We start from the raw sequence: 57,671 nt of genomic DNA on the forward strand, positions 1-57,671 counted from the left end.
CGAGCGCTGTGGTCATCTTGTTGATCTCTCTCGGCCTGACGCTGTTCTATATTCGCTATCAAAAGGCTCGGTAGTCATCATGAGGAAAAGGCATACGCCGAAAGACAGGCTGATCACCGTCGCGCTCCATGTAGCGCTTGCAGCGGGGCTCTTTTTCGCGGCATTTCCGATCTACTGGATGCTGAGCAGCTCGTTCAAATCGAATACCGAAATCTTTGCCCTGCCACCAACCATCCTGCCAAAGGCGTTTACGCTGGAAGCGTATGCAGCCATCCTTGGCGACCCGGTGAAGCTGCGCTTCTTCTTCAACAGCTATTTCGTGGCGGGAGCGGTGACTGTGCTGACGGTGCTGATCGCCCTGCTGGCGGCCTACGGGTTCAGCCGCTTCAACTTCCGCGGCAAGGGCATCCTGAACACAATCATCATCAGTACGCAGACGATTCCGCCGATCACACTTTTGATCCCCTTCTTCGGGCTCGTCGTCTCATACGGCATCTTCGACACCTATGTCGCACTGATCCTGACTTATCTGGTTTTTACGCTGCCCTACGCGATCCTGCTGATGACGGGATATCTGAACACCTTGCCCCGCGATCTCGATGAAGCCGTGGCCGTCGATGGCGGCACCAGTTGGACAGCGCTTTGGCGGGTGATCGTCCCGATTTCACTGCCTGGCATCGTGGCGACGTCAGTCTACACCTTCCTGTTGTGCTGGAACGAATTTCTCTTTGCGCTGACACTGACGAAGTCAACGTCCATGCGCACCGTCCCGATCGGCATCCAGCTGTTGATGGGGCAGCACGCCTTCGAATGGAACCAGATGATGGCGATGAGTGTGCTCGGCTCGCTACCGCTCTTGCTCATCTACCTCGTTGCCCAGAGGTACTTCCTCGCCGGCATGACCGCAGGCTCGGTCAAGTAGGATGTCCATCCCATGGCGACGCAGGGTGGCATCAAGCAATAGGCGATACCAAGGAATGAAAGGATGAACGTGAAAGAGCTCAAAGTCGGCTGCCAGACCTTCACCTGGGAAATGCTGGGAGACCGGTTCACCGGCGGCCCCGACGATCTGCTGAAGGCGATCTCTGACGGTGGCTATGCCGGCATCGAGATCACCGACACCATGATCGGACATTATGGCGACAAGCCGGAGGAGTTCGCCGCCGCGCTGAAGGCGTCGGGGCTGACGCTGGTTTCCTTCGCCTTTGGCTCGAACAGTGGTTTTACGCTGAAGGAGGAGATCGGCGCCGATCTCGAGACCGCCAAACGCTGGATCGACTTCGCCGCCGCCTTCCCTGGCGCGCTCGTGTCGATGGGCTCTGCGACGGTGGTCTCCGACGGTCCGCGCGACGACAAATTCGCCATCGCCGCAGAGGTCTACAACGAGGCTGGCGAGCTTGGCCGCAAGACCGGCGTCCAGGTCGCGGTGCATCCAAGCTCGCACCACAACACGCTGCTGTTCGACCGGGCCGACTACGACACGATCTTTGCCTTGCTCGATCCCGATCTGGTCGGTTGGGTGCCGGATACCGGCCATATCCTGCGCGGCCACAAGGACATGGCCGACACGCTGCGCACCCACCGCGACCGCATCCGCTACATCCACCTCAAGGACGTCGATGCCAACGGTACCTGGGCCATGCTTGGCAAGGGCGTCTGCGACACGCCTGCGGTCATCGAGATCGCCGGCACCGCACCGCGCTTCAATGGCTGGCTGGTGCTGGAGGAAGAATCCGAAACGGCCGCCGCCGATCCCGCCGGCGCGGTCAAGACCAACCGCCAGACGATGCGCTCCTACGGCGCCTGAAGAACGAGACGATGATCAAGAAACAGGACAGACGCCTCAGGGTCGGCGTGCTCGGCTGCGGCCCCATCGCGCAGTTCGCGCATCTGGAATCCTGCGCCAAGGCCGGCAATGCCGACCTCTACGCCATCTGCGACGCGGCACCCGATCTGCTTGCGCGCATGGGCGCGACCTACGAGCCGCAGAAGATGTATTCCGACTATGAGGCAATGCTCGCCGATCCTGAGCTGGAAGCGGTGATCGTCGCCACATCGGACGCCTATCACGTGCCGATGTCGATCAGGGCGCTCAACGCCGGCAAGCATGTTCTCTGTGAAAAGCCGATCGGCACCTCGGTTGAGGAAGGCGAGGCGCTGGCCGAAGCGGTCAGGCGCTCGGGCAAGATCCTGCAGGTCGGGCACATGAAGCGCTTCGATCCGGCACTGGAGGCGGCGCGCGACTTCGTTCGAGACGAGATCGGCGAAGTGCTGGCGCTGAAGGCCTGGTACTGCGATTCCACCCATCGCTACACCAACACCGATGCCGTGCAGCCGCTGCCCGTCACCAGCAGGCTAGCCAGGAAGCCAGCGGGAAATCCCAAGGCTGATCTCAGGCAATATTTCATGCTGGCGCATGGCTCGCATCTCGTCGACACGGCGCGTTTCCTGTGTGGCGAAATCCTTGCGGTCCGCGCGCGCCTCAACGAGCGTTTCGGCGCCTATTGCTGGTTCGTCGAGACCGAGTTCGCCAGCGGCGCGCTCGGCCATCTCGACCTGACGGTTGCCGTGCGCATGGACTGGCACGAAGGTTTTCAGCTCTATGGCGAGAACGGCTCCGTTATCGCCAGGACATTCAACCCTTGGTATTTCCGCGCCAGCGAGGTCGACATTTTTCATGAGAAGGACGCGACATCGCGCCGGCCGCTCGGCGCCGATGGCCATTTCTTCCGCCGCCAGCTGGAAGGTCTTGCCGACACGGTGCTGAACGGCGCGCCGATGCGCGGCGCCAATGTCGAGGACGGCATCGGCTCGATCCGCGCCATGGTCGCCATCGCGCGTTCGGTGGTATCAGGCGAGCGAGTCGAACTCGCCTCGGTTTCGGGGGCGGTGTGATGCGTCTCGGCATTTTCGCCAAGACCTTTGCCGGCACCGACCCGGCCGCCGTGCTGGCTGCGGTGAAGCAGTCGGGATACGAGACGACGCAGCTCAATCTGGCCTGTGCCGGCCTGCCGTCGATGCCGGATGCTGTGCCGGCGGACGCCATCGCCTCCATCCGCACCGCAGCGCAATCGAGCGGTGTCTCACTTGCAGCACTTTCGGGCACCTACAACATGGCGCATCCCGACAAAGCCGTGCGCGACGATGGCCTTCGGCGTCTCGCCGTCGTCATCGAGGCTGCTGCTGCCCTCGACATCCCGCTGCTCACGCTCTGCACCGGCTCGCGCAACGCCGCCGATCAGTGGGCCTATCATCCCGACAATGCCGATCCGGCCGCCTGGTCCGACATGGCCGCCGAGATGGCGAAGGCGCTGGCGTTGGCCGAAGGTGCCAATGTCGATCTCGGCATCGAGCCTGAGCAGGCCAACATCGTCACCTCGGCCAGGGATGCGACCCGGCTGATCGCCGAGATGGGATCGAAGCATCTGAAGATCGTGCTCGATCCGGCAAACCTGTTCGAACACGCCACGCCCGGCGAGGCGCGCGCCATCGTTGCCGCCGCGATCGACGAGGCCGCCGGCCACATCGCCATGGCGCACGCCAAGGACCGCTATAGTGACGGCCGCTTTGCCCCATCAGGGCAAGGCATCGTCGATTTCCCGGATTTCGGCGCGCGGCTGAAGGCAGTCGGCTTCGAGGGATCGCTCGTCACCCACGGGCTGTCCGCCGACGAAGCCCCCGATGTCGCCGCCTTTCTACGAAGGCTCCTCTGATGGGCGCCGCCCCGACGATCCTGCTCCGCGACGATGCAGCGCTTCGTGTCTTCGACACGGGGCAGGGCAGACTTCCCGTCGTCTTCCAGCATGGCCTCGGCGGTGACGCAGCGCAGGTCGCGCAGAACTATCCCGACAGCCCGTCATACCGCCGGCTGACCGTCGAATGCCGCGCGCAGGGCGGTTCCGGCGCCGGTAGCAAGCGCCCGTTTTCGATCGCGATGTTCGCCGATGATGTGCTGGCCGCCGCAGATGCGGCCGGCCTCGACCGTTTCGTCGCCGGCGGCATTTCGATGGGTGCGGCCATTGCCTTGCAGCTTGCCGCCCGCCACCCGGACCGCGTCCTGGGTTTGGTGCTTGTTCGCCCTGCCTGGGCTTTCGACGCGGCACCGCAAAACATGCGCCCTTACGTGGAAGTGGCGGAGCTCATCCTCAGCCGTCCTTTATCGGAGGCGCGAGATATCTTCGCGGCGTCCGCGACGGCCGCCCGCTTTCGCACCGAAGCGCCGGACAATCTTGCTTCCCTGCTCGGCTTCTTCGCGCGCGAAAACGCACCCGTCTTCGCCGAGGTGATGCAGCCGATCGCAGAGGATGGACCTGGCGTGACGCGGGCAGCGGCCGCTAGCCTTGCGTTCCCTACGCTCGTCATCGGCAGCGGCATCGATCTCGTCCATCCGCTGGCCGCCGCCCGCAGCCTCGCCGACGCCATCCCCAATGCGACCTTTGCCGAGGTGACGCCGAAGGCCACCGACAAGGAGCGCCATTTCGCCGAGATCCGCGCCGCCATCGGCAGCTTCCTCAAAGATCGTTTCAACAACCAGGACCAGTCATGATCTCGAAACCTCTCTCAGGCCCGGCCGCCATCGCCGCATTGCCGCGCGACCGGATGATCGCCGAATTCTCGCTGTGGTCGGCCAACCTCGCCAATTTCGAAAACGACTTGAAGCGCATCGAGCCCTATGTCGATCTTCATCATATCGATGTGGCGGACGGCCACTTCGCCCCGTCCTTCCTGTTCTTTCCCGATCTTGTCGCCCGCATCGCCGGGCTGACGGCGAAACCCATCCACGTCCATCTGATGGTCGATGAAGCAATCGTCGAGGCGCAGACGCGCCAGTTCATCGAGGCCGGCGCCGACATGATCAGCGTCCATGCCGAGAATGGCGAGGCCGGATTGCGCGCCGTGCGGCTGGCGCGGGAGCTCGGCGCCGAGGCCGGCGTCGTACTCAGGCTGGAGACGCCTGTGGAAGCGGTGACGGCCTTTGCCCCGGAAGTCGCCTTCGTGACGCTTCTTGGAACCGCAATCGGCGTCAAGGGACAGAGCCTGTCGGACAAGGCCTGCGACAGGCTGGGCGCTGCCCGCGCCATCCTGAGAAAGGCCGGCCGTGAGGCACAGGTGGTTCTGGCGGCCGATGGCGGCATCCGCCACGAGACCGTGCCGTCGCTGCGTGCCGCCGGGGCTGAAACCGTGGTTCTCGGTTCGCTCGCCTTCGGTGACAAGGACCTCGCCGGCCGCATCGGCTGGCTGCACGGCTTGAAGGTCGCGGCATGACATCAGAAGCCGCCCTTGCGATCGATCTTGGCGGGACGGAGCTTCGTGTCGCCCTGGTCGACCGCGACGGCAAGATCCTGGCATTCGCGGCGGTGCCGACGCAGGCGCAGGCCGGTCCCGATGTGGTGATCGGCCAGATCGAGGCGTTGGCGGCGACAGTCCACGCCGAGGCGCCGGCACTCTCGATCGTCGGCGTCGGCGTCGGTGCGCCGGGACCGCTCGATCCGCTGGCCGGCATCGCCGTCGGCCCGCCGACACTCGCCGGCTGGCTGGACGTGCCGCTTGCCGACATCCTCGAGCGGCGGCTCGGCCTGCCGGTGCGGCTGGAGAACGACGCCAATGCCGCGGCGCTCGGCGAATGGCGTTTCGGTGCCGGCCATGGTGCGGGCTCGCTGGTCTTCGTCACGGTTTCCACCGGCATTGGCGGTGGTGTCGTCGTCGACGGCCGCATCCTGCATGGCCGCCGTGGCCTTGCCGCCGAGATCGGTCACATGACCATCACCAATGAAGGCGAGCGCTGCGTATGCGGTGTCGTTGGCTGCTTCGAGGCCATCGCCTCGGGAACGGCACTTGGCCGCCGCGCCAGCGCCGCCACGGCAGCCGGAGACGGCTCTACCTTGCGACGCTTGTCAGCGGACGCGGAGGTAACCGGCCGCCATGTCGTCGAGGCGGCACGGCTGCAGGACGCTCTTGCCTCGGCCTTGCTGGAGGAGGAAGCGCGCTGGCTGGGTGTTGGCTTCACCAATCTCCTGCATCTCTATTCGCCCGATGTGCTGGTCGTTGGCGGCGGCATCGCCAATGGGCTCGACCTGATGCTGCCGACCATCGAGGCGACCATCAGGCAACGGGCCATGCGCGCCTATCGCGACGTGCCGGTCGTTCAGGCCCAGCTCGGCCGCCATGCCGGGCTCGTCGGCGCCGCCAGCCTTGTGCTGTTCGACGACGGCGGCACTTTGGCAGCCCGCATGCCTGTTGGCCCAAGCACGTTTCCGGACACCGCTGAGCAAGACCGGCACGGTCTGACGTTGCGACCTGCATGACAAAGGCCAGAGGCAGCACGCCTCCGGCCTTTTACGCATTGACCGCGCGTCATTACTCGGCGGGAACAACGTCCGCCGGCAGGCTATCGTCGGCCGTGCCCGCCAGCGCCCTCGCCAGCTTGGCCTCGTCGAGTTCGCCTTCCCAGCGCGCCACCACCAGCGTGGCGACAGCATTGCCGACGAAGTTGGTCAACGCCCGGCATTCAGACATGAAGCGGTCGACGCCGAGGATCAGCGCCATGCCAGCGACCGGCACCGCCGGAACCACCGAAAGCGTCGCCGCAAGGGTGATGAAGCCGGCCCCGGTGATGCCGGCGGCACCCTTGGAGGAAAGCATGGCCACCAGCAGCAGCAGGATCTGGTCACCCATCGACAGGTGGATGTTGGTCGCCTGTGCGATGAACAGCGCCGCCAAGGTCATGTAGATGTTGGTGCCATCAAGGTTGAAGGAATAGCCGGTTGGGATGACCAGGCCGACGACCGAGCGCTTGGCGCCGGCCTTCTCCATCTTTTCCATCAGCGAGGGCAGGGCGGCCTCCGACGAGGAGGTGCCCAGCACCAAAAGCAGCTCTTCCTTGATGTAGCGGATCAGCGACAGGATGGAGAACCCGTTGTAGCGGCAGACCGCGCCAAGCACGACGAACACGAACAGGAACGACGTCACGTAGAAGGTGCCGACCAGCATGGCGAGGTTGATGACCGCGCCGATGCCGTATTTGCCGATGGTGAAGGCCATGGCGCCGAAGGCACCGATGGGGGCGGCCTTCATCAGCACGCTGACCAGCTTGAAGATCGGTGTCGTCAGCGCCTGCAGGAAATTGAGCACGGGCGTGCCCTTGTCGCCGACCAACGCCAGCGCGATGCCGAACAGCACCGAGAAGAACAGCACCTGCAGGATGTCGCCATCGGCGAAGGCGCCGACGATGGTCGACGGGATGATGTTCATCAGGAAGCCGGTGACCGACTGGTCGTGCGCCTTGGCGGCGTAAGTGCTGATGGTCGAGGCGTCGAGCGTCGCCGGGTCGATGTTGAAGCCGGCGCCCGGCTGCACGACATTGGCGACGACAAGGCCGATGATCAGAGCCAGCGTCGAAAAGGTGAGAAAATAGAGCATCGCCTTGCCGGCGACACGTCCGACCTTCTGCAGGTCGCTCATGCCGGCAATGCCCGTCGTCACGGTCAGGAAAATGACCGGGGCGATGATCATCTTGACCAGCTTGATGAAGGCGTCGCCGAGCGGCTTCATGCTCTCGCCGACCGACGGATAGAAATGGCCGAGCAGGATGCCGACGGTGATCGCGACGAGCACTTGCACGTAGAGTTGGGCATAGAAAGGCTTGCGCTGCGCGGCAAGCGCGCCTGATTGGTCTGCGATGTGCATCGAACTCTCCCTGGCCGGATGGGGCGGAGCGCCCTGCGTGACTTCTCCCATCGCGGCGCTCCGGTCGCACGCCGCTGCCAGGGAGTTTTGCAAGCGTTGTGCCAGTTCGCGGAAAGGCCGGAACCACGGGATTTCCGCCTTTGTCTGACGTCATGCGGGCAAAGCCTGTGCGGATTTCCGCACAGGCAGTGTTTGCCTGGGCGGGTTTTCGCATTACACTGGCCGAAAGCCGCGAGCAAAGGGGAGAGGGCAGACGCCGCAAGCAGGCACCGATAGCGGATTCCCTGGATTTGCCGGCCGTGAATTGCTGCGCGAGGCGGTGGCGCGGCTGCGCGATGGCCGCTGGGTTGCCGTGGTCGTCGCTCTTGCCTTTCTGGCCGGCGCGATCGCCATTGCCGGGCGCATCGCCTCCGGCCAGGCGGCCGATAATCTGCGCGAGACGGCACTCGCCGCACTGCCGCTGGCGGCGGGAACCCTGACCGGCGAAATCGAAAAGCAGCGCCTGGTTCCACTGGTGTTGGCCAGAGACGATGCGGTGCGCGGCGCTCTGCGCCGGGCCGGAAAAATGAAAGAAAAGGCCCTCAACGACAAGCTCAAGTCGATTGCCGGCGATGCCTCGGCATCCGCCATCTACATCATCGATACGGCAGGCATCGCCATATCAGCCAGCAATGCCGACGAACCGGCGAGCTTTGTCGGCATCGATTACAATTTTCGGCACTATTTCCAGGAAGCGATGAGCAAGGGTGCTGCCAGCCAATATGGCCTCGGCACAATCAGCGGCAGACCGGGGCTGTACCTTGCCAGCCGCGTCGACGATGGCGGCAAGCCGCTTGGCGTTGCGGTGCTGAAGGTCGAACTCGACGGCGTCGAAGCCAATTGGCGTTCCAGCGGTTTCCTTGTGTTCATCACTGATGAACGCGGCGTGGTGCTGGCTACCAGCCAGCCCGACTGGCGGTTCCGTGCGCTGGCACCACTGTCGGCCGAGGACACCGCCGCAGCCCACGAGCAGCTCCAGTTGGCCGATGCAGGCTTCGAGCCGCTGCCGATCCGGCGCGGCGCGGGTGACGGCCTGGCGACGATCGACAACGCGGGAAAACCGCGCCAGTTCGTCGAGGTGGTGCAGGATTTGCCTGGTGCTGTTCCTGGCTGGCGTCTCTGGCTGCTCACTCCCGCCGACGCTGCTCTTTCATCGGCCGCCAACACGGCGCGCCTGACCACGCTGCTTGGGCTTCTGCTGATGGGCTTGCTTGCCTACGTGCTGACCCGGCGCCGGCGAACGCGCAGGCTGAGGCAGGAGGCGCTGGCGCGTATGAATGCCGAGCTGGAGAGCCGAGTCAGCACGCGAACGGCCGAGCTGACCCGCTCCAACACCGCACTTGCCGGTGAAATCGCCGAGCGCGAGAATGCCGAAGCCAAGGTGCGCCGGCTGCGCGACGACCTCGCCCAGGCCAACCGGCTTTCCATCCTCGGCCAAATCGCCGCCGGCGTGGCGCACGAGATCAACCAGCCGGTCGCCGCTATCCGCACCTATGCCGAGAATGCGGGCCGCTTTCTCGAAACCGGCAAAACCGAACCGGCCAGCGGCAATCTGACGTCGATCGTCTCGATGACCGAGCGCATCGGCGCGATCACCGGCACCTTGCGCACTTTCGCCCGTCGACCCGGGGTTGCCGCTTCGCCGCTGCCGGTGCGCGAGGCAATTGATGGCGCGCTGTCGCTGCTGTCGGGCCGCATCCGTGATTCCGGCGTGACCATCGTCAAGCCGCGCGGCAATGCCTCGCCGGTGGTCCTGGCCAGCCGCATCCGGCTGGAGCAGATACTCGTCAACCTTTTGCAGAATGCGCTCGACGCGATGAAGGACCAGTCTGATCCCCGCATCGAGATCCAACTCGCCGAGCACGACGACAGGGTGCTGATTTCGGTGCGCGACAATGGCCCAGGTCTCGGCCCGGAAGCAGCCGGCAATCTGTTTATGCCGTTCCAGACCACCAAGGAGAAGGGGCTTGGTCTCGGGCTGGTGATCTCGCAGGAGATTGCCCAGGAATTGGGCGGCACGCTGCGGCTCGATCCCAGCAATGGCACCGGCGCATCTTTTACCGTCGACTTGAGGCGAATTGAATGATTGAGGGATCAGGGTTGGTGGCGCTCGTCGACGACGATGCGGACCTCCTTCACGCCACAACGCAATTGCTCGAGCTTGCCGGCTTCACTGTGGTCGCGCGCGACGCCGCCGAGGCAGCGCTTGCCGTTGTCGACAGGACCTTTGAAGGCGTGGTGGTCAGCGACATCCGCATGCCGGGCATGAACGGGCTGCAGCTGTTCGATCGCATCAAGGCGATCGACCCGGACATACCCGTGATCCTGGTCACCGGCCATGGCGACGTCGATCTCGCAGTGGCCGCGCTCAAGGATGGTGTCTACGATTTCATCCCGAAACCCTTTGCCGGCGACCGCCTTGTCGAGGCGCTGAAACGGGCATCGGAGAAGCGACGACTGGTGATGGAGAACCGGCGGCTGCGCGAAGCCGCGGCGCTCGCCACTGACGGCCTGCCGCTGATCGGCGAGGCTCCTGCCATCAAGCGGCTGCGCGAGACCTTGCGCCAGATCGCCGACATGGATGTCGACGTGCTGGTCGAGGGAGAAACGGGAACCGGCAAGGAAGTGGTGGCTGACCTGCTGCACAGGTGGGGGCGGCGGCGCTCAAAACCCTTCGTGGCACTGAACTGCGGCGCCCTACCGGAGACGGTCATCGAGAGCGAGTTGTTTGGCCATGAGGCGGGCGCGTTCACCGGCGCGCAGCGGCGGCGGATCGGCAGCATCGAGCATTCCAGCGGCGGTACGCTGTTTCTCGACGAGATCGAATCCATGCCCCCGGCGCTCCAGGTCAAGCTGCTGCGGGTGCTCGAAACGCGCAGCCTCACCCCGCTTGGCTCGAACGATATCAGGCGCATCGATCTGAGGGTCGTTGCGGCGACCAAGGTCGATCTCGGCCGGCCGGACCAGCGCGGCGATTTTCGCGAGGATCTGTATTTTCGCCTCAACGTGGTGACGCTGCGCATCCCGCCGCTGCGCGAACGGCGCGGCGACGTCCCGATGCTGTTCGGGCATTTTCTCGGCAAGGCGGCGGAACGGTTCGGCCGGCCGGTCGCCAAGATGAATGCAGCCGTCAGCGATCATCTCCAGTCGCATGACTGGCCGGGCAATGTCCGCGAGCTCGCCCATTTCGCCGATCGCGTCGCGCTCGGTCTCGGTCCGGACGATGAGGTGAGGACGGTCTCCGCGCACGCGCCGGAGCCTGCGGCAGCATTGCCCGAACGGGTCGGCCAATACGAAGCGCAGCTCATCCGTGACGCGCTGCGCGACCATGGCGGCGACGTGCGCGGCGCCATCGACGCCCTCGGCGTGCCGCGCAAGACCTTTTACGACAAGCTCAAGCGCCACGGCATTGCCGCATCCGAATTTCGCAATGGCGGCGATACCGATACGCAACCCATCTCGGAAAAGCGATGAATACGACCATTGAAACGACGGCAAATCCCTCGCCGGAAGAACTCGCCTTTCTCGGCGAAAGGTTGACGGCGTTCAACGACGGCGATGTCGGCGCATCCGAAAGGAAGGCGCTTGTGGTGTTTGTGCGCGACGAGGATGGCGCGGTCGTCGCCGGCATTTCCGGTTACACGGCCTGGGGCTGGCTCTATGTGCAATGGCTCTGGGTCGATGAGCGGCTGCGCGGCCAGCACATGGCCGGCACAATGCTGGACGCGGCCGAACAGGAAGCGGTGGCGCGCGGCTGCAACAATGCCTGGATCGATACCTTCAATCCGAACGCCGCCAAGGTCTATCAGCGCCAGGGCTATCGGCCCTTCGGCTCGCTGGCCGATTTCCCTGTCGGCCGCAGCCGCATCTTCCTGCAGAAGGAACTGGTTGGCGGTTGAGCAATTCCAGGAAAAGTGTGAAGCGGTTTTGCGTCCGGAATTGCGTCAAAGCAAGAGTCTAGCCGGCGAGTTTTCCGCCACGCATCGGCTGCGGCGCGCCGGTGGTGCTCGGGAAACTGATCGGCAAGCCGCGCAACACGCGAACCGCGAGGAAGGCAAAACACTCCGCCTCGACCGCATCGCCGCTCCAACCGAGGCTTTCCGCCAGCACCACCTCGACGCCGGCGCGGCTGGCCAGCATTGCCATCATGGTCGGGTTATGGCGACCACCGCCGCTGACCACCAGCTTTTTAGGCCGGCTTGGTAAGAGGTCGAGTGCCTTGCCGACGGCGCCGGCGGTGAAGGCGGTGAGCAAGGCGGCACCATCCTCGGCATCCAGGCCGTCCGCCATCGCGGCACCGAAGTCGAAACGGTCCAGCGATTTCGGGTAGGCTTTACTCAGATAAGGGTGCTGCAACAGCTTGGCCAGCCGGGCCTCGTCCACCTTACCTGCACGGCCAAGCGCGCCGTCGCGGTCCATCTCGCCGAGCCCCTTCGACTTGATGAAATCGTTCAGCGGCGCGTTGGCGGGTCCGGTGTCGAAGGCGACGACATTGTCGGCGCCATCCCACCAGGTGATGTTGGCGACGCCGCCGAGATTGAGTACGGCGACCTCGCCATTGGCGCCGGCGCTGCGCATCAGCGCGGTGTGATAGACCGCGGCCAGCGGCGCGCCTTGCCCGCCGGCGCGTATGTCGGCCGAGCGGAAATCGTATGCGACCTTGGTGCCCAAGATGGCATGCATCAGCTCGCCATCGCCGAGCTGCCTTGTCTGGCCCAGCCGTCCAACCTGCGGCGCGCGATGCAGAACGGTCTGGCCGTGAAAACCGACGACGCCGATATCGGCCATCGTCATGCCATAGCCTTCGACCAATTCCTTGACGGCTGCCGACTGGGCACGCGTCAGGGCTTCCTCCGCGGTGCGGAAGATCGCCGGCTCCGGCCCGACAAAGTTCCACGCCCGCGCCTCCGTCAGCGTCTCTTCCAGCAGGGAGCGGATAGATGGGGGATAGGGCATCAGCCGATAGGTGCCGAAATCCTCGATCTGCTCGCCATCGGTCTTGATCAGCGCGACGTCGATGTTGCCGTCCAGCACCGTGCCGGTCATCAGGCCGACGGCCCAGATTGGTTCCATAATCGTTTCCTTATCGAACATGATCTTTTCCGAAAACGGTTTCCCACTTTTCGGGGCCATGCTCCAGTCCCCATTAATGAGGCCGCCGACCGCTTGACGAAGCAAAACGATTCCACTGTCGAAATGACGTGTCGGATGGATCCGGTTGGTGAGCAAGGTCCAAGCCTTGCCCCTGTCGAGGCGGGGGTCGCGGTGCCGAGGCGGACCTATCCTCGTAGCGCCACGGGCGACACTGGACTGCGCAACGCCGGTTCTGCGGTCGTTTGGGCTCAACACAGCGGCAATGCCACCTCTTGCCTATCATGCGCGAAGGCGCGACCTTGCTCGATCTGGCAAACGCTTCCGCCGAAATCCGCAAGGGAGAGAAAATCATGACATCATCCGATGTGGCCGTCATTGCAGGCGCGGGCGCTGGTGTGAGCGCCTCGCTTGCGCGCCTTCTCACCCGGGAAGGCTTTCGCGTGGTTCTGGCCGCCCGCAACGTCGAGAAGCTGGGCGCTCTGGTCGATGAGACCGGTGCGCTGGCCGTTGAGACGGATGTCGCCGACGCTGCGTCCGTCGCCAGGCTGTTCGACACCGCCGACAAGGCCGGCCCGCTGGCGCTCGTGGTGTTCAACGCCAGCGCACGCACACGCGGCCCGATCGCCGAGCTCGATGCGGAAGCGGTCAAACAGGCATTGCTGGTCGGCGCCTATGGCGGCTTCCTGGTCGGCCAGCAGGCGGCGCGCCGGCTGCTTGTCCGGGGATCCGGTTCGATCCTGTTCACCGGCGCCACCGCCAGTGTGAAGGGCTTTCCCGGCTCGGGCGGCTTTGCCATGCCGAAATTCGGCCTGCGCGGCCTGGCGCAGTCCATGGCCCGCGAACTCGCCCCGAAGAACATCCATGTCGCCCACTTCATCATCGACGGCCAGATCGAGCCGCCCGGACAGGCAGCCGATCCCGACCGGCCGGACCGCCGCCTGTCGCCGGATGCCATCGCCGAGGCCTATCTCACAACCCATCGCCAGCATCGCAGCGCCTGGAGCTCGGAGCTTGAGTTGCGGCCCTGGGTCGAGACGTTTTGACAATCCAGCTGACCGGCGGGCGGGAAGTAATGCGATCCTTCCGCCGTTCCTTGCATATTAGGCAATGCTGATATTTTGTGGCGCTAAGCTGCTTATCCAATACATAAAAAGACATAGGGTAATATATACGTTTGTTTAACGCCGGTTGTGCATGTTGCAGCTTTCCCGGGTTAATTGAGAACGCGCATGTCGGTTACACGTCGTACACTGCTTGCGGCCGGGAGCGGCGGGTTGCTGATTTCACAAGCCCGGGCAGCCAGCACTCTGGGACAGCAGGCGGAGAGCGCCCCTCAACCTATCGCGAGCGGCGATGCATTGCGCATCGCAATGCCGGCCTTCGCTTCCAATCCGTTCTTCCCGGCCGACGGATCGGGGGACGATGGTATAGACATGGAACTGGCCCACGGCATCGCCGCGGCGCTTGGCGTCGAGCCGGTGTTCGACCGATCCGCCGCAACGTTCGACGATATTGTGAAACAGGTCAGTTCCGGACAGGCCGACCTGGCGATTGGCAAGCTCAGCCGGACGCTTCAGCGCGGCCGGTCGATCATCTATTCGCGCCCCTACGCCATGCTGCGGCAAGGGCTGATCGCCAACCGCCTCAACCTGGCGCGTATCGCGCAAGGCAAGCCGCCCGAAGGGATCGTCCGTGATTTCTCAGGCGATCTTGGCGTGATCGAGGGCTCTTCATTCGCCACTTATGCGGCCACGACTTTCCCGCATGCGCAAATCCACCGCTTGGCAAGCTGGGATCTGATCATCGATGCGATCCGAAACGGGACGATCGACATGGCCTATCGCGATGATTTCGAGATCAAGAAGCTGATGGTCGACGATCCGTCGATGACGGTCGTAGCGCGCTCCATCACGCTGACCGACAAGGTCGATACGATCGCAGTCGGCGTGCGGCCGGACAATCCGCATCTCGCAGCCTTTGTCGATCTGTATCTCGATCTCGCGCGGGGTCAGCAGGTTCTCAGCACGGACGAGATCATCGCCCGCTATCGCCAGGGGAGCAAAGCCTGACATGGCAATCTCCGAGTTAGCCGGACCCCTGCCTTTCGATTGGCGCCTGATGGCCAGGCGCATACTGCGATCACCCGTGACGACGATCGCGATGATTGCTGCAGGGATCCTGTGCGGCCTCTACTATCCAGATTTTGCCCATGCGATCAGCCCTGTCGCACAGCTCTACCTGAATTTCCTCAAGATGGTCGTCCTGCCCTATTTGGTCTCGTCGGTCATCTTCTCCATCACGGCGATGGTCCAGGACCCGAAATCGGTCCGCTACCTCGGCAAGGTGGGTATGGCCGTGCTGGTCGTGTCGTTCCTGAGCGTGCTGGTGAGTGGCACCTTGTCGCTGATCCTGCAGCCGGGCCAGATCGAGAATCCCCAGTCGCGCATCGAGCTTGGCGAGTTCATCAATTCGCAAGGCAGCGTATCCACCGATCTCGCCTTCCCGTTCCAGCCGCCAGCCTCCAATGGGGATCCCAATGGCGGGCACTCGATCCTGCTCGACCTGGTGCCGAACAACGTCTTCAATGCCCTGGCCTCGGGCCAGACCATTCAGGTCCTGCTGTTCTGCCTGCTTTTCGGGCTCGCGATGGGGAAGATTCCCCAGCCCTCGTCCATGAGCCTGACCCAGGCGCTCAACGCGGTCTACCGGGCCTGCACGGTGCTCACCAACTGGTTCATCTGGGGGTTGCCCTTTGCAACCTTCATCCTGATCGCGGACCAGACAGCGTCGACCGGAACCAAGCCGCTCATGCTGATGGGCGGTTACCTGCTGGTGATGGGTCTTTCCTGCCTTACATTCGTTGCCGGGGCATTTGCCATTATCGCGATCCGGTCGCGACGCAGCTACTGGACGACGATCAAGACCTGCCAGCCGCTTCTCATGGTGGCCATCACCACACGCTCCTCGGTCGCCTCGCTCCCATGGGTCATCAACCTGTTGGGCGAGCGCCTGCGGTTCAGCCTGGTGGTCGTCGAACTGCTCGTGCCGTTACAGGCGGCACTGCTGCGGACAGGCCCGGCACTGCTCTATACCTCGGGTGCGCTGTTCATCGCTCAGCTCTACGGCCACCAGCTTGCAGTCCCGGACCTCGTGCTCGTCGGTATCATCTCAGCGCTTCTCGCGCTCACCACCGGCGGCATGGGCAGCCTGCTCATCCTGTCGCAGATGTCCATCGTCTGCGGCTACCTGAAGCTTCCCTTCGAGGCGGCGTTCGTCCTGTTCGTCGCGGTGGATGCAGCCGTCGACACGTTCATGACGCTGGCCAGCGTCTGCACCGTCGCGGCGAGCACGGCAATGATCGCTCCCAGCCACAGGGAGGCGGCACAGCCTGAAACCGTCTCGGAACAGCTCGAAGCCGAGCCTGCCAGATGATCGACGACAGCATCCGTCCCCAGCTCGGCATTATCGGCGGTCTTGGGCCGCTTGCTTCGGCTGATTTCTACTTCAAGCTGACCCGGATGACCCAGGCGCTCAGAGACAACGAACATGTGCCTGCCGTGATCCTCAGTGTCCCGCAGCTGCCCGACAGGACCGAAGCGATCCTTGCCGGCCATGACGGGCCGCTGGCGCCTTTGAAAGCCGCGGTCGCGACGCTCAATGCGCTCGGCGTCGCCCGCATCGCGATGCCGTGCAACACCGCCCACCATTGGTACGGCCAACTGGCGGCGAATTCGCGCGCGGAAATCATCCATATCGGAGATGCTGTGGTGACGGAGACGCGTCGCAGCCTGGATCAGGGCCGGGTTGCTGTTCTCGCCACCCAAGGCACGCTGGTCTCCGGCTTCTACCAGGACAGGATGTCGGCAGCGGGATTTGAGCTCTGCCTTCCCGCGAACACCGAGTTTCAGGCCTGCGTCGACAGCGCGATCAGCCTCGTCAAGGCGGGTTCGATCGCGGATGCGGCGGTTGAAACCGAGCGCGCGCTCGACATCGCGCAAGCGGCCGGCGCCGATGCAGCCCTGCTCGGCTGCACCGAACTGTCGGTGGTGGCCGCCAGCCTCAACGATATCAATGGATTGGTCGTCATCGACAGCAATGCGGCCTTGGCGCGAGCCTGTCTGACACGATTGGGCTTCGGTGCCCAGGAAGCCCGCGGCCTGCCGACCGTATCGCGGCTGCCGGAACATGACCGATCGATGCGCGCCAGCTTGGCCGCACTGGTCTAGCCCTATGGATAGAACCTCATAGCATTTCGGAACCCGTCAGCCTTGGCGCGGCACGCCCTTGGCAAGCAGGTAGACGAGGTACGGCCCGCCAAGCAGCGAAGCGAACAGGCCGGCGGGCAGTTCGTAGGGAAAGGCCGCCATGCGCGACAGCCAGTCCGAGACGATCATCAGCAGGGCGCCCAGAAGCATCGCTCCGGCGAGATGGACGCGGGCGTGGGAAAAGCCCACCAGACGGGCAAGGTGTGGCGCGATCAGGCCGACGAAGCTCAATGGCCCGACGACCATGGCGGCCAGCGCAGTCAGCAGCGCGGCAACGATGATCAGCATCAGCCGTCCGCCGGCAACCGGCACGCCCAGCCCGCGTGCGCTGTCGGACCCGAGCGGCAGGATATCCAGCCAGCGGGCGGCAAGGAACAGCGGCAACGTCAGCGGCAACAGACAGGCGAGTGCTAGCCCTGCATCGAGCGCCGACGCCTGGCCGGTCGAGCCGCTCAGCCAGCGCAACAGAATGTAGGACTGCGCGTGGCCCATCGCGATCGTTGCGGTGATCGCAGCGCTGCACAGCGCGCTCATGGCGATACCGGCAAGCAGCAGCCGCTCGGCACCGAACTTTGCTTGTGCGGCAAGGGCCAGCATGGCAATCAAGGCCGCCAGTGAGCCCAGGGCTGAGCCGGCGAGCTGCCAGCCGAGACTGGCCGTGGCGCTGACCATCAGCACGGCTGTCAGGCCGGCACCGGCGCCGGTGCCGACTCCCAGCACTTCGGGGCTTGCCAGTGGGTTGCCGGTGACCCGCTGGATGACGACGCCGGCGGCCGCGAGCATGGCGCCGGCGGCGGCCGCCACGCCGATCCGCGGCGCACGCCACGCGGCGAGATCGGTTAACAGGTCTCCCCCAGCAATAGACCAGCCGTCCGGGCCACGCCCGACGACAAGCGCCACGATGGCAGCGACAAGCGCCAGCGCAAGCAGAAGCAGGATGATGAGCCAGGGCCGGCTGGCCTTGCGCGGTGCGGTACCATTCGAACCGAGATGCGGCCACTCGAAAAGGCGCAGCCGCGGCAACAGCCACAGCAGCAGCGGACCGCCGAGCAGGGCGGTGCCGGCACCGGTCGGAATGCGTTCGCCACCGGAACCGGCGGCCAGCTGTACCAGCCCGTCCGTCAGCCACAGCAGCACGGCGCCGATCAGCGGCGCGGCGATCAGTTTTTGGCGCAGTGTGCGGGCGCCCGAAAGCGTGGCCAGCGCCGGCGCTGCAAGACCGACGAACCCGATGACGCCAACCTCTGCCGCGACCGACGTCGCCATCCACACGGCAAGCGCGATGATGAGAAAGCGGCTTGAGTGACGGGCGACGCCCAGGCCGCGTGCCGAGGCATCGTCGAGACCAAGAATGGTCAGCGGCCGCAGCAGCATCAATGCGGCAACCACACCGGCCGCCAGCCTGATCGTCAGCGCGATGGTCGGCTCCCAGTCCTGCTGGACCAGCGATCCGCCGCCCCAGATGAACAGCGAAAACAGGTACTCGCCATTGGCGAGGATCAGTGCTGCGCTGACGGAACTGGCGGTCAGCGCCACCATCATCCCGGCGAGCACGATGGAGACCGGTTCCAGCCCGCGCCGCCAGGTCAATGCCAGCACCAGCAGCACCGCGGCGATGCCACCGGCGAAGGCGACCAGGCCCTGCGACCGCTCCATCAGCAGCGGTGCGTAAAGCGAGGCGATCGTCATGGCCAGTTGCGCGCCGGCCGAAATACCGAGCGTCGACGGTTCGGCCAGCGGGTTGCGCAGCACATGCTGCAACAGCAGGCCGGACAGGCCGAGCACCGCGCCGGCCAGCACCGCCACGGCGGCGCGCGGCAGCGTGCTGTAGACCAGGATGACGCTATCGAGATCAATGCCGTCGCCCGGCGGTGCGGCCGGCCATTGCATGCCGACGCGCCATGCGAAGAGGAGGGCGGCCAGCGCCGCCAGGAAGCTCCACAGGGCGATTGGCGACAGCGCGGCACTCGTCGCGGTGCGATCGCTTATGGTGCGCTCAGCCATGGCTCTGCCCGGCAAGGGCGGCCGTCGCCAGACGCGCGAAGCGGCGTGCCGATGGCAGGCAACCGAAATGGTTGACCGGATCCAGCACAGCAACACGCCCCTGGCGGACAGCGGGTAGCGCGTTCCACAAGGCATTTGTAGGAAGCGAACGCCCGACATCTGCCGGCAGTGGCGAAACGATCAGGATCGACGCCTCGGGCACGCGCGCTAGCGCCTCCAGTCCGACGGGTGCCGCCGCGCTGTAGCTCGTCTCGTCGGTCCATGCATTGACCAGGCCGAGACGCGTCAGCACATCGCCGAATATGGAATCGCGGCCAAAGGCTCGAAAATGCCTGCTATCGCCGAGACTGATGACGAAGACCCGCGCGGGGGAGGGGGGCAAGGTGGCGCCAAGCTGCGTGATCTCGACCGCCGTCTCATCGACGTAGCGCTTCGCCTCGGTCTGCCGTCCCAGCTTTTCGCCCAGGGCCAGTGTCGCCGCCTCGGCGAGCGCATAAGGTGGCACGCCGGCCTCGTAGACCGTTTGCGCAAACACCGGCGCGATGCGTTCGAGCATCGGGCGCTGGTATTCGTAGAAATTGGAGATCACGATGAGATCAGGCGCGACGATGCGCAGCAGCTCGTAATTGGGCGCGCCGCGCAGCCCGAGATCGGTTGCCGATTGAGGAACCGCCGGCTCGACCGCGATCTTGCGGAACTGGATCAGTTCGGTCGCCGCCACCGGCTCGATGCCGAGCGCCAGCAACGTCTCCAGCATGCCCCAGTCGATCGCGGCAACGCGCATCGCCGCCGCCCTGGCGGCGACCGGTGGCAGCAATGCCGCGGCCGCCAGCGCAAGCACCTGCCGTCTGTTGGGCAGATGGATCATCACTGGCGGATTCGGCACATGGCTACCAAGTCGTATGCGCCTTCAGCTTGAATGAGCGGCCTTCGCCATAAGAACAGGCTTCGACAGTGGTGGTCTGACAACTCGAGACATAGGTTTTGTCGAACAGATTGGTGATGTTCAGATCGACACCCCAGGTCTCCTTGTCGTAGCCAAGCTTCAAGTCGGCCAGCGTGACAGCTGGAACCTTGTTGTTGTTTGCGTTGTCTGCCCATGAGGAGCCGACGTAGCGCAGGCCGCCGCCGATCGAGATGCCGTCGTACCAGCCGCCACGAAAAGTATAGTCGACTGAGGCGTAGGCCATCACCTCTGGCACGATGAACGGCGTCTTGCCAATCAGCGCCGGGTTGGCGTCCTTGGTGATATCGATGTCATAGGCGGTGAAAGCGCCGGTGAGCCGGAAATCCTCGGTGACGTTGACCTTGCCTTCCAGTTCTATACCGCGTGAGCGCACTTCGCCGGTTTGCAACTGCGTGAAGAAAGTAACGTTCGACGGTACATTCTGACGGGTCAGGTCAAAAAGCGACAGGGTGAACAGGCCATCGACAAAGGTCGGAACATATTTGACGCCGACTTCGTACTGCACGCCTTCTTCCGGCTTGAACAGATTACCGTTGGCGTCGGTGCCGATGAGCGGGTTGAAGAAGGTGGCAATGCTGGCATAGGGGGTTACGCCATTGGCAAACTCATAGGCGAGGCCCGCGCGACCGGAGAAGTCGCCGACAGTCTGGTTCTGCGTGCTGGAACTCGCCGAGTAATATGTCGGCCGATTGTCGGCGTCGAGCCAGCCACGGTCGTAACGGCCGTTCAGCGTCACCAGCCAGCCGTCGCCGAAGCGCAACTGGTCCTGCGCGTAGAAGCCGAGCTGCTTCTGGGTCAAGTCCTGATTGAGGTAGCTGACTCGTGGCGTCAGTGGCGCGCCGTAGATTGGGTCGAAAGCATCAATGGGAGGGGTTGTGCCGAAGAGCGCCGACGATTGCACCTGGTCGATGTTGTAATATTTGTAGTCGATGCCGGCCAGCAGCGTGTGTTCCACAGCGCCTGTCTCCACCTTGCCCTCGATCTGCAGGTCCGACAGGAATGTCGTGGCGTCGGTATCGTGACCGAAATTGATGCGATTGAGCTGCGTCGCGCTCGCCCACCCGTTGGCGTAGACGTTGACTTCATTAATCGAGGCCGCACTGAGGCGCATGTTGGAACGCACCGTCCATTGGTTGTCGAAAGTGTGCTCGAACTCGTAGCCGATCGAACCTTGCTCGCGCTTGTAGAGATCGACACTCGGCTCGGTAAAATTGGCATCTGGGTCGATTCGACCGTAATTCACGCCGCCGATAATCCGATCCGTTACAGTGCCGATGTAAGGCAGGAAGCTGCCGCCATTGTGGTTCTCGTCGATGTGGCTGTAGTTGGCCAGTACCGTCAGCTTGGTCTGCTCGTCGGGCTGCCAGGTGATGCTGGGCGAAATGAAGCCGCGCCAGCCATTCTGCAAATCGCTGTAGGTGTCGCCGCCGGCGACTTTGCCCGTTACCCGGTAGCTGACAACACCATTGCCGTCGACGTCGCCGATGTCGAAGCCCAGATAGACATTGCCGGCATCGTTGACGCCGGTCTCGATATAGCGCTGCCTGCCATCCGGTCGCTTGCTGACATAGTTGACGAGGCCGCCGGGATTGCTGCCGCCATAGAGTACGGAGGCCGGCCCTTTCAGCACTTCGACTCGCTCGAGGCCGAAGCTGTCGACGTAGAAGCCGCCAAAGGCGTAGCTGAACAGTTGCAGCCCATCCATGTAGGTGCCATCAGCCGTGGCTTGGAAACCGCGGATGAACAGCCAGTTGGTGTCGCTGTCCGGGCCGAAGGGCTGTGCGAACACCCCGGCCGTGTAGCGCAAGGCCTCGTCGACTTTCTGTGCGCCCTGGTCGTCGATCTCTTGACGTCCGACCACCGACACGGATTGTGGGATATCCTTGATGTCGGTCGCCGTCTTGGAGCCGGTCCTGCTTTTCTTGGCGACGACGCCTTTAACCGGTCCGGTCGCGCCATCGCCGGCCTCGCCCTCGACCACCACCGGTTCAAGCTGGGTGCTGGTTTGCACCGACTGCGCCAACGCGGCCATTGGCGGGATCATCGCGGCTGCGGCGACGCTGGCCGCCAGAAGCGCCTTCATCCGGTAAGTTCTGCTCATCAGGAAGTCCCCGCCTGTCGATATTGAGATACTTGATCATTTATCTCAACTTATCTGCTGGTCATTGGACGGAATTGGGCGGTTTGTCCATTCTTGTCCAAACGAGGGACATCGCGGTGTGATGTTGCGGAAATGTCACTGGCGACTGGTGCTCCTCATCCAGGCGCCGGGTGTCACGCCGACAATCGACTTGAACACACGCGTCAGATGCGCCTGGTCGAAAAAACCCGTTGCCTCGGCGATGTCGCCGAGTGAAGCGGCGTCACGCGCCATCATCGCCTTGGCCCTGTCGACCCGCGCCTTCATCTGCCAACGATGCGGCGGCACGCCGGTCGCCGCCTTGAAGGCATGACTCATCGCGGTTTCGGACAGGCCGGTCAGCGCGGCGAGATCGGCAAGCCGGATACTGTCCAGGCAATGCGCGTCGATGTAGTCGGTGACGAGGCGCAGCTTGCGGCGCGACAGCGGCGACCGCCGCCTAAGGTTATCAGGCCGGTCGATCTGGAACAGGCTTGCGAACAAGGCATTGAGCAGACCCTCGCCATAGAGATCATGCAGGGGCCGGTCGCTGCCGCATTCGGCGGCGATCAGGCCGGCAAGCATGGCGATCCGGTCGTCGCGAAACTGGAAGCGCGACATCCGCAAGGCCTCGTGGTCAAGGCTGCGGCCGAAGCGGCGCGTCAGCACTGCGGCGTCGAAATGCAGGTCGAGATGCCGGATCCGCCGCAGCCCCTCGACCCGGCCGCGGATCGGCACGCCGGCCGGTATGTAGGCCATGGAAAAAGCCTGGTCGTGGCGGCGCAATTCGCCCTTGGCGTCTTCGACGAAGAAAGCGCCATCGCCATCCACATCGAGCGCGACGAACAGCCGGGGGTCGGGAGAGACGTAATAGCCTTCGGCCTTGTCACCGCATGAGACATCCCAGAGGTCGGCGACCACGCCGTCCCAGACATGCCATTTCAGGTCGCCAATGACTGAAAAGCCCTCAATCCGGCTTTCCATGCGCGCAACGAAGGTCAAGTCCTGTGATCCCAGTCATAATACATGATAAAAAACATCATGTTTATGCCCGGTTAGCGACCCCACCGCAAGTGCTTTGCGGCTCCTCGAAAATCGGCCGGAACCCAATGCCGCTGGGGCCGTCGGGCCTCAAACACTTTCGAGGTATGTCTCGATTTCGAAATCGCTGACATTGAGCGCGAACGTGTTCAATTCCTGGCGTTTGCAGGCAACGAAGGAGTCGCGCAGAATGGCTGGAAAAATCTCCGCCACATGCGTCCCGCTCTCGAAGGCGGCGATCGCCGACGCCCAGTCCGGCGGCAGCTTTGCCGGCGGAAGTCCCTGGCCGTCGGTGCCGATCGGATCGCCTGGCGATATTTGTCTTTCAATGCCCGTCAGTGCGGCGCCCAATATGGCCGCTAGCACCAGATAGGGATTGGCGTCGGCTCCCGAAACGCGATGCTCGATGCGGCGCGCACCGGTTGGCCCGCCGGGAATGCGGATCGCGACCATACGGTTCTCATAACCCCAGGCGACTGCGGTCGGCGCATAGGATCTCGGGCGCAGCCTGCGGTAGGAGTTGAAGTGCGGCGCGAACACCAGCGTGCTTTCGGCCATTGCCGCAAGCAGGCCGCCGACCGCATGGCGCATGGTCTCAGAACCCTGGTCGGTGCCGTCATCGAAGACGTTGCGCCCTTCGCCGTCGATCAGGCTGAAATGAACGTGAAAGCCGTTGCCGGCCCGGTCGCCATAGGGCTTGGCCATGAAACAGGCGGCAAAGCCGTGCTTGCGGGCAATGCCCTTCACGGTGCGCTTGAACAGCACCGCATCGTCAGCCGCCCGCAAGGCGTCCGCGACATGATTCAGATTGATCTCGAACTGACCGACGCCGTTCTCGGCGATGGCGGTGTCGACGGGAATGCCTTGCGTCCGGCAGGCCTCGTAGACGTCATGGATGAAGGATTCGAAGTCGTCGATCTCGTCGATCGACAGCGCCGCGTCGGAATCGAGGCGGCGTCCGGTTACCGGCGAGACCGGTCCGACCGGCCGCTGCGACTGCGGATCGACGAGGTAGAATTCGAGTTCCGTTGCCGCGACCGGAGTCAGGCCCAAGGCCTTGTAGCGATCGAGGATGCGGGCCAGCGCCCGTCGCGGGTCGCCGAGATAAGGCGCGCCGCTTTCGTCGGCGAGCCAGAGGGGGACAAGCGCCGTCGGATGCGCCGTCCAGGCCACCGGCAGAATGCCGCGCCCCGTCCACTGGCACAGTCCGTCGGCATCGCCGGTCGAGAATACCAGTGTGTTGCCTTCGATGTCCTCGCCCCAGACATCGAGCCCGATCAGCGAAAAAGGCATGCGCAGCTTGCCTTCCAGCGCCTTTCTTGCCTGCTCGACGGGAATGCGCTTGCCGCGCATGATGCCGTTGAGGTCGCACACCGCGGCTCTCAGGCTCTGGATGTCGGTCCTGCTATCAAGCCAGTTCAAAACGTCCGCAATTGCATCGCTCAATTTATGACCTCTGGTTTTCGAAGGTGCCGCAACCTGACCGGCTGCACTGTCCCTGATAAAAATAGCTTGTGAGTTTTAGGAAAACAGACTTGGCTGTCGCCAAGCGCTTTTCCTTATTTTTTCAAGTCACTAGCCGGGATGTCGGGAGGCATTTCAAAACCAATTGCGCGATCTGCGATCGCAACATAGAGGCAAGAGGCCGGAAAGCCAAGTGGCGTCGCCCGAATCCGCACAAACGCGACGCGCATCAGTTTCTCGCCTTCGGAAATCTCGCCTGCTGCAGTATGTGCGAGGCCCCTTCGTCGATGTCGCGCACGATGGCAGCGCGGGCGCGCTCGCCATCCTGGGCCTCGATCGCAGCGACGACTTCCTCGTGAAAGTCGATGTCGAGGATGGAGGCGAGGTTATCCTCGAAACCCATGGCAAGGTTCCTGAGGAAAGGGCCGACCTGCATCCATACGGTTTCGATCAGGAAGATCATCTGCTCGTTGCCGCAATGGCGATAGATCGAGAATTTGAAGTCGTGGTTCTTGCGCAGGTAATCATCGATATCGCCTTTGCGGGCCGCCAAAGTCAGGTCGGTGGCGTGGCGTCGGATCGTGCGCAGATTGTTGCCATTGATGCGTTTTGTCGCCAGTTCGGTCGCCGAGCCTTCGAGGATAGTCCGCACCGCGGTCAATTGCGAAAACCGCTCGGCCGATATCGCCGGCACTTCGACGCTGCCGTTCGGCATCGGGCTGAGCGCCCGCAGCGCCTGCAGCCGCATGAAGGCGCTGCGCACCGGCATGTCGCTGGTGCCGAGTTCCCTTGCGAGTTTTCGCGACGTCAGCTTCTGGCCCGGCGTGAACTGGCCGGACATCAGCGCCCGCACAAGTTCCAGATAGACTTTTTCATGCAAGGGAACGGTGTCGACGGCGGTCAACCCGAATTGTGTTTTGTCGGCCATTGGCGGGGCGCTGCTTCATCGGTTCAGAAATCTGTGCGGCCGGCTGGTTTCGCCGCTGGGGATTCTGCGTGGCCGAGCCCGGCGAGAACGCCGAAGTCAGCGACTTATCAAGCACATGATAGACGCTTCGATCGTTGCGCGGCAAGCCGACGCGTCGCACCAAGGCCGACGGCTTGATTGTCAGGCATATGGCGTCTCTGCCACGCTGTGCAAAACGGTCATCACAAATCTTGACCTCGCATGCACTTGCACCTCTGGCCGCTGTCTGGCTTTTTGGGCTACCCATCGCAACGGAGTGATTCGCATCATGCCGCTCGATTGCAAGGTTTCAAGGCAGTCTGCGGGTGGGTCGTGAAGCGCGCGCAATTGGCGAAGGAGACACAGGCATGGCCGAGTTCAAGAAGCCCGAAATCTCCGAGATGAGACCCAAGATCACCGTGATCGGCGTTGGTGGCGGCGGTGGCAATGCCGTCAACAACATGATCGCGGAGCAGCTTCAGGGTACTGAATTCATCGCCGCCAACACGGACGCCCAGGCGCTGACCATGTCGAAGGCGTCCAGGCTGATCCAGCTTGGCGCCCACGTCACCGAAGGATTGGGCGCCGGATCGCTTCCCGAGATCGGCCGCGCCGCGGCCGAGGAATCGCTCGACGAGATCATGGACCATCTGGCCGGTACGCATATGTGTTTCGTCACCGCCGGAATGGGCGGCGGCACGGGAACCGGTGCGGCTCCAATCATCGCCCAGGCGGCACGCAAGGCCGGCATCCTGACGGTTGGTGTCGTCACCAAGCCGTTCGCCTTTGAAGGCCGGCGCCGCATGCAGATGGCCGAAGAGGGCATCGAGCGGCTCCGCGAGAGCGCCGACACGGTGATCGTCATCCCGAACCAGAACCTGTTTCGGATCGCCGATGCCAAGACCACCTTCGCCGATGCGTTCGTCATTGCCGATCGGGTGCTCTATGCCGGCGTCAGTTGCATCACCGACCTCATCGTCAAGGAAGGCCTGATCAATCTCGACTTCGCCGATGTCAAATCGGTGATGCGCGACATGGGCCGCGCCATGATGGGCACCGGTGAGGCCTCCGGCGAGGGTCGGGCGATGAAGGCGGCGGAAGCCGCGATCGCCAACCCGTTGCTTGACGAAGTGTCGATGAAAGGCGCCAAGGGCGTGCTGGTCTCGATATCGGGCGGCAGGGACATGACTCTGTTCGAGGTCGACGAGGCCGCCACCCGCATCCGCGAAGAGGTCTACGAGGATGCCGACATCATCGTTGGCGCCATCTTCGACAAGGGCATGGAAGGCCGCTTCAGGGTCTCGGTCGTGGCGACGGGCCTCGACCGTGCTTTTGGCGCCGAGGATGCCGAAGCCGGCATCGCACGCGACCACGCCGGTCAGCCGGCGCGGACGCTTCAATAAGTCATATCGCGCGTTTATCCTCGCCAAGAGGTAATTTCTCGGGGGAGACATCGCTGAATAGCAATTGCATTGCCGACGGATCAGATTGACTGGCGCAACTATTGTGTTCAGCTGTATCGATCTCTGTACGGTTGCTGCTACAAGAATCCGTCATAGACGGCCATCTATACTGGCTACCCGTATCGTTCGAGCGACGAGAGGCGCGGCTTGGAATTCGACTTGAAAACCATCGAAGCGCTCGCGCCCGATCAGGCGTCGTTGAGCGCCGCTTCCAGGTTGACCAGGCAATCGAACTGGCCACGGCTCGAAAAGAGCGATCAACTGGGGCTCCTCTGGGGGGAATGCCAGGGTTCCGGCTCCAATCCCTATCGTGTGGTCGTCGACACAGGCGACCATGGCTACAAATGCACCTGTCCGTCGCGGAAATTTCCCTGCAAGCACACTTTGGCGCTGATGTGGATTGCAGCCACCACGCCGGCCAGTTTTACCGCTGCAGGCTCGACCCCGGAATGGGTGAATGATTGGCTCGGCCGCCGCAGGAAGGCCTCGCCGCAGCCGGCGGCGCCAGCGCCCGGTGCGGGAGGCAAGAGCATTGGCGAGGCCTCGCGCGACGACGAAAGCGCAGACATCGAGGACGCCGCTGCGGTCGAGCGCCGCGAGGCAGCGCAGCGCAAGCGGACGCTGGATACGCAATCCGCGGTGTCGGCGGCGTTGGATGAGCTGGATCAATGGATCGCTGACCAGTTGCGGCTTGGCCTGGCCGGTTTTGTCGACAACAGCAGTGATCGTTGCCGCCGGATTGCGGCACGGCTGGTCGACATGAAGGCGACAGCGCTTGCCGGCCGCATCGACGAGATTCCGTCACGGCTGATGGGGCTGCGCAGCGAGGAGCGCCCGGACGCGGCGATCCGCGAACTCGGCAAGCTTGTGCTGGTGGCCAAGGCCTGGCGATCGACACCAGGCGACGCCGAACTGAGGCGGCTCGTATCGACGTCCGAAAGCCGTGAGCAGGTTCTGGCCAATCCCGATGCCAAACAGGTCGAAAGCGTCTGGGAGGTGCTTGGCGAGAAGATCGAGTCGCGCCGTGACGGTCTCGTCAGCCATTCGACCTGGCTCCTCGACCTGAAGAGCGCGAGCCCGCAATTTGCTCTCTTGCTCGACTATTTTCCGGCCTCGGCCGGTCGCCGGTCGAACGCCTTCACACCGGGCGACCGGTTCGATGCCAGGTTGGTCTTTTACCCGGCACGCCAGCCGCTGCGGGCCTTGGTGGCGGACCGCAAGGGCGACGTCCCGACAGGTGAGTGGCCCGATTTCGGCTTTCACACAGCCGATCCGCTCGCGGCGCATGCTGCTCACCAGAACACAGCCCCTTGGCTCACCGATTGTCCTGTCATGCTGCCGCCCGGCGCGATCCTGCTGGACGATCGGGGTGCCGCCTGGTGGCAAGCCGCCGGCGATCCGCATGGTATCGCCTTGCCGATTGCCGACACCGTCAATCCAACGCTGCTTGGGCTGGACCTTATGGCAACGGCAGCACTTTGGAATGGCAGCCGGCTTGACCTGCTGGCGGCGCAAAGCGGTTTCGGTAGGCTTGACCTGTCGTGAACGAGATCGAGCAGACCGGCCTGGCGGCCATGCGCGACTGCTGGATCACCGGCGGGATCACCTTCGACCTGGCTCCGGGCGCGTGGAAGGAGATCGCCGGCGGTGCCAGCCCCGACGAGCGCGAACGCCGGCTGCTGGCGATCGCCGCACAAGCTCTCGACATCGCCTTGCGGCCAGCCGCGCCAAAGACGCTGAAACGCCGCCCGCAATTGCCCGAACTCGCCTTGCAGATGCTGCCGGAACGGCTGCGGCCGCTATTGCGAGCCGCGCTAAAGCATGCCGCCGACACAAGAAGCAAGTCGCGTGTGGTCACGCTCGTCGCCAGCCGCGGCTTCGTGCTGCATCCGATGGACTGGATGCCAGCCGCGTCGGATCAGAGCAGTCCGGACGTCTATGCACCTTGGATCGACTGGCAGGCAGGCGCGGACGGCGAAAAACCTGCAAGCCAGGAGCATCTGACGGTGGAAAACTGGGATGACTTCTATCCCGCCGCACGCCGCACCGCGCTCGCCGATATGCGCCGCACCGCACCGGCTTCGGCTAGGCAGCTGATCGAAACCAAGGCATCCGGCGAGCCGGCGGAGATCAGGATTGCACTCGTCGACCTGTTGCGCTTCGGTCTGGGCGCTGATGACGTGCCGTTCCTGAAGAGCCTCTCCGCCGATCGTTCCGGCAAGCTGCGCGAGCTCGCTGGCCGGTTGCTGGCAAGATTGGGAGAGCACGGCTCGCCAGGCGATGGCGGGCCGGAAGATCCGACGGCCGAACTCGCTGCCTTCATCGCTGAAGGCAAATCCGGCTTCATCCGCCGCCGCACCACCTACACGCCGGCAAAACTCAAATCGCCGGCGCAGGAAAGACGTCGCGCCGAACTGTTCGAGACCTGCAACCTGGTCGACCTCGCCACGCGCTTCGGCACCACCGAATCCGAGTTTATCGGGGCGTGGCAATTCGGCGCTGAGAACAATGCCGATATCCTTGTTGCCCGAATGGTCGCCGCGTCGGGCGGCGACGCCGCGGTGACGCACATGGCGGATATGCTTGTCGCCGAAGGTGGCAAGCCCGCACTCTTCGTCCTCCACCTCATGGCGCGTCTGGACAGCCGCAGGAAGCGCGTCCTGGTCAGGTCGATCCTGAAGGACACGCAACATCTCGGCGCGCTCAATCTGGCCGAGGGCCTCGAAGCAAGCTGGCTGGAATGGACCGACCTGACAAACGGCCAGACGCTCCCGGCGCTTCGCTCCGCTGTTGCAGGAAACGATGACGCTGTGAAGCGAGGCGTCGACCAGCTCCTGGAAACTATGGGCTTTCTCGCCACGGCGGCGACGGCGGAGAAATTGATCGGAGACGTCGTTGCGGCCGGTATGGCGCCGGCAGCGCCTTCACTCGGTCTTCTGCGCCTCAACGCAGCGCTGGCCGAACCTTAACCGACACATGATCAATCCGGAGAACAGCCAATGAACGCAGCCATCCGTCTTCCGGTCGAGCAGGCCTATGCCGCCGAATTGCAGGCGCTCTCGCGCAATGACGACCGGCAAAGGCCTACCGGATGGAGCCTTTCGCCAAAGGCGGTCCTTACCTACCTGCTCGGCGGAAAGGCTGACGACGGGACAGTGATAACGCCCAAATATGTCGGCCGGCGCCGGCTGATGGAAACCGCGGTGGCGACGCTCGCCACCGATCGCGCGCTGTTGCTGCTGGGTGTCCCCGGCACGGCCAAATCCTGGGTGTCGGAACATCTCGCCGCCGCCATCATGGGCGATTCGACCCTGATCGTGCAGTGCACGGCTGGTACCGACGAGAACCAGATCCGCTATGGCTGGAACTACGCACAGCTTCTGGCAAAGGGCCCAAGCCAGGACGCGCTGGTGCCGACGCCGCTCTACCGCGCCATGCAGGACGGCAAGCTTTGCCGCCTCGAGGAGCTGACGCGCATGGGCTCCGACGTGCAGGACACGCTGATCACCGTGCTGTCCGAAAAGATGATGCCGATCCCGGAACTCAACACCTCGATCTACGCGCAGCGCGGCTTCAACATCATCGCCACCGCCAACAACCGCGACAAGGGCGTCAACGAGCTGTCCTCGGCGTTGAAGCGCCGCTTTAACGTCGTCGTACTGCCCTTGCCCGAAGACATGGCGGAGGAAGTGGCGATCGTCTCCAAGCGGGTCGGCGAGATGGCCGGCGGTCTTGACCTGCCGGTGCCGAAGAATGTCGGTGAGGAGATCTCGCGCGTGCTGACCATTTTTCGCGAGTTGCGCTCCGGCGCTACAGCCGACGGCAAGGTGACGTTGAAGACGCCGTCCGGTTCGCTGTCCACGGCCGAAGCCATTGCCACCATGGTCGGCGGCCTCAGCCAGGCGGCCTGGTTCGACAGCGGCAAGCTCGGCGCCGAAGGTCTTGCCGCCAGCCTCGTCGGTGCGATCGTGAAGGATCCGGTGCAGGACAAACTGGTGCTGGAGGAGTATCTGGAAACCGTGCTCAAGAAGCGGCCAGACTATGCCGGCTACTACGCGGCCTTGAACGCGGCGATCTGACGCCATGGCGCTTAGCGACGTTTCCTATTTCGGCATACGCCATCACGGGCCAGGCTCCGCCGGCAGCCTGGTGCAGGCGTTGCAGGAGTTGAAACCGGTCGCCGTGCTGATCGAAGGACCGGCCGACGCCAGCCCGCTGCTGCCGTTGCTGGCCCACCCCGAAATGCAGCCGCCGGTGGCGCTGCTCTGCTATCCCGAAGACGATCCGGCCTCGACAAGCTTCTGGCCCTTCGCCGAATTCTCGCCGGAGTACCAGGCGACGCTCTGGGCCGTCACCAACAATGCGGCAGTGCGCTTCATCGATTTGCCGTCTTCAGCCCGCACTGCGCCGATTGAGGCCGTGGGGGAAACCGATAGCGATGGAACGGAAGCCAGCGTTGAGGCTGACTTGGCGCCGCATCTGCGGGACCCGATCGGAACGCTGGCACAAGCTGCCGGCTATGAAGATGGCGAAAGCTGGTGGGCTGATATCATCGAGCAGAACCCTGAGCCCGGCCCAATCTTCGCGGCAATAGCCGACGCGATGACGACGTTGCGCGAAGGCGAAGGTCCGCTTGCCGAATTCGAGGCAAAGCGCGAAGCGCATATGCGACTTGAAATCGCCGCCGCGCGAAAGGAATTCGATGGGCCGATCGCTATCGTTTGCGGTGCCTTCCATGTGCCGGCACTGCAGGCGACGCGACCGCTGAAGGAGGACCAGGCGCTACTCAAGGGGCTCGCCCGCCGCAAAAGCATGATGACCTGGGCGCCGTGGACGGGGCCGCGCCTGGCGCTGGGCTTCGGTTATGGCGCCGGCGTTGTCGCGCCCGGCTGGTGCAAGCATCTGTGGCAGACGCGCGGGCAAGGGGACTCCTCGGTCCTGTGGCTGGCGAAGATCGCGGCGGTCCTGAGGGCCAAGGGGCACATGGTCTCGACCGCCTCGCTGATCGAAGCCGAACGGCTGGCCCGCACGCTGGCTGTGATCCGTGAACGGCCAAAGCCCGGTTTCGAGGAATTGCGTGACGCCGCGATCGCCGCCCTGTTCAACGGGGAAGCGCTGCTGTGGGCGCTGGTCGAAGCCGAATTGCTGCTGGGCGCCGATGTCGGTGAAATTCCGCCGGACACGCCGCTGGCGCCGCTGATCGAGGACCTGCAGCGCAGCCAGAAGGCGGCGCGGCTGAAGCCCGAAGCGCTGGAGCGTGAATTGTCGGTCGACCTGCGCAGCGAAAGCGGGCTGTTTCGATCGACCTTGCTGCACCGGCTGTCCGTGCTTGGCGTGCATTGGGGCAAGCTGACCGACAGCGGCCGCAGCCGCGGCACCTTTCGCGAGCGCTGGATGCTGTCGTGGGAACCTGAATATGCCGTTCGACTGGTCGAGAACCTGGTCTACGGACCAACCATCGAAAAGGCGGCCAATGGCCGGCTGATCCAGATGATCGGCGCGGCGACGTCTCTTGATGCGATGGCCGCACTGGTCCAGGGCGCCATCACGGCAAACCTGTCGGAAGCGTCGGCGGCCGGTCTCGCGGCATTGGAGGAACGGGCGGCGCGCAGCAGCGAATGCCTGGAAATCCTGACATCGGTGCCGCCGCTCGCCGACATCATCCGCTACGGCGAGGCTCGCAAGACGGAAACCGCCCGTATGTCCGGCCTCCTGGAGCGGCTGATCGTCGAAGGCGGGATCGCACTTGCCTATGCCGCCCGCGACCTCGATGCCCAGGCATCCACGACGCTGGTCGGCGCCATGCGCAAGGCCGACGAAGCGATCAGTCTGGTCGAGCCTGAACAGGACGTGCTGGACATCTGGCGCAATGGACTGGCTGCGGTGCTCGATGGATCGCGCTCGACGGCGCTGGTGGCAGGCTGTGCCGCGCATCTGCTCTACGAAGCCGGCCATTTGTCAGCCGACGCGGCAACCGGTCTGATCGCACGACGTCTGTCTCCAGGAACGCCGGTCACCGAGGCTGCAGGGTTCTTCGAGGGTTTCTTCAGCACTGCCGGCCAACGGCTGATCTACGACGAGGGCCTGCGCGGTGCGGTGGATGCCTGGCTCGCATCCCTCGACGAAGAGGCCTTCATTGCTCATCTGCCGTTGCTGCGCCGGGTCTTTTCGCATCTGGACTCGATGGAGCGGCGACGGTTGATCGAAGCGGTGCTCGGCCGCACCGCACGGCTGCCTGCCGGACTGACGCCGACTCCGGATGGCGGCGAAGCGTGGCGCCGGCACCTGGAACGGCTTGGACCCCTGCTGATGAGCGAGGCCGGCAATGGATGACGAGGCCGAAATCAGCGAGCCAATCCAAGCCGGCGACGGACGGGAGCGCCGCTGGCGCATGGCGATCGGTGCCGATGAGGAAACCTCGTCAGCGCTGTCCGACACCGACAAGCGGCTTTCCGCGGCGCTCGATGCGCTTTACGGCGATGGTGCCGGCGATGCGGCTGCCGATCCGCGCAAGCGGCGCGGCGGCCTCGGCCGCTCGGCGCCAAGGGTGGCACAGTGGATGGGCGATATCAGGTCGTTCTTTCCCGCACAGGTCGTCCAGATCGTCCAGAAGGATGCCTTCGAACGGCTCAACCTGAAGCAGATGCTGATGGAGCCGGAATTCCTCAAAGCGATCGAGGCCGACGTCAATCTCGTCGCCGACCTGATTTCGCTCCGCTCGGTCATGCCGGCCAAGACCAAGGACATTGCGCGCACGATCATCGCCGATATCGTTGCCAAGCTGATGCAGCGGCTGGAACAGAAGACAGCCGAGGCGATACGCGGCGCGGTCGACCGATCGCAGCGCACCAACCGCCCACGCCAGCGCGACATCGACTGGCCGCGTACGATCTCAGCCAACCTTCGCCATTACCAGCCCGAGCACAAGACCATCGTGCCGGAGAAGCTGGTCGGCTTCATGCGCAAACAGCGAAGGCTGGTCGACCTGGATGAGGTGGTGCTGTGCGTCGACCAGTCGGGCTCTATGGCAAGCTCGGTAATCTACGCCTCGATATTCGCGGCGGTGATGGCCTCCCTGCCGGTGGTGCGGACCAAGCTTGTCTGCTTCGACACGGCAATCGTCGATCTGACCGAGGAGCTTAGCGATCCTGTCGAAGTCCTGTTCGGCGTGCAGCTGGGCGGCGGCACCGACATCAACCAAGCCGTGGCCTATTGCGCGGACCGCATCGAACGGCCGACAAAGTCGCATATGGTGCTGATCACCGACCTTTATGAGGGTGGCAACGGTCAGGAATTGCTGCAGCGGCTTGCTGCACTCGTTCGCTCCGGCGTCAAAGTCGTGGTGCTCCTGGCGCTGACCGACCAGGGCAGGCCGGGTTATGACCCGAAGATGGCAGGCTCGGTGGCCGCCCTCGGCATTCCGGTCTTTGCCTGCACGCCGGATCTGTTTCCAGACATGATGGCGGCGGCATTGCGTCGGGAAGATATCGGCGCATGGGCGGCTGGCGCAGATATCAAGCTGGTTCGTGCCGAGGCCGAGACTCCGGAGTAAAACAGCCGTCGCCAGAGCTGCCAGGATGCTTCTGGCAGCTCTGGGATAAATCGCTGGAGCTCAGCCGAACTTCGGGTCGAGGCTGCCCGATTTATAGCGCTTGGCCATTTCGGCGACCGGCAGCGGCTTGATCTTCTGCGCGTTGCCGGCGGTGCCGAACTGTTCGAAGCGCTCCTTGCAGAGCTTGCGCATGGCGGCCATGGCCGGTGTCAAATATTTGCGCGGATCGAACTCGCTCGGGTTCTCGGTCAGCACCTTGCGGATCGCGCCGGTCAGCGCCATGCGGTTGTCGGTGTCGATGTTGATCTTGCGCACGCCGTGCTTGATGCCGCGCTGGATTTCCTCGACCGGCACGCCCCAGGTCGGCTTCATCTGGCCGCCATACTTGTTGATGATCTCCTGCAAGTCCTCGGGCACAGAGGACGAGCCGTGCATGACCAGGTGCATATTGGGCAGGCGGCGATGGATCTCCTCGATGACGTTCATGGCCAGCACCGCGCCGTCGGGCTTGCGCGAGAATTTGTAGGCACCATGGCTGGTGCCCATGGCAACCGCCAGCGCATCGACATGGGTGTCCTTGACGAACTCGACTGCTTGTTCGGGATCGGTCAAAAGCTGGTCGTGGCTGATCGCGCCTTCGACGCCGTGGCCGTCTTCCTGCTCGCCGCCGCCGCTCTCCAGCGAGCCGAGCACGCCGATCTCGCCTTCCACGGACACGCCGCCCCAATGCGCCATGTCGACGACGCGCTTGGTGATGCCGGAATTGTAGGCGTAGTCGGCCGGCGTCTTGCCGTCTTCCTTCAGCGACCCGTCCATCATGACCGAGGTGAAGCCGTACTGGATAGCGGTGACGCAGGTGGCTTCGTTATTGCCATGGTCGAGATGCATGCAGACCGGAATGTCGGGGTGGATTTCGACCAGCGCGTCGATCAGCTTGGCCAGCACCACGTCATTGGCATAGGCGCGGGCGCCGCGGCTTGCCTGCAGGATGACCGGTGACTTGGTCTCCTCGGCGGCCTCCATGATGGCAAGGCCCTGTTCCATGTTGTTCATGTTGAAAGCGGGCACGCCGTAGCCGTATTCGGCAGCGTGGTCGAGCAATTGTCTCAGTGTTATGCGAGCCACCCAATAGTCTCCCGTATCTGGTTTCAAGCGCAACGTCGCGGGCCGGCCGGTTGCCGGTCGGCCCTTGATGCTTCTGGCGGGATTTCAACGGAACCGCAACCTTCAGAGCTCTTCTCGATCGCAATTCTTGTTGCAGGGTTGAAATCCGGCCGTTTTGGTGACTTAAGCCGCGATCAACTCCCGCGCCGCCAGGAGTTGCACGCAGGCGTTCGCCGCTTCCTTGCCCTTGACCGTGAAGTGCTCGAAGAAGAAGCGGTGGTGCTCGGCGCTGTCATGGTAGTTGAGCGGCGTGAGAACCGCCGACAGCACCGGTACACCGGTCGACAGCTGCACGTTCATCATGCCGTCGATCACCGCGCTGGCGACGAACTCATGCCGGTAGATGCCGCCATTGACGACGAAGGCGGTACCGAGGATCGCGGCATAGCGGCCGGTTCCGGCCAGGGTCTTGGCATGCAGCGGAATCTCATAGGCGCCCGGCACGTCGAAGACATCGACGGTGAAGCGCTCGCCTCCGACGTTAGCCAGTTCCGCCTCGAAGGCCTGTACGCACTGGTCGACGATATCGGCATGCCAGCGCGCCCTGATAACGGCGATGCGGGTCGTTTCATAGTCTTTGTGGGAATGCTGATTCATGGGTCCATCCTTCCGTTTCGAACCAGAATCAGGACGCACGATACGCAATCCGGCCCGCCGGGGCGGTCCGTTTTGCGTTTCGTTCTCTTCCATCCGGACTGTAACCGTCGGCTCCGGAATCACACCGGATCTGCTGACCCCTCCGACCATCGGAGGGCGCTCGCGGGCTTGGGTAAAACCCTTACCGCCGGTGGGGACTTTCACCCCGCCCTGAGAACATTAACGGCTTTGTATGAAAGGGCAGGGCGCTGCTGTCAACCGTGGGAAGGTTGGGCCAAGCACGTCGACTACCGCGTGCGCCACGCCGCCGCCGATGCGGCGATCAGCATGAGCAGCGCTGCAACCATCGCGCAGGCAGCAAAGCCGAAGTTGGAATAAAGCGGCCCGAAGCTGGTGGTGCCGACGAAAACCGCCAGATAGGTCACCGCGCTGTTCAGGCCCATGATCGTGCCGCGCCGCGACGGATCGAGTGCAGACAGGCGCATCACCAGGACATTCAGGCCGAAATGATTGGCCAGTCCCCAGATTGCCACCATGGTCAAGGTCAGCCCGAAACTGCCGCTTGCCGCAGCCATGGCGACGTAGACGACGGCGACCAGAAGATAGGCGAATGGCATGACGCGCCGCGCACCCAGTCTGTCGATGACGCCGTCAAGAAGAGCAGCGGTGCCGAAGCCTACACCATAGGCAAGCGCCGCCAGCCCATTGGCGCTAACCGGCTGTCCAAGCCCGACATGAAGATGGTCGCCGAGATAGCCATAGACGCCGTAGAACGAAGTCATGAAGGCCGCGCACGCGACCAGCAGCGGCAGGATTCCGGGAATGCCGAGCGCTTCCAGCGGGGCGGGCGCCGGTCCGGCCTTCCTGATGTCGCTAAGCGACGTCACTGTCAGCCCCATCCATGCAAGGGTCGCAAGCACCGCGACCGCTGCGAAAACGGCGCGCCAATGCACAAGATCGGCAAGCACGGCCGACAGCGAGACGCCGGCGACCATGCTGAGCGTCCATCCGGTCAGCACGACGCCGATCGTGCCGCTCTCCCTGCCCGGTGGGGCGATGGCCGCCGCGCTGGCATAGATCGCGGGCATGGCGATGCCGGCAGCGATGCCGGCCAGCAGCTGTGCGGAGACCAGCATGATCACCGTGGGTGCGGCGGCACTCGCCACCAGCGCTAGTGCCAGCAGCAACAGTGCGCCCTGCAGCATCCGGCGTGCGCCGAGCCGGTCGATGTAGCGGGCCAGGAACAGGGCGCTGGCCGAGGTGCCGAGGCCGAACGCGGCCGCCGCAATCATCACGGCAGGCACGCTGGTTCTGAACGACGAGGCGACAGCCGGTGCGATCGGACCCAGCACTAGCGAGTTCGAACCGATGACGGCGATGCAGCCCGTCAAGAGATAGGCAAGCGCCGGGATCGGGGCTCGGGCAGTCAATGGCGCAACTTGATCAATGTTCGACATATCAGCATAATGGCCGTATTCTATTCAGTGGAGAACCAGGAATTTCGCCATGGATGAAGAAACAGATGGTATTCCGCAGAACAAGGCTACGGCCCGCGACCTCGACGCGATTGACCGAAGAATATTAGGCGTCCTGGTCGATGACGCCACGATCAGCTACGCCGAACTCGGCGATCGCGTCGGCTTGTCGCCACCCGCAGCGCATGAGCGGGTCAAACGGCTCCGTCGCAGCGGCGCCATCCGCAACACGGTCGCCATCATCGATCCCCGGGCGGTGAAAAAGCCTTTGCTTGCCTTTGTCCATATCGACACCAGGGGCTGGGGAAAGACGCCGGAACTGATGGCGGTCTCGCAATATCCCGAGGTCGAGGAGATCCATACCGTCGCCGGCGATACCTGCATGCTGCTGAAGGTCCGCACGGAAGACACCAGAGCACTCGAAGGCCTTCTGGCGCGCCTGTACGAAACGCCGGGCGTCACCTCGACGCGCAGCTATGTGGTTTTATCGACCTATCTGGAGCGGCCGGTGCAGCCGGGCATTACCGAGACATGGCCGACGCCGAAGCATATGGCCGAGCCTCTGTACTAGGGACGTGGCTACGCCCGCTCGGGGAACATCGCCTTCAATCCCTCGCGCGATGCCTTGGCAACGCCGCGCTCGGTGATCAGGCCGGTGACCAGCCGCGCCGGCGTCACGTCGAAGGCCGGGTTGGCCGCAGGCGTCGTCTCCGGCGAAATGCGCACCTGGGCAATCTCGCCGGCAGCGGTCTTGCCCCAGACCAGCGAGACCTCGTCGGCCGAGCGCTGCTCGATCGGGATCTCGGCCAGTCCGTCATGCACCGTCCAGTCGATGGTCGGCGACGGCAGCGCGACATAGAACGGCACATCATTGTCGGCGGCGGCGAGTGCCTTCAGATAGGTGCCGATCTTGTTGCAGACATCGCCGTCGGCCGTGGTGCGGTCGGTGCCGACGATGACCATGTCGATCTCGCCGCGCTGCATCAGATGGCCGCCGGCATTGTCGACGATCAGCGTGTGCGGCACGCCGTGGCCGGCCATCTCCCAGGCGGTCAGCTGGGCGCCCTGGTTGCGCGGCCGTGTCTCGTCGACATAGACGTGGACCGGAATGCCGGCCTCCGTGGCCAGATAGATCGGCGCGGTCGCCGTGCCGTAATCGACTGTCGCCAGCCAGCCGGCATTGCAGTGGGTCAGGATGTTGACCGGCTCGCCCTTCTGCTTGCGCGCAGCGATCGCCTTGATGATGGCGAGACCGTTCTCGCCGATGGCGCGGTTGAGGCCGACATCCTCGTCGGCGATCTCACTGGCCCGCCGATAGGCGGCTGCCGCGCGTTGTTCGGGAGGCAAAGGCCGCAGGAAGCGCCGCATCTCGTCCAGCGCCCAGCGCAGATTGATCGCCGTGGGCCGCGTCTCGTGCAGGGTCTCCCACACGGCGTCGAGCGCTTCATCCGACGGATCGTCGGCCATCTGCATGGCGACGCCGTAGGCAGCGGTGACGCCGATCAGCGGCGCGCCGCGTACCCACATATCGCGGATGGCGGTGGCGATGCCGTCGACCGTGCCGATCGTTTCGATGCGGAAATCATGCGGCAGCCAGCGCTGGTCGATGATCTCGACCGAACGGCCGTCGTCGCTCAGCCAGATGGTGCGATAGTGGCGGTCGCCGACGTTCAAAGGCTGCTCTCCTGTTCGATCAGCGCGGCCAGTTGGTTGACCTCGTCGATGCTGTGGATCTGGCGCCGGTTGACGGCGAGGTGACGGCCGAATTTCAGCGCCTTTGCCTCACAACTGGCGCGCAAATCCTCATCGGCAATGGTCTCGAAATCGGCATTGTGGGCGAGGCCGAGGATGCGCCTGTGCACCTCGATGCCGGCAAAGCCGAGCAAATCGGTCCACATCTGGTGCAGAACATGGTCGAGCGCCTGCTCGGCACCGAGCCTGTCGCCCTGATCCTCGAACAGGCTCCTCTGGTAGAGCATGCCGGTGCGTTCGGTCCGCCATAGATGCGAGAACTCGGCGCGGAACACCGCCCAGGTCTCGGTCGTCACCCCGAGCAGATAGGCGCGCATGGCGTCGCGCTTTCCCTCCTGCTCGTGGCCGCGCTGCGAGAAGAAGGACATCCAGAAATTGGCGAGCAGCATGCCGACATCGAAGGCCATCGGGCCGTAGAAGGCAAACTCCGGATCGATCATCCGGGTTTCGGTGTCGGTGACCATGATCGAGCCGGAATGCAGATCGCCATGCAGCAGCGTTTCGGCATTGGCGGCGAAGATGTGCTTCAGCCGCTGCGCCTCGACCTTCAGGTCACGGTCGGCGCGCAGTTCGGCGACCAGGCTGTCGAGCTGCGGCGAGGTGTGCCGGTTCATCTTGGCGTCGAAATAGGGGTCGGAAAACACCAGGCTTTCGGTGATGTCGCAGAGCTCGACATTGTCGGCGAACAGCGCCAGATCGGCCTTGCGGTCCTTGGCGGCCATGTGCAGGTCGGAGCCGCGAAACAGCGTGCGGGCCATGAACAGGCCGATGTCCCGGGCAATGTTCGGCAGCTGGCGGCCGTCGATCAGGGCGCGGCGCAGGATGATGTGCGGCGGCGCAAGATATTCCATGATGATCAGCGCCTGGCCTTCATCGAAATAATGGATCGTCGGCACCGAGCCTGGCGCGCGCGCCTCTTGCCTGGTCAGCGCGTGATATTCGAAGAAGGAGCGCTTCAACGGCAGCGGCCAGCTGTCGCCGACCAGGCGAACATAGGGCAGGGCCTGCTTGACGACGGCTGCACCATTGGCGCCCTCGGCGATGAACACCAGGTTGAGATTACCGTCGCCGACCTCGCGGACCTTCCAGGCGCCAGTGTCCTTGCCGATCTTCGCGCACAGCGCCTCGTTGCCGCCAAGGCGTGCAGCCAGGGTTTCGACCGACAGTGCTTCGAACCGCAATTTTTCAGTCATCGTCATCCTCCCGCTTATGCGCTCCGAACATAACGGACGCATGGCGGCTGGGCCAAGCTAGGAAGCGATCTGGCAATTGTCAATCGTGTTGACAATTGCCGATGCAGCCCATAGCGTCATGTCAGGGAGGAACGCATGGTCGGTAATGCCGTGTTCCGCGTAGAGGGACTGAGGAAATCCTTTGGCCATAACGAGGTGCTAGGCGGCGTCTCGGTCGAATTGCATGCCGGCGAAGTCACCGTGCTGATGGGCGCCAACGGCGCCGGCAAATCCACCCTCGTCAAGATCATCTCCGGTGTCTACGAACGCGGCGGCGGCACGATGGCGCTCGCCGACCAGGATTTCGCACCGAAAACCCCTGCCGAAGCGATCCGCGCCGGCGTCGTCACCGTGCACCAGAATATCAACGACGGTGTCGTCGCCGATCTCGACGTCGCCACCAACCTGACCCTCGACCGACTGAGCGGCAGCGGTGCGCCGACCCTGTTCAATCCAATGCGCGTGCGGCGGGAGGCCAAGGCGGTTGCCGAGCGCATGGGGCTGACCATCGATTTGAAGGCGCGGGTGAGCGATCTTTCGCTGGCCGATCGTCAGATGGTGGCGATTGCCCGCGCCCTGGCGCACCAGCCGAAAGTGCTGATCCTCGATGAGCCGACCTCATCGCTCTCCAGCGCCGAGGCTGATCGGCTGTTTGCGCTGATCGACAGGCTGCGCGAGCAGGGCGTGGCGATCCTCTACATCTCGCATCGCATGTCGGACATCAGGCGGTTGGCTGATCGCATCATCTCGATGCGAGACGGGATCATCTCGGGCATTTTCGACAAGAAACCGCTCGACTATGAGGGCGCGGTCAATGCCATGCTCGGCCGCAAGATCCATCTCGACCAGATCGTCGTCAGGAATTCGGCCAAGGCCGTCCTCAAGATAGAAGGTCTGCGCATTGCACACGGCGCTCGGCCGATTTCGCTGACGCTCGGCGACGGCGAGGTCGTTGCCATTACCGGCCTCGTCGGCGTCGGCAAGACGGCGCTTGCCGAGACGCTGTTTGGCGTGCGCCAGCCGCTCGCCGGTACAATGACGCTGAACGGCAGGCCTTATGCGCCTGAAACAGCCGGCGAGGCGATCGCCGCCGGCGTGTTCCTCGTCGCCAAGGACCGCGGCGAGAACGGCATCGTCCAAAGCTTCAACATCCAGGAAAATATCAGCCTGCCGTTTCACAAGCGCATGTCGCGCTTCAGCATCCTGAGGCGCCGCCTCGAACGCGCCACGGCACGCCGGCAGATCGAGGAACTGAGCATCGTCTGCCGTTCCGAGAAGGACGAGATGTCGGAGCTGTCCGGCGGCAACCAGCAGAAGGTGATGGTCGCCCGCTGGATGGCGCAGGAGGCAAGACTGTTCATTCTGGATGAGCCGTTTCAGGGCGTCGATATCTCGGCCCGGCGCGACATTGCCGCCAAGCTCAGGGCCAGTGCAAACGGCCGCGCCACGCTGCTGTTCGTCACCGAGCTCGATGAGGCGCTGGAGACCGCCGATCGCATCCTGGTCATGTCGGAACAGACCATCGTCGGCGAGCACCGCAATGCCGATGTCGATCTCGACCGTCTGTTGGCCGAGGTCGCCGGCGGGCCGCTGCACAGTGCGGCCTGAGCGTGGGCGATAGGAATTGGAATGGAGAGAGCATGGGTTCGGGTTGGGTAAAGACGGCAGCAGCGCGCGGGAGCGCCGGATGACATTGCGCGACCACGCCATCCGCTACGGGTTCATCGTGCTCTTGTTCGGGCTCGTCGCCTATTTCTCGATCGCCGCCGACGGTTTCGTTTCGCCGCAAAGTGCCGTTTTCATCTTCCAGTCAGTCGCCATCACCGGCGTGCTGGCGCTCGGCGTCACCGCCACGCTGGTCGTCGGCGGCTTTGATCTGTCGATCGGATCGGTCGCCACGTCAGCCATGATGGCGGCCGCCTATGTGATGGTGGTGCTGGAGCAGAACGCCCTTGTCGCGGTCGTCGCCTGCCTGCTGATCGGCGCCGTTGTCGGCCTGATCAATGGCTGGCTGATCGTCTACATGCGCGTGCCCGATCTGCTGGCGACGCTCGGCATGATGTTCCTGCTGGTCGGCCTGCAGCGCATTCCGACAGAAGGCCGCTCGATCGCCACCGGCATGACCATGCCGGACGGTTCGGTCGCCAACGGCAAATTCTCCGACGCCTTCCTGGCGCTCGGCCGCCACCGCTTCGACTTCTTCATCCCGAACCTCATTCCGGTGTCGGTAGTCGTGCTGCTCGTGCTCGCCGTGCTGATCTGGTTCTTTCTCGAATACACCCGCTTCGGGCGCATGATGTATGCCGTAGGCAGCAATGAGCGCGCCGCCGAACTCGCCGGTGCGCCTGTCAAGGCATACAAGATCTGGGCCTACGTTATTTCAGGAGTTTTTGCCTCGATCGGCGGTATTTTGCTCGCTGCCCGGCTTGGACGCGGCGACATCGCCTCGGGTAATAATCTGCTACTCGATGCGGTCGCCGCGGCACTGATCGGCTACGCGGTGCTAGGTGCCGCCAAGCCGAACGCCTTCGGCACTGCCATCGGTGCGCTGTTCGTCGGCATCTTGCTGCAAGGCCTGACGATGATGAACGCGCCTTACTACACGCAGGATTTCGTCAAGGGCGTGGTTCTGGTCGTCGCCCTTGTCTTCACCTTTGCGCTTTCGGGCAGGGGCAGGAGGTAGCTTTCGACCGGAACAGGATTTTCGAGTTCAACAAGAGTGGAGGAAAACAAAGTGAGCATTACAAGAAGACTTCTGGGGAAGGTGGCGCTCGGATTGGCCGGCGCAACCATGCTGATGCAGGTCCCGGCTTTTGCCGCGGACAAGCCGGCGCCTTTCGACAAGCCCGGCGTCAAGATCGCGCTGGTGCGTTATCTCTCGACCGGTGACTTCTTCCAGGCCTATCTCTCGGGCGTCGAGGCACAGTCGAAGGCGCTCGGCATCGACCTGCGCGTCCTCGACAGCCGCCAGGATGCCGCCCTTCAGTCCGACATGGTCGATCAGGCCATCGCGCTCGGCGTGCAGGGCATCATCATCCAGCACGGCCTGACGGAATCGATGAAGGACGCCGCCCAGCGTGCGGTCGACGCCGGCATCAAGGTGGTGGCGTTCGACGTCAATGTCGAAAATCCCAAGATCCCGCAGATCGAACAGTCCGACCGCGACCTGGCGCGCCTCGCGCTCGAGCAGGCGGTCAAGGACAATGGCGAAAGCTGGAATGCCGGCTATGTCTATGTCGCCGGCATCGCGCCGCTCGACCGCCGCAACGAGACCTGGGTCGACGTCAAGAAGAAGTATGCCGGCATCAAGGAAGTCGCGATGTTCGGCACGCTCGACAATCCGATTGCCAACTCCGTCGCCAACCAGGCGCGTTCGGTGCTGACGGCGCATCCCGACATCAAGGTGATGTTCGCTCCCTATGACGAATTCGCCAAGGGCGTGAAAATCGCTGTCGACGAAGCAGGCTTGAACAAGGGCATCAAGATTTATTCGGCCGACATCTCGACGTCCGACATCGCTGCGATGCGTGAGCCCGACAGCGCCTGGGCTGCGACCGCCGCGACCAATCCGGCTGTCGTTGGCCAGGTCTCGGTGCGTGCGCTGGCGCAGCTGCTGGCCGGCGAAGACCCCGGCCACAACGTCGTCGTGCCGCCGACGCTGATCACCCAGAAGGACCTCATCGACAAGGACATCAAGAACATGGAGGACCTGTCGGCCAAGCTGCCGCAGTTCGCCCACGCCGATGTCGCGATGCCGGCCTGGATGCCAAACCCGAACGCCAAGTAACTTTCGCTGTCGAAGGCCGCCTGCAGTCGCTTGCTGCAGGCGGCCTTTTGCCGAATATTCGCAGAGCCAGTCACTGGTTCTGGAAGGTTCGGTGCGTAAATGGAAGCACAGGCGGCAATCGAGAAAAACCTGTCCGGCGCCGTCGCTGGAACATTGTTTCGATGCCCGCACGCTACCACCGGCGTGGTGGTGCTGGGTGGATCGAGTGGCCGCATCGATGTCGGGCGTGCACGGCTCTTTGCAAACCAGGGTTCGTCGGCCCTTGCCCTGCAATGGTTTGGCGGTGAGGGCCAGCCTCCCGGAATATGCGAAATTCCCCTCGAAACCTTCTTTGCGGCAACCGACTATCTCATTGGAACGGGATGCCGCCGCATCGTCTATGTCGGCACATCCAAGGGTGCCGAGGCATCACTCCTTGCGGCCGTCCATGACCAGCGCATCAACGCTGTGGTCGCTATCAGCCCGTCATCGGTGGTTTGGGGAAATATCGGTGCGGGCCGGGATGGCGTCAGCTGGCCTGAGCGGTCCTCATGGTCGCTCGACGGTATCCCCCTTCCATTCGTGCCGACAGATCCGGATTGGGCACCCAAGCAGGTGGATGGTCTGGTGTCTTACAGCGGGTTATTCGAAGGCAGCTTGAAAACCTTCAAGCGGGAAGCGAATGCCGCGACCATCCCGGTGGAAAAGATATCGGCCGAGATTGTGCTTGTCGCGGGTGGCGACGATGCGCTGTGGCCCTCCCTATGGTTTGCGGAAGAGATTGTCCGGCGGCGCGGCAAAGCCGGCAAGATCACCCACCTCGTTTCATCGCCGGATGCGGGGCACCGAATTCTCTTACCGGGGGAGATCACGCCGCGCTCGGTGTCGCATGAGCATGGCGGCAGTGACGAGGCTGATTCGAGGCTGGGAACCAGGGCCTGGAAACACATCCTAGAGTTGCTGTAGCACGCGTTTCGCGGCGGCTGAAGAATGCTGGTCGTTCCAGAAGTCGAGCACAGTCGAGATTATTGCCTCTGGCGCGTCTTCCTGAACGAGATGTTTGGCATTTGGAACCGTGATGAACGGCGCACCGGGGATGCGGCGCGCGAGTTCTCGCCCGTCGTCGAGCGGAATCCACTCGTCGTCTTCACCCCACAGGATCGTCACAGGGCAACGTATCTCGCCATATCGCCACTCGACCTCTCGACTGTACTTGTCGTCCATCTGTGCGATCTGACGCCAAAAAGCCTTCTGTCCTTCGTCTCCAAGCCATGGCTGCAGATAGAGCTGCATTTCGTCCGCGCGCAATGCGTTCGCGACAGCGCCGCCGATATAGGCGCGAAGCATGGCTTCATGGATATAGGCCGGCAGACTGGCAAACGCTTTCTCGTTTTCTTTTGCCGCTTGAACCAAGGGCGATCCCTGAGGGCTGATCGCGACCGGATCGATCAGCACCAGTGAGCGATAATCGAGCCTGTTGAGAAGGTGGCCACGCAACGCGACGGAGCCGCCGAAGTCATGCGCCACAATGTCGGGCAGCTCCAGCTCCCAGTGAGCGTAGAGCGCCGCGAACAGCTGGTTTTGAATGCCGCGCGACACGTCCGCGTCGGGCTTGGCGGATTGCCCGTAGCCGAGCATGTCGAAATAGTAGATCCGGCGCCGTTGCCCGAGCCAAGCTGCAATCCGCCGCCATTCCACCGACGAGAACGGGGTGCCATGAAGCAAGACCGCCGGCGGGCCGTCGCCGATCGTTCCCCATGCGATCGGGTGACCCGAAAAAATAAAGCGTTCGGGCAGGGACCAGTTTTCGGCTGGCATGAGGGAACTCCTCGAGAAGGCAAAAATTTGGCTGCTTGACCTTGCTCGATCTCAATGGCCGGTCGGGTCGAAAGTTCCCAACCGCCCTTTCTCCAGCGCGTTTCCGGGCAATAAGCTCAAGTTTCGGAGTTGCACCGCACCTTTTCGTCTAACGGATCTCTACATCAGCGCAGCGCTGCCGCGATATTGCCGCCATCGACCGTCGTCACATCGGCGGTGGTGCGGTCGGCCAGCGCGTGATGCAGGAAGGCCTGCGCCACGTCTTGCGCCGTCACTTCCTGGCCGAGCAGGTTGCCGGACATGTAGTCCTTCTCCGACACGCCGCGCGCGCCCGAACGGCTGGCGATCATGGCATCGGTCAGAAGCCCCGAGCGGATGCGGTCGGCGTTGACGGCGTTGGAGCGGATGCCATGCGCGCCATAGTCGAGCGCGTATTGCCGGGACAGGAACAGCGTCGCTGCTTTCGGCACGCCATAGGCGCCGAACTTCGGACCCGGATTGACCGCCTGCTTGGAGGTGTTGAACAAAAGCACGCCGCCTGTGCCCTGCTCGAGCATGATGCGCACGGCATTCTGCGCCACCGATTGGTGGGCGAAGAAATTGAGCTCGAAACTCTTGCGCAGGAGTGCGTCGTCGAGCTCACCGATGCGGCCTTCCCAGGCCGCGCCGGCATTGGAAACCAGGATGTCGACACCGCCGAACACGGCGACCGCCCTGTCGAAGGCGGCGCGCACCTGTGCCGGGTCGGTGATGTCGGCGGCGACACCGATCGAATTGTTGCCGGCCTTCTTCGCCGTCTCGGCTGCCTTTTCGGCGTCGAGATCGACGACGACGGCATGGGCGCCATTGTCGGCGAACAATTTGGCTGTCGCTGCGCCGATCGCGCCGGCGCCGCCGGTGATCAGCACCACCTGGCCAGTCAGTGGCTTCGGCTTGTTGGAGGCGAGCTTGGCCTGTTCCAGCGACCAGTATTCCAGCGGGAACAGATCGGCCTTGGAGAGCGGGTGGAAACGGCCGACCGCCTCGGCGCCGCGCACCGCCTCGATCCACATCTCGCCGACATCCGAGGCGATCTTCGCGTCCTTCAGCGTGCGGCCGTGGCCGAACATGCCGAGACCCGGCACCAGCGTCAGCCGCGGCATCTGGTCGAGCATGGTGCGCTTGACGTCGTCGAGCGCATCATTGGTTTCGAAATAGGCGCGATAATCGTTGGCGAACGCGTCGACATGGCTCTTGATCACCGCCTTGTAGTCGCCGGCCTTGTCGGCATCGGGCGCCGGCAGCGCCATTGGGCCGGTCTTGATGCGGATCGACAGATCGGGTGTCGACACCCCGCGTCCGGCATAATCGGCAATCTCGGATGAATTGATGAAATCGACGATTGCCGACGAAGTGCGGAAGTCAGAGATCATGCGGTCGAAGCGGCCTTCGCCGCGCGCTACCGCCACCGCACCACGCAGCATCGGCGCGATGGACGCCGGTGTCGCGAGCTTTGCCGGCAAGACTGCCTTTGCCGCCTTCGGCTTGCCGCTTGCGGCAATGAAGTCCTCGGCGACATTCACATAGTGGATCATCCGGTCGTAGGCCTGTTTGGCGTCGTCGCCGAAGGTGAAGATGCCGTGCTTGTCGAGGATCAACCCTTCGACATCAGGGTCGGCATCGAAGATGTCGGCCGCCGCCTTGGCGAGGTCGAAGCCGGGCATGATATAAGGCACGTAACCCATCTTGCTGCCGAAAACCGTCTTCACCAGCGGCTTGGAGTCCTCCTGGTCGACGATGGCGAGGATGGCGGTCGAGTGCGTGTGGTCGACGAATTTGTGCGGCAGGAAGGCATGCAGCAGCGTCTCGACCGACGGGTTGGGCGAGGACGGATCGATGAGGTTGACGCGTTGCAGGGCAACCATGTCCTCGTCGGCCAGCCTGTTCAGCGCGCGCGCCTTGAGCAGCGGCTTGAGCTTGACCGCCGGCAGGCCCTGCGGCTCGATGACGCCCATGTCCCAGCCGCTGCCCTTGACGCACAGCACGTCCCACTGGTCGCCGACGAGGTCGGTTGCCGTCGTCTTGCACGAGGTGTTGCCGCCGCCATGCAGGACCAGCCGTGGTTCGCCGCCGAGCAGCCGGGTCGTGTAGACGCGCAGCGCCAGGTCGCGGCCGACACCCTTTTTCGCGTAGTCGGCGACGAGTTTTTCGGCTGCTTCGTCATTCCACAAATTCTTCATGTTCGCTTCGTCCGGTTGCTGTCTTTGTTGGTGAAACAGGATTGCCGCGACGCTTTGATGACAATGCGCCGGCAGCGGAGAGGGGGGGTTCTAGGAGGCCTTTTCTATGGTGGCAGCCGCATGGTCCAGGAGCCGCTGCGCCATGTGCGCGCCGACCACCAGATGCGTGCAAAGGCCGCCGGCGATCGCCGCGAGCAGCGGTTCGAACTTGCTGTCCTCCTGCACCACCACCAACCGCCTGGCGATGGCGCGCAGCGAGGCAAGCTCGGCGGAGATCACCCGCCTGTTATAACTGCAGTCGAGCACCTTGCCCTCGGCGTCTATGATCTGCCCGGCAATCACGCCGGCAGCGCCTTGGCTGCGCAGATCCGCCATTTCACTGGGCGTCAGCGCGCCGCATTTGACCAGATGGCTGTCGGCGTCGACCGCGCCGACCGAGTATAATGCCAGGTCGCATTCGCTGACACCCGACAATTGTTCCCGGATCACCGGCTCGGCACGCAGCGCCCGCGCCAGCTCTTCCGTCGACAGCACCAGGGGCGCGTAGAAGTTGAGGCCCTTGGCATTCAGCCGCCGCGCGATTTCCATGGTGCATTGGTCGGGCCGATAGGAATAGGGCGCGCCGAGATTGCCGCAGAGCTGCACCACCGTGACATCCTGCAGATCGGCATAGGACATGACGTCGGCGATCATATAGACGGTGCGGCCCCAGGCTACGCCGATGCGGTCGCCCTTCTTGACCAGTTCGAGGAAGACGCTCGCCGCCAGCACGGCGATTTCCGTCGACGGGTCGGCAATATGATCATTCTCCGGTGCGATCCAGACGGCGTCGAGGCTCAACACATCCTCGAGCTTGCGCGCCAGCACGTCGTCGGTGAAAAGCTGGGTCGAAGTCGAGATGTTGACGATGCCGGTCTCGCGTGCCTTGCGCAGGTACATGGCGACTGAGGCACGGGAAATGTTAAGCTGGCTCGCCACCTGGTCCTGCCGCAGGCCATGGGCATAGTAGAGCCAGGCGGCCTTGTGGATGAGTTGTTCTGCCGGTCGGATCGCCATGCCGTCTCCTCGGCTGACATTATTCACGGCTCTCGACAAAAGTCAAACTGGGCAGAGGTATGCGATGCTCCCGCTTACGCCGAATCTGGTTCATCATTGCGCCGAATGCGCTCTGTCGTGGCATCGTTTGTGGTGACGCGGCCCGAGCCTGTGATTAGAACGTCTGAAAGAAAACCGCGGGGGAGCATGGGATGGGCAGTCCTTACGAACAGGATCTCGACAAGAACGCGGCCAACCATCAGCCGTTGACGCCGCTCACCTATCTGGAGCGCGCGGCCAAGACCTATCCCGACAATATCGCCATCATCCATGGCCGCCAGCGCATCGACTATCGCACCTTCTGGCAGCGGTCGCTGAAGCTTGCCTCGGCGCTCGACAGGCGCGGCATCGGCAAGGGCGACACCGTCACCGTCATGCTGTCAAACACGCCGCCGATGCTGGAGGCGCATTTCGGTGTGCCGATGACCAAGGCGGTGCTGCATTCGCTCAACACCCGCCTCGATGCCGCGGTCGTCGCCTTCCAGCTCGATCATGCCGAGACCAAGGTGCTGATCGTCGACCGCGAATTCTCCGGCGTCGTCAGACAGGCCCTGGAACTGGCCAAGGTCAAGCCGCTGGTCATCGACTATGACGATCCCGAATACGCCGCCGACGCGCCGTATCCGAAGGGTGAGCGCATCGGTTCGCTCGACTATGAGGACTTCATCGCCGGGGGCGACGCGGACTTCGCCTGGTCGATGCCCGACGATGAGTGGGACGCGATCTCGCTGAACTATACCTCCGGCACTACAGGCAATCCGAAGGGCGTCGTCTACCACCATCGCGGTGCTGCCCTGATGGCCTACACCAACACCATTCATGCCGGCATGGCCAAGCACGCCGTCTATCTCTGGACGCTGCCGATGTTCCACTGCAATGGCTGGTGCTTTCCGTGGACGCTCGCAGTCCAGGCCGGCACCCATGTCTGCCTGCGCTGGGTGCGGCCGAAGCCGGTCTACGATGCGATCGCCGATCAGGGCGTCACCCATCTGTGCGGCGCGCCGGTCGTCATGTCGGTGCTGATCAATGCCAGGGACGAGGACAAGCGCGTATTTCCGCAGACGGTCACTTTCAACACCGCCGCAGCACCCCCGCCGGAAGCGGTGCTATCGGGGATGGCGGATGCCGGATTTGCCGTCACCCATCTCTACGGCCTGACCGAGACCTATGGCCCGGCGGTCGTCAACGAATGGCATGGCGCCTGGGATGATCTCGAAAAGGGCGAGCGCAGCGCCAGGAAGGCGCGGCAGGGCGTGCGCTATGCAGCGCTCGAAGGCCTGACAGTCATGGACCCCGAGACGATGCGGACGACACCGGCCGATGGCGAGACCATCGGCGAGGTCATGTTCCGCGGCAACATCGTCATGAAGGGCTACCTGAAAAACCGCAAGGCGAGCGACGAAGCCTTCGCCGGCGGCTGGTTCCATTCCGGCGATCTCGGCGTCATGCACCCCGATGGCTACATCCAGCTCAAGGACCGCTCCAAGGACATCATCATCTCCGGTGGCGAGAACATTTCCTCTATCGAGGTCGAGGACGCGCTCTACAAGCACCCGTCGGTTGCCTCTTGCGGCGTCGTCGCCAGGCCCGACGACAAATGGGGCGAGGTGCCTGTCGCCTATGTCGAGCTGAAGCCCGGCAAGATCGCGACCGAAGCCGAGATCATCGATCACTGCCGCGCGCTGCTTGCCCGGTTCAAGGTGCCGAAGGCGGTCATCTTCGCCGAAATCCCGAAGACCTCGACCGGCAAGATCCAGAAATTCCGGTTGCGCGAGATGGCAAAGGACCTGACTTCGTCATCCTAGGGTGGAGCAGTCGCGAAGCGACGTCGCGGAAACCCTAGGATCCATGCCGTGACCTCTCAGCCATGCTCCAACGTCGAGGATGACAGGGCGCGCTTACCAGCGTAACTTCTTGATCCGCCACACTCTTCAGCAGACGTCGCGGCATGGATCCTAGGGTCTGCGCCGCGTCGCTTCGCTCCTTGCTTCGCCCTAGGATGACGAATTCATCAGGGCCAGCCGCTAATAGCGATCGTCGATTCCACCTTCTCACTGTCACCATCTGTCACCATCTGTCACCATTCGTACGCGTACATCGAATCCGCGTTGACAGGCCGCTCTTTTCAATTTACGAGTGACGAAAATCGAAATTCGTCACTCGTAAATTGACAGAGGATCATGTCCGAAGCCGCCACCATAGTCGCCGAAGCCGCCCGACAGGAAAATGTAACGCGCATTCTCGATTGCGCCGAGCGCCTGTTCCGGCATTATGGCTACGGCAAGACCAATGTCGCCGACATCGCGCGTGAACTCGGCATGTCGCCCGCCAACATCTATCGTTTCTTCGCCTCCAAGGTCGAAATCCACCAGGCCGTCTGCGGCCGGATGCTCGGTGCCAGCTACAAGATGGCCTACGAGATTTCGCGCCTGCCGATCAGCGCCGAGGAGCGGCTCCGGCGTTACGTGCATGCGCAATACAAGATGACGATGGAGGTCATGCTCGACGACCAAAAGGTCCACGAGATGGTCATCGTCGCCCTCGAACGGGATTGGGGTGTGATCGACAAGCATGTCGACAGCATCCACGACCTGTTTGCGGAAATCATTCGTGACGGCATCGAGGCCGGTGAGTTCAGAAAACAGGATCCGGTGATCGCGTCTCGCTGTTTCGGCGCCGCGACCGTCATCCTGTGTCATCCGCAGATGGTGGCGCAATGCCTTGCCAAGACCAACCGGGCAATGCCTGACGACCTCATCGACTATGCAATCAAGGCTTTGAAGTAGCCGCCGCCCGCCGGGCGCCGGTTCAACGATTCATCTCCATTTCGGGAGTACGCGCGTGTCTTCGTTCAGTTCAATCATCGGCAGGCTGCCGGCTGTGGGCCCGGTGCTGCTTGTCACCGCCACTCTCGGGCTTGCCGGCTGCAGCCAGGAAAAAGCCGAAGTCAAGGATATCATCCGTCCGGTCAAGGTTGTCGAGATCGCGAAGGTGCATGACACCCGCATGCTCTCCTATTCCGGATCGGTGCGGGCCCGCACCGAGAGCGCTCTGGCGTTCCGCGTCAATGGCAAGATCACCGAGCGCCTCGTCGATATCGGCCAGCATGTGGCCTCGGGCGATGTGCTCGCCCGCATCGATCCCATTGACTACGACCTTTCGGTCAAGAGCGCGCAGGCAGCGCTCGATGCCGCCGAGCGGCAGGTCGAGACCGTAGAGCTTGCCCGCAAGCGTGCCGAGCAGCTTTTTGCCAAGAATTTTGCCCCGAAATCACAGCTCGAACAGGCGACCTTGACCTATGACCAAGCGGTCGCCACGCGTGATTCCGCCCTTTCGACACTTGCTCAGGCGAAGAACCAGGTCGGTTATACCGATCTCAAGGCCGACAGGGATGGCATCGTCACCACCGTCAGCGCCGACGTCGGCCAGGTGGTCGGTTCCGGCACGCCGGTTGTTACTGTCGCTGTCGACGGCGAAAAGGAAGTGCTGATCGCCGTTCCCGAAATGGAAATCGCCGAATTCAAGCCGGGCAAGGCAGTCAAGGCAGGCTTCTGGTCCGACGATGCGCTGGCGCTCGATGGCAAGGTCCGCGAAGTCGCCGGCAGCGCCGATCCGCAGTCACGCACCTTTGCCGTCCGCGTCAGCCTGCCCAACGATCCGCGTGTTTTGCTTGGCATGACCGCCAGCATCGAAGCTTCGGCGGCCAATGAGCGGCAGCTGGTCTCGATCCCGCTGAGCGCACTGGCCGAGCAAGGCACCCAATCGATCGTCTGGACCGTCGATCGTGGCGCCGACACCGTTCATGCCCGTCCGATCAAGGTTGCCGAGTTCGCCGCCGATGGCGTGCGTGTCGCGGAGGGTTTGAAACCCGGCGATGTCGTGGTCGCCGCCGGAACGCAATTCATGACCGAAAACCTGAAAGTGAAGCTCGCCGGTGATACGGCGCTGCAATCGGCATCCGCGGCGGACGGCGACGCCAAGCAGGTGCGCTGACGACAGACAACCGGCTGCGCGTTTTCGCAGCCGCTGGTTTCCGGGCGGCAGGCGCCCGACCGAGACGCTCGATTGATGTAACCCCCACATCGATTTCGCGTCCCACCGCGATGAGTGCTCCTCCGCTCGGAGAGCCTTGCCGCCCGGAAGCCACTACGAACCCTCGATTTTGTTGCGCTAGATAGATGGACCAGCGTCGATGACCAATTCCACGGAAGAGAAGCGGCCCTTCAACCTGTCGCGCTGGGCAATCGGCCATCCCGCCATTGCGCGGTTCCTGTTCGGCCTGATCATCATTTCCGGCGCGCTCGGCCTGATGCGCATGGGCCAGAAGGAAGATCCCGATTTCACCTTCCGGGTCATGGTCGTCCAGGCGATCTGGCCGGGCTCCTCGATCCAGGAGATGGAAGACCAGGTCGTCAACAAGATCGAACGCAAGCTGCAGGAAACGCCGCATCTCGATTTCGTGCGCTCCTTCACCCGCGCGGGCAGCGCCATCATCACCGTGCAGATCAAGGGCGACACCAACACCGCCGAGGTGAACGACGCCTTCTACCAGGTGCGCAAGAAGGTCGGCGATATCCAGGGCGACCTGCCGCAAGGTCTGCTCGGCCCCTATTTCAACGACGAGTTCGGCGACACCTTCATCACCCTGCATTCGATCAGCGGCGATGGCTTCAGCTATCCCGAGCTGAAGAAGTTCGCCATCCAGGCGCGCGACATGCTTTTGACGACGCCCGGCGTCGAGAAGGCCGTCATCATCGGCGACCAGCCGGAAAAGCTCTATATCGACGTCTCGTCCAAGGCGCTCGCCGAACGCGGCCTGACGCTGACCGATCTGCAGAATGCGATCAAGGGACAGAACAATGTCGACCCGGCCGGCTCCGTCGATACCGGCACCAACTCGGTGCGCATCTCCGTCGAGGGCGATGTCGGCAAGGTTGAGGACATCAGGAACCTGCGCCTGCGCGCCGGCGGCCAGGTCACAAGGTTGGGCGACATCGCCACGGTGACCTCCGGGCTGCAAGATCCGTTCCAGCGAAAGTACCGCTTCAACGGTCACGACAGCGTGCAGTTGGGCGTTGTCATGGCCAAGGGGTTCAAGGTTACCGACGTCGGCAAGGATGTCGAGGCCACCTACAAGCGCTTCGAGGAGGCGCTGCCCTACGGCGTTGCGGTCGACCAGATCTCCGACCAGCCGGGCGTCGTCACCGATGCGGTGGCGGAATTCATGCATGCGCTTGGCGAAGCGTTGCTGATCGTGCTGGTCGTCTCGTTCCTGTCGATCGGTTGGCGTTCCGGCCTGGTCATCGCCATCGCCATCCCGCTGGTGCTGGCTGCGACCTTCGCCATCATGTACGAGCTCGGCATCGACCTGCAGCGCATCTCGCTCGGCGCGCTGATCATCGCGCTCGGTCTTCTGGTCGACGACGCGATGATCGTCGTCGAGATGATGGAGCGCAAACTGGAGGAGGGGATGGTCAAGGTCGAGGCGGCGAGCTTCGCCTATGCCTCGACCGCCTTCCCGATGCTGACCGGCACGCTGATCACCACGGCCGGCTTCATTCCGGTCGGCTTCGCGGCCTCGACCGCCGGCGAATATGTCCGCACCCTGTTCTATGTCGTCGGCATCGCGCTGATCGTCTCCTGGTTCGTCGCGGTCTATTTCACGCCATGGCTCGGCAACATGATCCTCAAGCAGCGCAAGCATGCCGGCAGCCATCACGATGTCTTCGACACACGTTTCTACCGCCGGCTTCGTGCTACCGTCAGCTGGGCCGTGCGCCATCGCATCATCGTCCTGGTGATGACGCTGGTCACCTTCGGCACCAGCCTGTGGGCTTTCCAGTTCATTCCGCAGAACTTCTTCCCGCAATCGTCGCGGCCGGAAATCCTTGTCGACCTTTGGCTGCCGGAAGGCACCAGCATCAAGGAAGTCGAGGCGCAGGCCAAGGCGCTCGAAACCAAGATGATGGACGACAAGGACAAGCGTTTCATCGCCACCTATATCGGCGAAGGCGCGCCGCGCTTCTTCCTGCCGCTCGACCAGCAGCTGAGCAACCCCAACTTCGCCCAGCTGCTCGTCATGGCTAATGACGAACCGGCCCGCGAACGGCTGATCGTCAAGTTGCGCACCGTCCTGGCGCAAGACTTCCCATCCATCCGTGCCAAAGTCGATCGTCTGTTCCTCGGCCCGCCGACCGGCTGGCCGGTGCAGATGCGCGTCATGGGGCCGGATCGCCAGGAGGTGCGCCGCATCGCCGACCAGGTGAAGGCGAAGTTCCGCGAGGATCCGCTGCTTGGCGCCGTGCATGATGACTGGCTGGAGCCGGTTCCGGCGATGAAGCTGGTCATCGACCAGGATCGTGCCCGCGCACTCGGCGTCACCTCGCAGCGCATCCGCCAGATGCTGCAGGCGGCGATGTCCGGCGCGCCGCTCGACGACTTCCGCGACGGCGAGGAGACGGTGTCCATCGTCGCCCGCGAGCCGGATGCCAGCCGCAGCCTGCTGTCCTCGGTCGACTCGGTCTATATCCCGACCGACTTCGGTGGCTTCGTGCCGCTGTCGCAGGTTGCCAAGGTGGTGCCGGTGCTGGAGCAAGGCATCGAGTGGCGCCGCGACCGTCTGCCGACCATCAGTGTGCGGGCAACGCTGCCCGACGGCGTGCAGTCCAATGACGTCGTCACCAAACTGTACAAGGATATGCAGGGCCTGCGTGACGGATTGGCGCCCGGCTACAAGGTCGAGATCCAGGGCGGTGCGGAGGATTCGGCGGAAAGCCAGGCTTCGATCGCCGCCAAGGCGCCGATCATGCTGGCCGTCATCGTCGTGCTTTTGATGATCCAGCTGCAGAACTTCGGCAAGGCGATGCTGGTGCTGGCGACCGGTCCGCTTGGCATTATCGGTGCTGCCGCGGCACTCTTGATCAGCGGCGCGCCGTTCGGCTTCGTCGCCATTCTCGGCGTCATCGCGCTGCTCGGCATCATCATGCGCAACTCGATCATCCTGGTCGACCAGATCGACCAGGACATCGCCGCGGGCATGGACCGCTACGAGGCGATCATCGGTTCGGCCGTTCGCCGTTTCCGGCCGATCACGCTGACGGCGCTGACGGCGGTGCTGGCGCTGATCCCGATCTCGCGCGGCGTCTTCTGGGGTCCGCTCGCCTACGCCATGATGGGCGGCATCCTGGTTGCCACGGTGCTGACCATCCTGGTCCTGCCGGCCGGTTACGCCCTGTTCTTCGGCCGGGAGCCGAAGAAGCGCGGCGCGGAGGGACGGACGGACGATCTGGAACTGAGTCAGGAAGCCGAAAAGCCGCAACTGGCGCTGGCCGCCGAATAGATCGATCACGCAGTCGAAAAGGATCGGGCGCGCCGAAGCGCGCCCGATCCTTTTCACTTTTACGAGATCAGATGACGAAGAACCAGTTGGCGAGCAGCATCACCACCACGCCGGCGACCAGGGTCAGATAGGGCAGTATGCCCGCCTTTTTGACCGAGAGGTCGGCCCCCGTCATGCCGAGATCGGCCAGCATATGGTCGGGGAATTTGCCCTTGTCCTGGATATAGTGGCGGAAGCAGAACACCGGGATGATCAGGGCCGCCGTGATCAGGCCGGCCCACAGCGCCATCGGGTTCCACACCTTGGCGCCCGCGCCCATGAAGATCATGTTGACATAGGCGAAGATCGCGCCGACGCCGAGCAACCAGCTCGGCGCCTTCCAGGGCCGGGCGATATGGCCGTTGTCGATGCGGTGGATCCAGCCGGCGTTGAGGTTGAGGAAGTTGAAGATGATATAGCCGCAGTTCGACACGGCGAGGATGAAGAAGAAGCTCGTCGCGTCGGCAGAGGCGATGGCCAGCACGATCAGGTTGAAGACGAGATCGGTCCACATTGCCCGCGTCGGCGCGCCATG

Annotated in this window: 47 protein-coding genes and 1 riboswitch (2 of these 48 running past the window's edge); of the genes, 30 read left to right on the forward strand and 17 right to left on the reverse strand. The window is 63.5% G+C overall.

Annotated features, from left to right (window positions below; translation table 11 throughout):
* The 8 genes from NKI66_RS05755 to NKI66_RS05790 all read left to right on the forward strand — a co-directional run.
* A protein-coding gene (locus tag NKI66_RS05755; protein WP_352751188.1) for a carbohydrate ABC transporter permease crosses the window boundary here: on the forward strand, positions 1-74 show its 3' end. The gene continues 823 nt to the left of window position 1, outside the view; the window shows 74 of its 897 coding nt (coding positions 824-897); its start codon lies off the left edge, out of view; the stop codon is at positions 72-74.
* Between the two features lie 5 nt (positions 75-79).
* Positions 80-922: a carbohydrate ABC transporter permease gene (locus NKI66_RS05760; RefSeq protein ID WP_127266567.1), complete on the forward strand. Its 843-nt coding sequence runs from the start codon at positions 80-82 to the stop codon at positions 920-922.
* Positions 923-985: 63 nt separating this feature from the next.
* Positions 986-1,807, forward strand: coding sequence for a sugar phosphate isomerase/epimerase family protein (locus NKI66_RS05765; protein WP_352751191.1), 822 nt, complete (start codon positions 986-988; stop codon positions 1,805-1,807).
* Positions 1,808-1,818: 11 nt separating this feature from the next.
* Positions 1,819-2,895 (forward strand): Gfo/Idh/MocA family protein, encoded by a 1,077-nt coding sequence (locus NKI66_RS05770; RefSeq protein ID WP_023808788.1) that lies wholly within the window; start codon positions 1,819-1,821, stop codon positions 2,893-2,895.
* Positions 2,895-3,713 carry a sugar phosphate isomerase/epimerase family protein gene (locus NKI66_RS05775; RefSeq protein WP_023808787.1) on the forward strand — a complete coding sequence of 273 codons (819 nt, stop codon included), beginning with the start codon at positions 2,895-2,897 and terminating at the stop codon, positions 3,711-3,713. Before NKI66_RS05770 ends, NKI66_RS05775 begins: the two co-directional genes overlap by 1 nt.
* Positions 3,713-4,546, forward strand: a complete 834-nt coding sequence (locus NKI66_RS05780; protein ID WP_023808786.1) for an alpha/beta fold hydrolase — start codon at positions 3,713-3,715, stop codon at positions 4,544-4,546. Before NKI66_RS05775 ends, NKI66_RS05780 begins: the two co-directional genes overlap by 1 nt.
* Entirely contained in the window at positions 4,543-5,265 is a 723-nt protein-coding gene (locus NKI66_RS05785) for a ribulose-phosphate 3-epimerase (protein ID WP_023808785.1), read from the forward strand. The genes NKI66_RS05780 and NKI66_RS05785 overlap by 4 nt, the downstream gene beginning before the upstream one ends.
* Complete coding sequence (locus tag NKI66_RS05790; protein ID WP_128302404.1) at positions 5,262-6,305, forward strand: ROK family protein; 1,044 nt, start codon at positions 5,262-5,264, stop codon at positions 6,303-6,305. The genes NKI66_RS05785 and NKI66_RS05790 overlap by 4 nt, the downstream gene beginning before the upstream one ends.
* 52 nt (positions 6,306-6,357) lie before the next feature.
* Here the strand turns inward: NKI66_RS05790 and NKI66_RS05795 are convergent, their stop codons facing one another.
* Positions 6,358-7,686 carry a dicarboxylate/amino acid:cation symporter gene (locus tag NKI66_RS05795; RefSeq protein WP_023808783.1) on the reverse strand — a complete coding sequence of 443 codons (1,329 nt, stop codon included), beginning with the start codon at positions 7,684-7,686 and terminating at the stop codon, positions 6,358-6,360.
* A 304-nt stretch (positions 7,687-7,990) separates the two neighbouring features.
* Between NKI66_RS05795 and NKI66_RS05800 the strand changes: the two genes are divergently transcribed.
* Genes NKI66_RS05800 through NKI66_RS05810 form a run of 3 tightly spaced genes read left to right on the forward strand, consistent with a single transcriptional unit; the run spans position 7,991 to position 11,624 of the window.
* Complete coding sequence (locus NKI66_RS05800) at positions 7,991-9,811, forward strand: sensor histidine kinase (protein ID WP_031212271.1); 1,821 nt, start codon at positions 7,991-7,993, stop codon at positions 9,809-9,811.
* Positions 9,808-11,199, forward strand: a complete 1,392-nt coding sequence (locus tag NKI66_RS05805; protein ID WP_023808781.1) for a sigma-54-dependent transcriptional regulator — start codon at positions 9,808-9,810, stop codon at positions 11,197-11,199. The genes NKI66_RS05800 and NKI66_RS05805 overlap by 4 nt, the downstream gene beginning before the upstream one ends.
* Complete coding sequence (locus NKI66_RS05810; RefSeq protein ID WP_023808780.1) at positions 11,196-11,624, forward strand: GNAT family N-acetyltransferase; 429 nt, start codon at positions 11,196-11,198, stop codon at positions 11,622-11,624. Before NKI66_RS05805 ends, NKI66_RS05810 begins: the two co-directional genes overlap by 4 nt.
* Positions 11,625-11,682: 58 nt before the next feature.
* On the opposite strand, the gene NKI66_RS05815 is transcribed toward NKI66_RS05810, so the two are convergent.
* A complete protein-coding gene (locus tag NKI66_RS05815) occupies positions 11,683-12,798 on the reverse strand; it encodes an anhydro-N-acetylmuramic acid kinase (protein ID WP_023808779.1) in 1,116 nt (371 codons plus the stop codon).
* 371 nt (positions 12,799-13,169) lie between these two features.
* Here NKI66_RS05815 and NKI66_RS05820 point away from each other — a divergent pair, with 371 nt between their 5' ends.
* The 4 genes from NKI66_RS05820 (at position 13,170) to cuyB (ending at position 17,045) form a co-directional block, all read left to right on the forward strand.
* Entirely contained in the window at positions 13,170-13,862 is a 693-nt protein-coding gene (locus NKI66_RS05820) for an SDR family NAD(P)-dependent oxidoreductase (RefSeq protein ID WP_023808778.1), read from the forward strand.
* Between the two features lie 315 nt (positions 13,863-14,177).
* Positions 14,178-14,888: a substrate-binding periplasmic protein gene (locus tag NKI66_RS05825; RefSeq protein ID WP_352722132.1), complete on the forward strand. Its 711-nt coding sequence runs from the start codon at positions 14,178-14,180 to the stop codon at positions 14,886-14,888.
* 76 nt (positions 14,889-14,964) lie between these two features.
* A complete protein-coding gene (locus NKI66_RS05830) occupies positions 14,965-16,251 on the forward strand; it encodes a dicarboxylate/amino acid:cation symporter (RefSeq protein WP_352751193.1) in 1,287 nt (428 codons plus the stop codon).
* Complete coding sequence (gene cuyB, locus NKI66_RS05835) at positions 16,248-17,045, forward strand: cysteate racemase (RefSeq protein WP_023808776.1); 798 nt, start codon at positions 16,248-16,250, stop codon at positions 17,043-17,045. Before NKI66_RS05830 ends, cuyB begins: the two co-directional genes overlap by 4 nt.
* A gap of 36 nt (positions 17,046-17,081) precedes the next feature.
* Here cuyB and fhuB read toward each other — a convergent pair whose 3' ends face one another.
* From fhuB to NKI66_RS05865, 6 genes are all read right to left on the reverse strand, one after another.
* On the reverse strand, positions 17,082-19,088 hold the full coding sequence (gene fhuB / locus NKI66_RS05840) for a Fe(3+)-hydroxamate ABC transporter permease FhuB (RefSeq protein ID WP_023808775.1): 2,007 nt from the start codon (positions 19,086-19,088) through the stop codon (positions 17,082-17,084).
* On the reverse strand, positions 19,081-19,956 hold the full coding sequence (locus tag NKI66_RS05845) for an ABC transporter substrate-binding protein (protein ID WP_023808774.1): 876 nt from the start codon (positions 19,954-19,956) through the stop codon (positions 19,081-19,083). The genes fhuB and NKI66_RS05845 overlap by 8 nt, the downstream gene beginning before the upstream one ends.
* A 22-nt stretch (positions 19,957-19,978) precedes the next feature.
* Positions 19,979-22,156: a TonB-dependent siderophore receptor gene (locus NKI66_RS05850; protein WP_352751195.1), complete on the reverse strand. Its 2,178-nt coding sequence runs from the start codon at positions 22,154-22,156 to the stop codon at positions 19,979-19,981.
* Between the two features lie 135 nt (positions 22,157-22,291).
* The gene (locus NKI66_RS05855; protein ID WP_352751197.1) at positions 22,292-23,176 is read right to left on the reverse strand and encodes a helix-turn-helix domain-containing protein; all 885 of its coding nucleotides are present in this window, start codon (positions 23,174-23,176) and stop codon (positions 22,292-22,294) included.
* A gap of 129 nt (positions 23,177-23,305) precedes the next feature.
* Positions 23,306-24,661 carry a glutamine synthetase family protein gene (locus tag NKI66_RS05860; RefSeq protein ID WP_127268594.1) on the reverse strand — a complete coding sequence of 452 codons (1,356 nt, stop codon included), beginning with the start codon at positions 24,659-24,661 and terminating at the stop codon, positions 23,306-23,308.
* Between the two features lie 247 nt (positions 24,662-24,908).
* Complete coding sequence (locus tag NKI66_RS05865) at positions 24,909-25,607, reverse strand: GntR family transcriptional regulator (protein ID WP_023808770.1); 699 nt, start codon at positions 25,605-25,607, stop codon at positions 24,909-24,911.
* 386 nt (positions 25,608-25,993) lie between these two features.
* On the opposite strand from NKI66_RS05865, the gene ftsZ reads away from it, so the two are divergent.
* The 6 genes from ftsZ to NKI66_RS05895 all read left to right on the forward strand — a co-directional run bounded on the left by ftsZ (position 25,994) and on the right by NKI66_RS05895 (position 34,640).
* Entirely contained in the window at positions 25,994-27,028 is a 1,035-nt protein-coding gene (gene ftsZ / locus NKI66_RS05870) for a cell division protein FtsZ (protein ID WP_023808769.1), read from the forward strand.
* Positions 27,029-27,247: 219 nt separating this feature from the next.
* Positions 27,248-28,633, forward strand: coding sequence for an SWIM zinc finger family protein (locus NKI66_RS05875; RefSeq protein ID WP_352751199.1), 1,386 nt, complete (start codon positions 27,248-27,250; stop codon positions 28,631-28,633).
* A complete protein-coding gene (locus NKI66_RS05880) occupies positions 28,630-30,057 on the forward strand; it encodes a DUF5691 domain-containing protein (protein WP_352751201.1) in 1,428 nt (475 codons plus the stop codon). The genes NKI66_RS05875 and NKI66_RS05880 overlap by 4 nt, the downstream gene beginning before the upstream one ends.
* A 30-nt stretch (positions 30,058-30,087) precedes the next feature.
* Entirely contained in the window at positions 30,088-31,167 is a 1,080-nt protein-coding gene (locus NKI66_RS05885; RefSeq protein ID WP_352751203.1) for an ATP-binding protein, read from the forward strand.
* A gap of 4 nt (positions 31,168-31,171) precedes the next feature.
* The gene (locus NKI66_RS05890) at positions 31,172-33,421 is read left to right on the forward strand and encodes a DUF5682 family protein (RefSeq protein ID WP_352751205.1); all 2,250 of its coding nucleotides are present in this window, start codon (positions 31,172-31,174) and stop codon (positions 33,419-33,421) included.
* Positions 33,414-34,640 (forward strand): VWA domain-containing protein, encoded by a 1,227-nt coding sequence (locus NKI66_RS05895; protein WP_352751207.1) that lies wholly within the window; start codon positions 33,414-33,416, stop codon positions 34,638-34,640. The genes NKI66_RS05890 and NKI66_RS05895 overlap by 8 nt, the downstream gene beginning before the upstream one ends.
* 60 nt (positions 34,641-34,700) lie before the next feature.
* Here the strand turns inward: NKI66_RS05895 and fba are convergent, their stop codons facing one another.
* From fba to NKI66_RS05910, 3 genes are all read right to left on the reverse strand, one after another.
* Positions 34,701-35,765 (reverse strand): class II fructose-bisphosphate aldolase, encoded by a 1,065-nt coding sequence (gene fba, locus NKI66_RS05900; RefSeq protein WP_013532928.1) that lies wholly within the window; start codon positions 35,763-35,765, stop codon positions 34,701-34,703.
* A 162-nt stretch (positions 35,766-35,927) separates the two neighbouring features.
* Positions 35,928-36,401 (reverse strand): 6,7-dimethyl-8-ribityllumazine synthase, encoded by a 474-nt coding sequence (locus NKI66_RS05905; protein WP_352609359.1) that lies wholly within the window; start codon positions 36,399-36,401, stop codon positions 35,928-35,930.
* A gap of 77 nt (positions 36,402-36,478) precedes the next feature.
* Positions 36,479-36,623, reverse strand: a riboswitch (FMN riboswitch).
* 65 nt (positions 36,624-36,688) lie between these two features.
* A complete protein-coding gene (locus NKI66_RS05910) occupies positions 36,689-37,858 on the reverse strand; it encodes an MFS transporter (protein ID WP_352440046.1) in 1,170 nt (389 codons plus the stop codon).
* 49 nt (positions 37,859-37,907) lie between these two features.
* On the opposite strand from NKI66_RS05910, the gene NKI66_RS05915 reads away from it, so the two are divergent.
* Positions 37,908-38,447: an Lrp/AsnC family transcriptional regulator gene (locus NKI66_RS05915; protein WP_023808760.1), complete on the forward strand. Its 540-nt coding sequence runs from the start codon at positions 37,908-37,910 to the stop codon at positions 38,445-38,447.
* A gap of 8 nt (positions 38,448-38,455) precedes the next feature.
* On the opposite strand, the gene mtnA is transcribed toward NKI66_RS05915, so the two are convergent.
* Positions 38,456-39,550 carry an S-methyl-5-thioribose-1-phosphate isomerase gene (gene mtnA / locus NKI66_RS05920; RefSeq protein ID WP_352440044.1) on the reverse strand — a complete coding sequence of 365 codons (1,095 nt, stop codon included), beginning with the start codon at positions 39,548-39,550 and terminating at the stop codon, positions 38,456-38,458.
* Complete coding sequence (gene mtnK, locus NKI66_RS05925) at positions 39,547-40,821, reverse strand: S-methyl-5-thioribose kinase (protein WP_352751208.1); 1,275 nt, start codon at positions 40,819-40,821, stop codon at positions 39,547-39,549. The genes mtnA and mtnK overlap by 4 nt, the downstream gene beginning before the upstream one ends.
* Before the next feature lie 135 nt (positions 40,822-40,956).
* Here mtnK and NKI66_RS05930 point away from each other — a divergent pair, with 135 nt between their 5' ends.
* The 4 genes from NKI66_RS05930 (at position 40,957) to NKI66_RS05945 (ending at position 45,592) form a co-directional block, all read left to right on the forward strand.
* A complete protein-coding gene (locus NKI66_RS05930; protein ID WP_352751209.1) occupies positions 40,957-42,468 on the forward strand; it encodes a sugar ABC transporter ATP-binding protein in 1,512 nt (503 codons plus the stop codon).
* Between the two features lie 79 nt (positions 42,469-42,547).
* Complete coding sequence (locus NKI66_RS05935) at positions 42,548-43,543, forward strand: ABC transporter permease (RefSeq protein WP_352751211.1); 996 nt, start codon at positions 42,548-42,550, stop codon at positions 43,541-43,543.
* Between the two features lie 51 nt (positions 43,544-43,594).
* Entirely contained in the window at positions 43,595-44,647 is a 1,053-nt protein-coding gene (locus NKI66_RS05940) for a substrate-binding domain-containing protein (RefSeq protein ID WP_023808755.1), read from the forward strand.
* A gap of 99 nt (positions 44,648-44,746) precedes the next feature.
* Positions 44,747-45,592 (forward strand): acyl-CoA thioester hydrolase/BAAT C-terminal domain-containing protein, encoded by an 846-nt coding sequence (locus tag NKI66_RS05945; RefSeq protein WP_352751213.1) that lies wholly within the window; start codon positions 44,747-44,749, stop codon positions 45,590-45,592.
* Here NKI66_RS05945 and NKI66_RS05950 read toward each other — a convergent pair.
* The 3 genes from NKI66_RS05950 to NKI66_RS05960 form a co-directional block, all read right to left on the reverse strand.
* Positions 45,578-46,444 (reverse strand): alpha/beta fold hydrolase, encoded by an 867-nt coding sequence (locus NKI66_RS05950; RefSeq protein ID WP_128302420.1) that lies wholly within the window; start codon positions 46,442-46,444, stop codon positions 45,578-45,580. The genes NKI66_RS05945 and NKI66_RS05950 overlap by 15 nt on opposite strands.
* A gap of 164 nt (positions 46,445-46,608) precedes the next feature.
* On the reverse strand, positions 46,609-48,663 hold the full coding sequence (locus NKI66_RS05955; RefSeq protein ID WP_352751215.1) for a bifunctional aldolase/short-chain dehydrogenase: 2,055 nt from the start codon (positions 48,661-48,663) through the stop codon (positions 46,609-46,611).
* A 90-nt stretch (positions 48,664-48,753) separates the two neighbouring features.
* Complete coding sequence (locus NKI66_RS05960; protein WP_023808751.1) at positions 48,754-49,719, reverse strand: sugar-binding transcriptional regulator; 966 nt, start codon at positions 49,717-49,719, stop codon at positions 48,754-48,756.
* A 191-nt stretch (positions 49,720-49,910) separates the two neighbouring features.
* Here NKI66_RS05960 and NKI66_RS05965 point away from each other — a divergent pair, with 191 nt between their 5' ends.
* The 4 genes from NKI66_RS05965 to NKI66_RS05980 all read left to right on the forward strand — a co-directional run bounded on the left by NKI66_RS05965 (position 49,911) and on the right by NKI66_RS05980 (position 57,097).
* Positions 49,911-51,563 (forward strand): acyl-CoA synthetase, encoded by a 1,653-nt coding sequence (locus NKI66_RS05965; protein WP_023808750.1) that lies wholly within the window; start codon positions 49,911-49,913, stop codon positions 51,561-51,563.
* A gap of 375 nt (positions 51,564-51,938) precedes the next feature.
* Positions 51,939-52,544: a TetR/AcrR family transcriptional regulator gene (locus NKI66_RS05970; protein WP_023808749.1), complete on the forward strand. Its 606-nt coding sequence runs from the start codon at positions 51,939-51,941 to the stop codon at positions 52,542-52,544.
* 55 nt (positions 52,545-52,599) lie between these two features.
* On the forward strand, positions 52,600-53,751 hold the full coding sequence (locus NKI66_RS05975; RefSeq protein WP_352751217.1) for an efflux RND transporter periplasmic adaptor subunit: 1,152 nt from the start codon (positions 52,600-52,602) through the stop codon (positions 53,749-53,751).
* A 199-nt stretch (positions 53,752-53,950) separates the two neighbouring features.
* A complete protein-coding gene (locus NKI66_RS05980) occupies positions 53,951-57,097 on the forward strand; it encodes an efflux RND transporter permease subunit (protein ID WP_352751219.1) in 3,147 nt (1,048 codons plus the stop codon).
* 67 nt (positions 57,098-57,164) lie between these two features.
* Here NKI66_RS05980 and NKI66_RS05985 read toward each other — a convergent pair whose 3' ends face one another.
* Positions 57,165-57,671: the 3' portion of a trimethylamine N-oxide permease gene (locus tag NKI66_RS05985; protein ID WP_127328495.1), read on the reverse strand. Its footprint extends 1,203 nt past the window's final position; only the last 507 of its 1,710 coding nucleotides appear in the window; the start codon falls outside the window, past its right edge — the gene reads right to left on this strand; the stop codon is at positions 57,165-57,167.

Source organism: Mesorhizobium sp. M0518, assembly GCF_040321125.1.
Lineage (GTDB): Bacteria > Pseudomonadota > Alphaproteobacteria > Rhizobiales > Rhizobiaceae > Mesorhizobium.

Coding starts and splice junctions, on each gene's coding strand:
- NKI66_RS05760 (WP_127266567.1), top strand. CDS start 80: ATGAGGAAAAGGCATACGCCGAAAGACAGGCTGATCACCGTCGCGCTC.
- NKI66_RS05765 (WP_352751191.1), top strand. CDS start 986: ATGAACGTGAAAGAGCTCAAAGTCGGCTGCCAGACCTTCACCTGGGAA.
- NKI66_RS05770 (WP_023808788.1), top strand. CDS start 1,819: ATGATCAAGAAACAGGACAGACGCCTCAGGGTCGGCGTGCTCGGCTGC.
- NKI66_RS05775 (WP_023808787.1), top strand. CDS start 2,895: ATGCGTCTCGGCATTTTCGCCAAGACCTTTGCCGGCACCGACCCGGCC.
- NKI66_RS05780 (WP_023808786.1), top strand. CDS start 3,713: ATGGGCGCCGCCCCGACGATCCTGCTCCGCGACGATGCAGCGCTTCGT.
- NKI66_RS05785 (WP_023808785.1), top strand. CDS start 4,543: ATGATCTCGAAACCTCTCTCAGGCCCGGCCGCCATCGCCGCATTGCCG.
- NKI66_RS05790 (WP_128302404.1), top strand. CDS start 5,262: ATGACATCAGAAGCCGCCCTTGCGATCGATCTTGGCGGGACGGAGCTT.
- NKI66_RS05795 (WP_023808783.1), bottom strand. CDS start 7,686: ATGCACATCGCAGACCAATCAGGCGCGCTTGCCGCGCAGCGCAAGCCT.
- NKI66_RS05805 (WP_023808781.1), top strand. CDS start 9,808: ATGATTGAGGGATCAGGGTTGGTGGCGCTCGTCGACGACGATGCGGAC.
- NKI66_RS05810 (WP_023808780.1), top strand. CDS start 11,196: ATGAATACGACCATTGAAACGACGGCAAATCCCTCGCCGGAAGAACTC.
- NKI66_RS05815 (WP_023808779.1), bottom strand. CDS start 12,798: ATGGAACCAATCTGGGCCGTCGGCCTGATGACCGGCACGGTGCTGGAC.
- NKI66_RS05820 (WP_023808778.1), top strand. CDS start 13,170: ATGACATCATCCGATGTGGCCGTCATTGCAGGCGCGGGCGCTGGTGTG.
- cuyB (WP_023808776.1), top strand. CDS start 16,248: ATGATCGACGACAGCATCCGTCCCCAGCTCGGCATTATCGGCGGTCTT.
- fhuB (WP_023808775.1), bottom strand. CDS start 19,088: ATGGCTGAGCGCACCATAAGCGATCGCACCGCGACGAGTGCCGCGCTG.
- NKI66_RS05845 (WP_023808774.1), bottom strand. CDS start 19,956: ATGATCCATCTGCCCAACAGACGGCAGGTGCTTGCGCTGGCGGCCGCG.
- NKI66_RS05850 (WP_352751195.1), bottom strand. CDS start 22,156: ATGAGCAGAACTTACCGGATGAAGGCGCTTCTGGCGGCCAGCGTCGCC.
- NKI66_RS05865 (WP_023808770.1), bottom strand. CDS start 25,607: ATGGCCGACAAAACACAATTCGGGTTGACCGCCGTCGACACCGTTCCC.
- ftsZ (WP_023808769.1), top strand. CDS start 25,994: ATGGCCGAGTTCAAGAAGCCCGAAATCTCCGAGATGAGACCCAAGATC.
- NKI66_RS05885 (WP_352751203.1), top strand. CDS start 30,088: ATGAACGCAGCCATCCGTCTTCCGGTCGAGCAGGCCTATGCCGCCGAA.
- NKI66_RS05890 (WP_352751205.1), top strand. CDS start 31,172: ATGGCGCTTAGCGACGTTTCCTATTTCGGCATACGCCATCACGGGCCA.
- NKI66_RS05895 (WP_352751207.1), top strand. CDS start 33,414: ATGGATGACGAGGCCGAAATCAGCGAGCCAATCCAAGCCGGCGACGGA.
- NKI66_RS05905 (WP_352609359.1), bottom strand. CDS start 36,401: ATGAATCAGCATTCCCACAAAGACTATGAAACGACCCGCATCGCCGTT.
- NKI66_RS05910 (WP_352440046.1), bottom strand. CDS start 37,858: ATGTCGAACATTGATCAAGTTGCGCCATTGACTGCCCGAGCCCCGATC.
- NKI66_RS05915 (WP_023808760.1), top strand. CDS start 37,908: ATGGATGAAGAAACAGATGGTATTCCGCAGAACAAGGCTACGGCCCGC.
- mtnK (WP_352751208.1), bottom strand. CDS start 40,821: ATGACTGAAAAATTGCGGTTCGAAGCACTGTCGGTCGAAACCCTGGCT.
- NKI66_RS05930 (WP_352751209.1), top strand. CDS start 40,957: ATGGTCGGTAATGCCGTGTTCCGCGTAGAGGGACTGAGGAAATCCTTT.
- NKI66_RS05935 (WP_352751211.1), top strand. CDS start 42,548: ATGACATTGCGCGACCACGCCATCCGCTACGGGTTCATCGTGCTCTTG.
- NKI66_RS05945 (WP_352751213.1), top strand. CDS start 44,747: ATGGAAGCACAGGCGGCAATCGAGAAAAACCTGTCCGGCGCCGTCGCT.
- NKI66_RS05950 (WP_128302420.1), bottom strand. CDS start 46,444: ATGCCAGCCGAAAACTGGTCCCTGCCCGAACGCTTTATTTTTTCGGGT.
- NKI66_RS05955 (WP_352751215.1), bottom strand. CDS start 48,663: ATGAAGAATTTGTGGAATGACGAAGCAGCCGAAAAACTCGTCGCCGAC.
- NKI66_RS05960 (WP_023808751.1), bottom strand. CDS start 49,719: ATGGCGATCCGACCGGCAGAACAACTCATCCACAAGGCCGCCTGGCTC.
- NKI66_RS05965 (WP_023808750.1), top strand. CDS start 49,911: ATGGGCAGTCCTTACGAACAGGATCTCGACAAGAACGCGGCCAACCAT.
- NKI66_RS05970 (WP_023808749.1), top strand. CDS start 51,939: ATGTCCGAAGCCGCCACCATAGTCGCCGAAGCCGCCCGACAGGAAAAT.
- NKI66_RS05980 (WP_352751219.1), top strand. CDS start 53,951: ATGACCAATTCCACGGAAGAGAAGCGGCCCTTCAACCTGTCGCGCTGG.